Here is a 57,671-nt window from a genome sequence, read left to right as displayed (position 1 = left end):
TCAATAAAATGAGGACACTTTTTTTATGCTTCAAAAGCTAACCATTAATAACTATGCGCTTATCGACAACCTGGAGATAGGTTTTGATAGCGGTCTGAACATATTAACCGGCGAAACCGGCGCAGGTAAATCGATCATATTGGGTGCCCTTTCACTTATTTTAGGACAGCGGGCCGAAAGTAAATACTTTTTCAACCAGCAGAAAAAATGCGTTATTGAGGGCACTTTCAAAATCAGCGGCTTTCATTTGGCCGATTTCTTTGAAGAAAACGATCTCGATTACGAAACGGAGACCGTGCTACGCCGGGAGATCTCGGCCGATGGCAAATCTCGTGCTTTTGTGAACGATACCCCGGTTAACCTCTCAGCCCTGAAACAGTTGGGCGAAAAACTGATAGATATCCACTCGCAGCACGCTACATTGGAAATTAATGACCCGGATTTTCAATTGTTAGTAGTTGATTCGGTTGCGCGTCATTCAGATTTACTGTTTGATTATCAAACAAAATTCCGAGCCTATAAAAAATCATTGAGTAAGCTTAACCAATTGATTGCCGAAAGCGACAAGGCAAAAGCCGATCTGGATTATTTCCAGTTTCAGTTTGATGAGTTGGAAAAAGGTGCATTGGTTGCCGATGAGCAGGAACATTTGGAACTGGAGCTCAACACCCTTAATAATGCAGAAGAAATTAAACGCAGCCTTTTAGGCGCTAATTATCTTTTACAGGACGGCGAGGCTGCCGCATTGATCCAGTTAAAAGAAGCTGGACAGGCTTTAGGTTCGATAGAAAAATACAATCCTGCTGTTGCCGAATTACATCAGCGTATCAATAGCATTATTATTGAACTTAAAGATATCGCCGCCGAAATTGAAGGCATCGAGCAGCATACTTTTATTGACGAAGCCCGTGCCGAAGAGGTGAACAACCGGTTAAGCATGATCTACAATCTGCAAAAAAAGCATCGGGTAAATACCATCGCCGAGCTATTGCAGATTCAGGAAGAATTATCAGACAAAGTGCAGCAAGCCCTTTTTGGTGACGAAGCTATCGAAAAACTGCAAAAACAAATTGCCGCCGATAAAGCCGAACTTGAAAAGCTGGCGACGCAGTTATCAGTCAACCGCAAAAAAGCTATCCCGGATATTGAGAAGCAGGTGTTGGCAACGCTGGCCGAAATGGGGATGGGAAACTCGAGTTTGAAGATTGAGCAGACGCCCCCCCCGCCCCCTAAAGGGGGTGCTGATAGCCCTAAAGCTATGCTTACGGCTACGGGGATTGATAATATTAAGTTTTTATTTTCGGCCAATAAGGGGCATGCTTTGGCAGAGATGAGCAAGGTGGCATCAGGCGGTGAGCTTTCAAGATTAATGCTGAGCATTAAATCTATCGTAGCGCAATACACAGCCCTGCCTACCATTATTTTTGATGAGATAGATACAGGCGTATCAGGCGAAGTTGCCAACAAGGTTGGGCAGATCATGGAGTGCTTAGCCCAAAACCTGCAGGTAATTACCATTACCCATTTGCCGCAAATTGCCAGCAAGGGCCAAAGCCATTATTTTGTTTATAAGGATGACAGCGAGGCGGCTACTTTTACCCGCATTAAACAGCTGAATAATGATGAACGGGTATTGGAAATTGCCAAAATGCTAAGTGGGGATAAGCCGGGTGAGAGTGCTTTGCAAAATGCGAGGGAACTGTTGAGCGTTTAGTCAAGTGATTACATATAACCTAAACCGTGATGAGAACATTTTTATGCGCGATACTGCTGCTGGTTTCGATCAATTTATCGGCTCAAAAAAGCAAACCCGATACGGTTATTAAGCGTGACACTATTAACCTGCGTGGGCATATTTACGACAACATGGGTAAACCCATCAGGCACATCGGTATACAATCAACAAACACCTGGATGGAAGCACCTTCATGGCACGTGGGCACTATGACCGATACTACCGGTTATTTTGAATTAAAAGGGGCAAAGTTTAATGATACGCTAACTTTTGAAGAAAGTGTGTTATATAATGCCGTCCCGGTTTATAATAAAGGTAGCAGGTATATGATCATTTACTTGGCTTCGTTACCTCCGATAGATATAACTGCTCAAAACCCTATAGCTATTACCGCTGTTCGTAAACACAAAAAAGTGACACCGATATTTAACGTAACTTACAGTACAGCTAATATTGATAAATTTAGCTTTCAAGCACCCCCAAAATTTGAAGGCGGAAACGGGCACTTTACTGAACTGATAAAACAGCAGCTACATTACCCACCCAAAGCTATTGACAATAATATTGAGGGTACTGTAACCGTAGCTTTCCAGGTTGAAAGAGACGGCTTCCCTGTTAAATTTAAAGTATTGAAAGGTATAGGTTACGGCTGCGAGGAAGTGCTGATCAACATTATCAAATCCCTCCCCCACTGGCGACCGGCGATTGAAAATGGGAGACCGGTGGCGGTGCCTCAAACTGTTTCGGTTGAATTTAAACTAACTGATAAATAATTATAACTTTGCTTCAATTATAAAAACTTAACAAATGGCTTATAATTTATTAAAAGGTAAAAAAGGCATCATTTTCGGTGCACTAAATGAGCAATCAATAGCCTGGAAGGTAGCACAGCGTGCCGTACAGGAAGGTGCTGAAATTGTATTATCAAACGCCCCTATTGCTTTACGCATGGGCGAACTCAATAAACTGGCCGAAGAGTGCAACGCGCCGGTTATTGGTGCCGATGTTACCAATGGCGATGATATCAACAACCTGTTCACCAAAACCATGGAGCATTTTGGCGGCAAGGTTGACTTCATCCTGCACTCAATAGGTATGAGCGTTAACGTACGCAAAAACATCCCGTATTACGAAAACAACTACGAATTTACCCACAAAGGTTTCGATATATCTGCGTTAAGCCTTCACCGCATTTTGCAGGCTGCCATGAAACATGACGCTATTAATGAATGGGGATCGGTACTGGCTTTAAGCTACATCGCTGCCCAACGTTACTTCCCTGGTTATAATGACATGGCCGATAACAAAGCAGTTTTGGAAAGCATTGCGCGTAACTTTGGTTACGAATATGGCATGGCTAAAAAAGTACGTGTTAATACCATCTCTCAGTCGCCAACCCGCACTACTGCAGGTTCAGGCGTAAAAGGCTTCGACGGCTTTATTGAGTTTGCCGAAAAAATGAGCCCGCTGGGTAATGCAGATGCAGATCAGTGTGCCGATTACTGTGTTACCATGTTCAGCGATTTAACCAAAATGGTTACTATGCAAAACCTGTTTCACGATGGTGGTTTCTCATTCACCGGCGTAACCCAGGCGGTTATTGATCAAATGGGAAAGTAATTACCAAACTCTTATAAATAGAAAAAGGAGTTTTGCACAGTGCAAAACTCCTTTTTCTATTTAGTGAGGTGCCATTCATTAATTATGGTACCAATACTATTTTTACTTTCAGTGGCCCGGGAATGCCTGGACCTGTAGGCACGCTGCCATCCGCATTCTGAGCATCAATGTATAATTTGCCCGTTTCGTAAACAAAGCGGTAACTTACTCCACCATATACATCCGGTAATTGCTCAAAAGTACCATTATCTTCCAGGTATACCAAGACAGCGCCATGGTTGTTGTAATAGTCTGTAATTTCAGGCACTGATAAAGTTGTTGTATACCTATTGGGATCGGTAGTGTCATGTACAAAAGCCGGAGTGGTATCAAAAATAGTGGTAGCACTCGGGCTGGTAGTTACATATTCCTTTTTACACGATGTTGCAGCAAGTACTATAGTGCAGCAAATTAAAGTCAAGATTTTTTTCATAAAGTATTGCGTTAGTTATTATAACTGTTTGAACAAATTTTTGTTCAAAGGTTTAAACGTTTTTTAAATTATTTTATTTCGGATCATCGTTTCTGAAGATTTTTTATGCGGCCATACCGATTAACTAATATTTTAGTTTAACTTTAACTATGCGTAAGCCCTTATTGCTTTTATTGTTACTGATACCTGCGTACTGTATGGGCCAGGTAAAAATTACCGGCAAAGTAATTAACATGACCGATACTAAGCCTGTGCCCAATGCCAGTGTGTTTTTAAACAATGCCCAGGTAGGCAACAAAACGGCTGATGACGGTACTTTCACCCTCAGCAACGTAAAGCCCGGCAAGTATGATTTCATTATATCCATAGTAGGTTATGAAACCTATACCTATAGTTTGCAGGCGGGCAGCACCAATATCAACCTGGGTACCATCAGCATTATCCCCAAAACTTTTCAGTTAAATGAAGTTAAGATCAGGCCTGATCCTAACCGTGAAAAATACTATGCTATTTTCAGGCAGCAATTTTTAGGCTATTCGGACAATGCCGCTAAATGTAAAATCCTGAACTCAGATGTGCTTGATTTCGATTATGATGAAGCTACCCGAACCTTAAAAGCTACTTCTCACGATTTTTTGGAGATTGAAAACAAGGCACTGGGTTATATGATCCGATACAAATTAACCAACTTCAATTACAACCCGGCAAAAGCCATGTTGTATTATGAGGGAATCTCCAACTTCCAAGACCTGAAGGGAACCGAAAAACAAAAGCGTAAATGGCGTAAAGAACGACAATCAGCGTACCTTGGTTCATATATGCATTTCTATCGGTCGGCTATAAAAGATAGTCTCACACAAGAAAACTTTGTTGTGATGCGCCTGATCCGTAAACCCAATCCAAATTACCACGGTGGCCTCAATAATAAATACCTGCAAAGTCTTGTCAATAAACCCTTAGACAGGGCCGACTTTTTCAAGCTAACAGACCAGGAAGGCTTATTTGCTATAGGATTTACCGATTGCTTGTATGTTATGTATACTAAAAAAGGCCGAGCCCCTTCAGATAATACCGTACAGGCTTTTAATATGCCTAACAATGCCACAACCATTATTTCTTTCGATGAGCCATATGCCTTTTTTGATAACAATGGTATTGTAGCTAATCCTCATTCTGTAATCTATGAAGGTGACTGGGGCATAAGTCGCGTTGCCGAAATGTTACCGGTTGATTATGAGCCGGTGGTGGAAAAGAAGTGAGTCTGAATCAGAATTTTCAGAATTAAAGGATTTACAGAATATTGTCTGAACTCGAATTAAACGAATTGAGTGAATTATCAGAATAAAAAGGCAATTAAATAAATTCTTAAAATTCAAAAAATTCGAGTTCAGACAAAAATCCGATTAATCCCCAAAATCCACTAAAATCCCGGTTCAGACAGCAAACAAAACCCCGTTCCGAAAAATCGAAACGGGGTTTTAATATTACTTACAGTACTGCAAAATTACTTTTGCTCTTCCTGCTCTGGTTTTTTGCTTTCGCCTTTACGGTCGGTGATTTTGATCTCTTTGGTTTCACTATCAAAATCAACCACCATCACGTCACCTTCGGCCAATTCACCTTTAAGGATCTCTTCGGCAATTGGATCTTCCAGGTATTTCTGGATGGCGCGTTTAAGCGGCCTTGCACCAAATTGCGAGTCATAACCTTTATCGGCAATAAACTCTTTGGCAGCTTCGGTAAGCTCGATTTTGAAACCTAAGCCATTTACACGGCTAAATAGGTAAGCAAGCTCGATATCGATGATCCTGAAGATTTCTTCTTTACCTAATGAGTTAAATACGATAACATCATCAATACGGTTCAGGAACTCAGGGGCAAATGCACGTTTCAATGCATTCTCAATAACACCGCGTGAATGGCTTTCGGCCTGTAAAGTTTTAGCGTTGGTGCTGAAACCTACACCCTGGCCAAAGTCTTTCAACTGGCGGGCACCAATGTTCGATGTCATGATGATGATCGTATTCCTGAAATCAACCTTACGGCCTAATGAATCGGTCAACTGACCTTCATCCAACACCTGTAACAGGATATTGAATACATCAGGGTGAGCTTTTTCGATCTCATCCAATAACACTACGGCATAAGGTTTACGGCGTACTTTTTCAGTTAACTGTCCACCTTCTTCGTAACCTACATAACCCGGAGGCGCACCTACTAAACGGGATACCGCGAATTTCTCCATGTACTCGCTCATGTCAATCTGGATCAGGGCATCTTCAGTGTCGAACATAAAACGGGCAAGCTCTTTAGCAAGCTCGGTTTTACCAACACCTGTAGGGCCCAGGAAGATGAATGAACCAATAGGTTTTTTAGGATCTTTCAAACCGGCACGGGTACGTTGTATAGCGCGGGTAAGCTTTTTTATAGCCTCATCCTGACCAATGATCTTGCTGGCAACAGTATCGCTCATGTGCAACAGCTTCTGACTGTCGGCCTGACCTACACGTTGTACAGGGATACCGGTCATCATGGATACTACTTCGGCAACGTTGTCTTCAGTTACAGTATAGCGTTTTGATTTTGTTTCGGCTTCCCAAACAGCTTTTGCCTGATCAAGCTCAACTAACAAATTCTTTTCAGTATCACGTAATTGGGCAGCTTCTTCATATTTCTGGCTGCGAACAACTTTGTTTTTCTCAATCTTGATCTGTTCTATCTTTTGCTCAATATCCAAAATATTTTGAGGCACATGGATATTGGTTAAGTGAACACGTGAACCTGCTTCGTCAAGCGCGTCGATAGCCTTGTCCGGTAAAAACCTGTCGGTAATGTAACGGGTGGTTAAGTTAACGCAGGCATTGATAGCTTCTGGAGTATAAGTAACACCGTGGTGTTCTTCATATTTATCCTTAATGCGGTTCAGGATCTCGATAGTTTCAGACGGAGTAGCCGGCTCAACCATTACCTTTTGGAAACGACGGTCCAAAGCACCATCTTTTTCAATGTATTGGCGGTATTCATCTAAAGTGGTTGCGCCAATGCATTGTATCTCTCCCCTCGCCAAAGCTGGTTTAAACATGTTTGACGCATCAAGCGAACCTGAAGCACCACCAGCGCCTACTATAGTATGGATCTCGTCAATAAATAAAATTACATCAGGTGATTTTTCCAGTTCGTTCATTACCGCTTTCATACGCTCTTCAAACTGGCCACGGTATTTGGTACCGGCAACCAATGAGGCTAAATCAAGTGTAACTACACGCTTATTGAACAATACACGTGATACTTTGCGCTGAACAATGCGTAATGCAAGCCCTTCGGCAATGGCCGATTTACCTACACCAGGCTCACCTATTAGTATAGGATTGTTCTTTTTACGGCGCGACAGAATTTGTGATACCCTTTCGATCTCTTTTTCACGACCGACAATAGGGTCAAGCTTGCCATCTTCGGCGGCGCGGGTTAAATCACGGCCAAAGTTATCAAGTACCGGTGTTTTTGATTTAATGTCAGATACTTTTTTAGGCTGGCTAAATGATTCTTCTTCTTTAAAGTCGTCATCGCCGCCTGTAGGTGATCCCGGCATTTCGTCAGTAACATCGTTTTTATGCGATTCAACTTCACCTTTAAATACTTCATAGTTCACATTGAACTGTACAAGTATTTGTGAGGCGATGTTGTCCTCATCGCGAAGGATAGACAGCAGCAGGTGCTCTGTACCAATCACATCGCTTTTAAATATTTTGGCTTCCAGATAAGTTATCTTCAATACCTTCTCGGCCTGTTTTGTTAACGGGATGCTGCCGATATGTACGTTTGTTCCAATAGTTCCCTTTACTGCATCCTCAACGGCGCGGCGAAGTTTTGCGGTATCAACGTTCAATCCCTTCAGCAATTTAATTGCTACACCATCCCCATCGCGGATAAGCCCAAGCAAAAGATGTTCTGTACCAATATAGTCATGCCCAAGGCGTAATGCCTCTTCCCTGCTATATTGAATAACATCCTTTACCCTCGGCGAAAATTTAGCTTCCATATATACCTTTCTAATTATTGAACGCCCTAATGTATAAATTATGTTTTTACAAATTACGACGCCTGTTTACTTTCATCAACAATATTGCCAACATTTAATGCTTTGCAGAAACAGACATTGTAATGATACGCAATGTATCAAAGTTTGGCATCAATCAACAGTTTTTATCTGAAAAGCCCGCTAACAAGCATTTTTTTTACAATATACGAACGAAACTTACCTGTTTGATATAAATATCCTAAAAAAGTTTAAACAAATTTCAAATATTTAATAACATTTCCACCTTTTAGGGCATTTCGTCATAAACATGACAATTAGGCATTAGCCAGCAGGTATCGTCATATAACTTATATACGGGAAACCCGCGGTGATGGTTGTGCGCTTCGCTTAAGATTCAATTAAATTTAAATTAACATTATAACTCAAAAAACAACTTAAAATTACTACCCCCTAATCATTAATCTACAACCTCCGTTTCATCTATTTTAGCCATATTTGAATTTCTATTTATTGATCCAATTATAATGGCAGACGAAAAGATAATTTTTTCAATGGCCGGGGTGAGCAAAGTTTATCCCCCGCAAAAAACAGTATTAAAAAACATATACCTGTCGTTTTTTTACGGCGCAAAAATTGGCGTTATCGGCTTAAATGGCTCCGGTAAATCGTCATTGCTCAAAATTATTGCAGGTATTGATAAAACTAATATAGGCGAAGTGGTGTTTTCGCCGGGCTATACCGTTGGCTACCTGAGCCAGGAACCGGAACTTGATCCTGAAAAAACCGTGCGCGAAATAGTTGAGGAAGGGGTTTCTGAAACTACTGCCCTATTAAAGGAGTACGAAGAGATAAACGAAAAATTCGGTCTTCCGGAATATTACGAAGATGCCGATGCCATGGAAAAACTCATGAACCGCCAGGGCGAATTACAGGATAAAATTGACGCTGTAAACGCATGGGAGTTGGATAGCAAACTGGAACGTGCTATGGACGCCCTCCGTTGCCCGGAACCCGACACCAAAATTTCGGTACTATCAGGAGGCGAGCGCCGTCGTGTGGCATTATGCCGCCTGTTATTAAAAGAACCGGATGTTTTATTGCTTGATGAGCCTACCAACCACCTGGATGCCGAATCTATTGATTGGCTGGAGCAACATTTACAACAATATAAAGGAACAGTTATCGCAGTAACGCACGATAGGTATTTCCTTGACAACGTTGCCGGCTGGATCCTGGAACTTGACCGTGGAGAAGGTATCCCATGGAAAGGAAATTATTCCTCATGGTTAGATCAAAAAGCCAAGCGTTTGGCCCAGGAAGAAAAGAGTGAGAGCAAACGTCAGAAAACCCTGGAGCGCGAGCTGGAATGGGTGCGTATGGGCCCGAAAGGCCGCCACGCCAAGTCAAAAGCCCGTTTAGGCAATTACGAAAAACTGGCATCCGAAGAAACAAAAGAACGCGAAGAAAAGCTGGAGCTGTTTATTCCGCCGGGCCCGCGTTTGGGTAACGTGGTAATTGAGGCCAACGGCGTTAGTAAATCATACGGCGATAAATTATTGTTTGATAACCTGAGCTTCTCCTTACCTCCGGCTGGTATAGTAGGTATTATTGGCCCTAACGGCGCGGGTAAAACTACACTGTTCCGTTTAATCACCGGGCAGGACCAGCCCGATGCCGGTACCTTCCGTGTAGGCGAAACTGTAGCTTTAGGTTATGTTGACCAGATGCATGATGATCTTGACCCTAACAAATCTGTTTGGGAAAACGTAACCGGCGGTTTGGAAACTATTATGGTAGGTAACCGTCCGCTTAACTCAAGGGCATACGTATCTAAGTTTAACTTTAACGGTGCCGATCAGCAGAAAAAAGTGGGTGTACTATCGGGCGGCGAGCGTAACCGTGTGCACTTATCTATCACCCTCAAAAAAGGATCGAACGTATTGCTGCTGGATGAGCCTACTAACGATATTGACGTAAATACTTTACGTGCACTGGAAGAAGCCCTGGAAAACTTTGGCGGCTGCGCTGTAGTGATCAGTCACGACCGCTGGTTCCTCGACCGTATCTGCACCCATATCCTTGCCTTTGAAGGCAACTCGCAGGTTTACTTTTTTGAAGGAAACTACTCTGATTACGAAGAAAACAGGAAGAAACGTTTGGGCGATGTTGCTCCGAAAAGGATCAAGTATAAGAAGTTGACAGCGTAAAATCTTCAAAAAGATGTAAAACTGCCGCGGGTTTAGCGATAGCGTACCCCGTGGTATAACATACAAAAAGCTTTCAGCTTTTTCTCCTTAAGCTGAAAGCTTAAACCATGCCCACTCCGGGTTACGCTGCGCTAAACCCGAAGTAGATTTGATTTTACAAAAAATGCCACCCTTACCGGGCGGCATTTTTTATTTGTAGATACTGTCAGTACTATTTTATCCCGTAATGATCATTCATCAATTTCTCAAACAACCCACCCGGCAATATCGCTTTTAGCGTAGGCACAATAGTTTGGCCAACCTGCCCAACCAAATAGCGGTGCTTAGGGCTTGACGAAGCTACTATCGAAACCAGCTTTTTAGCCAATGATTCAGGGCTTGGGGCAATGCTTTCGTCTTTTTCCATAGCGGCAACGGCGGCATTGTATTCAGTTTCAAGCTTATCATTTTTGATAGGAAATTTAACCTTAGCGCGGTTCTGGCTAAAATCCGATTTAAAGTCACCCGGGTTAAGCAGCGTTACTTTAACGCCTGTATTGCGCAGTTCCATCCTTAAACTTTGTGAGTAGCCTTCAATAGCATATTTTGAGGCGCTGTACATACCCTGGTATGGCAAACCGAATAAACCAGCTAACGAGCTGATATTTACAATAAGTCCCTGACCTTTTTCGATCATACCCGGCAATACTGTCGAACTAACACGGATCACACCAAAAAAGTTAACCTCAAACTGTTGCTTCGCACTTTCAACCGGCATAGCATAAGCCGGACCAGTTACACCATTGCCGGCATTGTTCACCAATACGTCGATTTTGCCTTCGGCCTTAATAATGGTGTCGATTGCTGCCTTTACCGAAGCATCGTCGGTAACATCAAGTTGAACAGGTTTAAACGATACAGATTTCATGCGGTCGAGGTTACGTGACGAGCCGTAAACCGTATGGCCAGCCGCCTGCAGCGCATTGGCACAAGCTAAGCCAATACCAGAAGATGCTCCTGTTACTAATATTACCTTTTTCATTGTTTGTAAGGGTGAGTTTGTTTTATTGTTTATTGGTTTGATGATGCCGTTTTTTGGCAACGTAAAGATGTGAATTTATAATGCAGCAAAGCAAGGGGATAGATTAAAAATAATGCTGGCTACATAAAAAATTCATGATGGGGATAAAGCACCAATAAATAAATTGTCATTTCGAAACGAGGAACGAGTGAGAAATCTTGTATGCAATGCATAACTTAGACTGGGCGTATAAGATTTCTCTTTTGCCCCCACGCACAGTCACCCCTGCTCTATCGAAATGACAACCTGTTAAATATTTACCTTAACCTTCCTTTATCCCCTCCTCACCCGGCGCGTGGATCTGTTGCAGGGATAGAGGGATCAGTTTCTTAGTTTTCAGATAAGTAATACCCACAATAATCATAGTCATGCTACCGCCAAATAACACCGACGGAACAGTACCCAACAACTGCGCGGCAGTACCAGATTCAAAAGCGCCTATCTCGTTAGATGAACCAATGAACATCTGGTTCACTGCCGATACCCTGCCACGCATATGATCAGGCGTTAAAAGCTGCATCAGTGTACCACGAATGATCACACTGATGCTATCAAAAGCTCCTTCAGTAAATATAAATAATAGCGAGAGGTAAAAATTAGTTGATAAACCAAAACATATGATTGACAAACCAAAACCGGTCACCGCAATAAGCAGGTTACGCCACGGCTTGCCCATCGGCGAAAAACGTGTCATCACCAACATAGTTAACACCGCCCCTAATGATGACATCGCCCTCATGATACCCAGTCCCTCAGCACCTACTTTTAATATTTCATTGGCAAAAACAGGCAGCAAAGCCACCGCACCACCAAAAAATACCGAAAACAGATCGAGGCTCATAGCGCCGATCATCATTTTGTTTCCAAACACAAAATGAATCCCTTCCGAAAGGCTTTTCCAGATACTTTCTTTAGGAACATATTGCGCCGGATATTGACGCAGCATGTATACCAATACCAGTGATACTAATAATAAAAATAGGATACAGCTAAACGTAGCGGTAATACCACTTAAGCCCGGTATTACTTTATCCGCATAACCGTATATTAAACCACCTGCTGCCGGGCCCAAAATAGATGCAACTTGCCAGCTGCTACTGCTCCAGGTACTGCCATTTGGATACAATTCTTTTGGGATACTGTTAGCGTAAATGGTGAATGTTGCCGGGCCATAAAAGGCACGCGCCACACCATTACAAAATATCATAGCGTACATAATAGGTACAATCCAACCAGTATGAATAATACCGCTCATGCTTTTGAGTGTTACGGTAAACATCACCAGGGATGTCAGTAACACTCCACTAAAGATCAGCAAAAGCATTTTTCGCTTTTCAGATTTATCGGCGATATAGCCGCCGTACAAAGCAATACCAATAGCCGGAATAGCCTCGCACAAGCCAATAAGGCCGAGGGCTATTTTACTATGGGTGATACTGTAAATATAAAAGCCGAGTACTACGGCCTGCATGGAATATGCAAAAGTGAAACAAAAACGCATGCCTATGTAAGATCTGAAATCTTTATAACGCAATGCTGCAAAGGAGTCTACTTTCCGGGGTTTACTATCGCCTTCTTCGGTCACTATTTATTAATTTTTAGATGTGCCGCAAAGGTAGCTATTTTTTTGAACCTTGATTTTTAGGATTAGAGGATTACCATGAATTTTATGCATGGTATCACATCACGATCATCCTTTAATCCTAAAAATCATGGTTCGGTTCCTTACAATCCGTGCTGATCTATCAAATAAATTAACGCTGCCATGCCTGCCGCACCCAACTCAAGCTCACGTTTGTTTACGTTTTCAAAAACGTCTTTAGCGGTATGGTGCAAGTCAAAGTACCTCTGTGAATCCGGGCGGAAGCCAATCAATACTACGCCCGGTGCCATTTCTTTCATCGGTTCAATATCCGTACCTGCCCCTCCGATGGTTAACTTGTCAACATCGTATGGTTCCAGGATTGATTTGAAGTTATCGTTAACTCTTTTGATAAAATCTTTTGATACATCGGCAAAGCTGAACCCGCGAGGCGTAAAGCCACCTTCGTCGGTTTCAATAGCGGCAATGTGTTGCTCCTTATTTTGGACGGCCAGTTCGGCATATTTAGTGCCGCCTTTATGACCGTTCTCCTCGTTCATGAAAAGCACGGCGCGTACCGAGTTTTTAGGTTTATAACCTACTGACTTAAAAATGCGCAATACTTCAACCGACTGCATTACGCCGGTACCGTCGTCATGTGCACCTTCGGCCAAATCCCATGAATCCAGGTGGCCGCCAACGGTAATAAATTTATTAGGATTTTCAGAGCCGGTTATTTCCCCAATAACGTTATATGATTTCACATCAGGCAGCAACTCACAATTTTGTTTAAAGTAAAATTTAGCCGCCGGGAATTTCCTCAGCTTAAGCATAGCGCTTAACTTATTGGCTGCTTTTGTAGAGATGGCCGCAGCTGGAATCATTTTACTGCCCGGGGCAGCAAGGGTAGCGCCGGTATGCGGATAGTCATCGATGATTTCAGTGAGCGAACGTACGATTACACCGGCTGCACCAAGTTTGGCGGCTACGGCCGGCCCCATAAAACGCTGATCGCCTGCTGTACCGTAAGCCATGCCTGTTTCAATAAAACGCGGATCGAACGCGCGGTTAAAGAAAACGATCTTTCCTTTTATTACACTCTCGCCAAGGCCTTCAAGTTCTTTTATACTTTTAACCTCGATAACATTAGCTGTAATACCCGCTTTAGGCGTTGCTATCGACATACCCAGGGCAACAATTGGTACCGGGATGCGGGTTTTACCATCAATAATAGCGGCCTCCTCTTTCGCTCCGCGCACCCAATGTGGCACCATTACTTCCTGCAGGTAAACTTTATCGAAACCATAACTATCCATCAGTTTTTTACTCCAGTCGACAGCCTTCTGAGCATTGCCAGAACCGCTGAGGCGCTGACCTATATTTTTACACAGGTAATAGAGATTTTCATAACACTGGCCATTAACCAATGCTTCGTCATACATTTTGCGGATAGTTAATGAGTCCTGTGCCTTAATTTGTGTGCACAACAAGGCAGCAACAGAAAATAATAAAGTAAATTTCTTCATATATAAACAGTAAGATCAGTTTTAACAAATGTACTATTTGACAGCTAAAGGAGGAAGGGTTACGGGCATTATACTAAATTAAAAAAGACCTCATTGCGAGGTACGAAGCAATACCATACTTTACAGGGCGGACCCGCACAGCTACTCTGCACATCTGGGATTGCTTCGTTCCTTAGAATGACGCGGGATTATTCTGTAGTATTCCTGGCTTAAGATATCTTATCCCAACTCAACCCTGCGTTCTTTACTTCAAAGGCATGATGCAAAATCTGGTTTTCGGGATGTGCCAGTTGAGGGTCTTTTTCAAAAATGGTTTCAACACATTTGCGTACCTTGAAAAGTAACTCCTGATCGGTAGCCAGGTTGGCCAGTTTCAGATCAACTACGCCGCTTTGCTGGGTGCCTTCAATATTGCCCGGTCCCCGCAACTGCAGGTCTATCTCCGAAATTTCAAAACCGTTGTTGGTTTTTACCATGGTATCCAGACGGATCTTGCCGTCGTGACTCAATTTGTGACTGCTCATCAAAATGCAGTACGACTGCTCGGCCCCGCGCCCAACCCTCCCCCTCAGCTGGTGCAATTGCGACAGCCCAAAACGCTCGGCATTTTCAATGATCATCACCGAAGCATTCGGTACGTTTACCCCTACTTCTATTACGGTAGTGGCCACCATGATCTGCGTTTCTCCTTTAATAAAACGCTGCATTTCAAAATCTTTCTCGGCAGGCTTCATTTTGCCGTGTACAATGCTAAGCCGGTAATCAGGCAGCGGAAACTCGCGCGACATGGCCTCGATACCGTCCTGTAGGTTTTTAAGGTCGAGCTTTTCACTTTCCTGGATCAGCGGATATACTACATAGATCTGCCTGCCCAATGCTATCTCCCGTTTCATAAAACCAAACATCCGTAAGCGCTGATTTTCATAAAAATGAACCGTTTGGATAGGTTTACGACCAGCCGGCAACTGGTCAATCACTGACACATCCAGATCACCATATAATGTCATGGCCAGTGTACGGGGGATAGGTGTAGCCGTCATTACCAATATATGCGGCGGAACAGCATTTTTTCGCCAAAGTTTAGCCCGTTGCTCAACCCCAAAGCGGTGCTGTTCATCAATTACCACAAAGCCTAGGTTTTTAAACTGTACTTTATCTTCAATAAGGGCATGGGTACCAACCAATATTTTAAGCGTACCTTCTTCAAGCTTTTGATGCAACACTTTACGCTCCTTTTGTTTGGTTGAACCCGTTAATAAAGCGACCTCAATAAAATCATCGCCTACGAGGCTTTTAATGGTTTGATAATGCTGGTTGGCCAGGATCTCGGTAGGCGCCATAATACAGGTTTGAAAACCGTTATCAATAGCTATTAACATGCTCATCAGCGCTACTACGGTTTTACCGCTACCCACATCACCCTGAAGCAGACGATTCATTTGTATGCCCCGTTGAGTATCCTGCCTAATCTCCTTCAATACCCGCTTCTGCGGATCGGTTAAGGTAAAAGGCAGCTTGTGATGATAAAACTCATTAAAATAATGCCCAACTTTATCAAATACATTCCCTTTAAACTTTTGCGTATGAAGCAGTTTATTTTTAAGTAGTTTAAGCTGAAGCAGAAACAACTCTTCAAACTTCAAACGGTGTAATGCTTCATTAAGAAATGTAGCATCAGCCGGGAAATGAATGTTACGATAAGCATCAGCCCGGTTGAGCAGCTTAAACTGATTGATGATATATAAAGGCAAGTTTTCGCGTATGTCCTTAGCATGCAGATCAAGCAATACCGCAGTAAGTTTTTGAATTCCTTTGCTATCCAGCGAAAATTGTTTGAGCTTTTCTGTTGAGTTGTAAACAGGTTGTAAGGATAGGTTGCCTTGTTTTTGGGCACCCGGCATATACAACTCCATTTCGGGATGCGCCATCTGTGGCATCATATTAAAAAAGCCGGGCTTCCCGAACAATATATAAACCTTACCGGGAATAATGGTTTTCTCTATCCAGTTAATGCCTTTAAACCATACCAGCTCAATAATACCAGTATCGTCCTTAGCCTTTACTACCAGGCGGCGGCTTTGTTTTTCACCAACAATTTCTTTGTTGATAATACGCGCCAGCACCTGTACATAAGGCAGTTCTTCACGTATCTCCCTTACCTTATAAAAGCGGGTACGGTCAATATACCTGAACGGGAAATGGCGCAGCAGATCCTCAAAGGTGTGCAGTTCAAGTTCCTTTTTCAAAACCTCGGCCCTCGACTGGCCTACACCTTTTAAGTATACAAGTGGCGTTTGAAAAGGATTCATTGATTAACTGTTTTAACCTTTCTTTATAGCGGTAGAGTAAATGTATAATATAACGAGACAATCGTTGGTTGGGCCAGGATGCAAGGTAAATGGAGCGTTCTTAAAATCTGCTTATCGAGTTTTATATGCAAACCTAATCTCTAACCTCTAACCGCCAATCTTTAATTTTGGGCGTTCCTGCGGCCGGGCTATCCGCTCATACGCCTGCAGGCCTTAGGCTCAAGCCGGTATCCACTCCTATCCCTAACGCATTTGTCTGAATCAGAAATTACAGAATTTAGGAATTAGCAGAATTCAAAAAATTCAGTGAACCCCTAAATCCGTATAATCCAGGTTCAGACAAAATCCGAAATCGAAAAATCTACTTAACCGCAATAACCGATATCTCAACGTTTACCCCTTTTGGTAAAGCGGATACCTGGATAGTTTCGCGGGCCGGAAAATCGGCAGTAAAATAGGTTCCGTAAACTTCATTAACCTGTACAAAATTTTGCAGATCGGTTAAGAAGATACTGGTTTTTACTATGCTATTGAAACCTAAGCCAGCTTCGGTTAAAATAGCTTTGATGTTTTCCATTACCTGTGTAGCTTCTGCCTTGATGTCACTGCTGATGAGTTCGCCACTTAGCGGATCAATAGGGATCTGACCCGAAACAAATAAAAAACCGCCGGCTAAGGTAGCTTGGCTATATGGCCCAATAGGGGCAGGTGCATTGTTGGTATTGATGATTGTTTTCATTTTTTAAGTATAAATACCTGTACCAGTTTCCAGATAATCCCGGCCAGGAACATAATAATAGCCAGCGCATTTATAAAATGCATCACCCTTAAATTAAAATTATCGGGGCGGTTTGGATCTTTTTTTCTGAAGAAATACATTACACAAACTTACGTAAAATTTTGCCGCTGTAAACCCATACCTATTATATAAGGTATAACTATTAAGCACAAAACCTTATAAAACAAAGAAGGCTCCGGGTTATCCGGAGCCTTCGCAAATAATATTTAATCAGATATTATTTCTTTTTGAATTGAACACGACGGTTAAGTACGCGGCCTTCTTCAGTTGAGTTGTCAGCAATTGGGTTAGTTTCACCGTAACCTTTTACTTTCACTTTCTTAGCATCAACACCAGAGTTAACTAAGTAAGTTTTTACTGAGTTAGCCCGGTCTTTAGATAATGATAAGTTGTGAGCAGCAGTACCTTCAGATGAAGCGAAACCGTCAACTTCCACAGCTGAACCAGATGAACGTAAATCAGCTGAAGTAGCATCTAACACTGGGTAAGATGAAGTACGTAATACTGAGCTGTCAAATTCAAACTGGATGTTTGAGTAAGCAGTAGCAGGAGCAGCAGCAGCTGTAGTATCTTTAGGGAATACGATAACGCAACCAGAGCCATCAACTACGCTACCTGCAGCAGTACCTGGGCATTTGTCAAACTGATCAGCAACACCGTCACCGTCAGAGTCTTTTTTCAGGTCGTTAACAGCAGTTTCAACGTTAGCAACACGGCCTTTTAAAGCTTCAACTTCCTGACGTAAAGCTGCATCATACAGTTCGTCATACATCATAGCAACCGGGTTAACCCACTCTAATACTGGTTTCGATTTTGAACCTAAAGTAAATTCTAAACCAGCGTAACCGTATGAGTAGTGGTCTTTAGTAGGATAAGCCCTGTTGAAACCGTCAAGGTTATCGCCGTCAATATAGTTTTGAGTATAACCCAAATCTAAGGCAACAGCGTCACTTAACCTGAATTTAACACCTGCACCAACAGGGATAACCAGTTCTTTTACGTAATGAGTACCGTCAGTACCATTGTTTTTGAAATGACCGGTTATTTGGGTTCCACCGTTAATCCTTGTAATAGTTGGATCATACATTGCTAAACCAAAACCACCTTTGAAGTAGAAGTTAACAGCATTTTTACGACGGATGAAATCGATAGTAGCAACGTTAACAACCGCGCTTAAACTTCCCTGCCAGAATTTGGTATCATAGCTAACATAACCATTACGGTAAGTGCCGCCGGTACCATCATTTTCGCCTTTAATTTTACCGCCGTTCAGGTCTAATTGTAAAGCAAAAGAATGTGCTAATTGCTCTTTCAATGAAATACCATAACCAAGGCTAAGTTTTTTCTTTTGGAAATCGCTTGAACCACCGGTTGCTAATGATTGTGAGGTAACACCACCATTTACACCAATGCTAAATTTCCTGTACTGGCCTAAACCACCAAATACCTTAGCGGTTGAGGTTTCAGATGACGTTGTAGTTGCCGTTGTTTTGGTTGAATCGGTTTGCGCGTTCGCCAAACCTGCAACCATCAAAGAAGCAAAAGACAATGCGACTGTTTTCTTTAATGTAGAATAATTCATAGTTTTTAAGATTAAACGATTTTAATTGTGATTTTTTTCAAATTTAGTAATTATGTTTGAATCCATGACCAAACATTGTTCCAAAAATTGTAATAGTTACACAAATAACTAAAAAAAAATGATTTAATAAAATATTCAACCGATAAATATGAAATATCTGCCGATAAAAAATAGCTTATTTACAAATAATAGAAAAAATTTCGTTTCAAGAACAAAACCCAATTCAATCGCTATTTTTCATGCCAGTGACGAGTTCCCGCGCAGTGGTGATCAGGCATTTATGTTTAAACAAAACCCGGATTTTTTTTACCTAACGGGCATTGATCAGGAACAAAGCATCCTGGTTTTGTACCCCGATTGTCCTAATAAAGCATACAGAGAAGTACTTTTTTTAAGACAAACCAACGAACATATAGCTATTTGGGAGGGCCACAAATACACTAAAGAGGAAGCACGCGAAGCATCGGGCATTGAAAGTATTTTTTGGCTGAATGAATATGATACCATACTCCATGGCATTATTAACTACAGCGAAAATATCTATATCAATACTAACGAAAATGACAGGTACGCTCATACCGTTCCATATCGCGATTACCGCATGTATGAAGCTCTTAAATTAAAGTACCCGCTTCATAATTACACCCGTTCGGCGCCGATTTTACGCGATCTCAGGGTAATAAAATCGGATATTGAAATAGAGCTCACGCAAAAAGCCTGCGACATTACGCGTGATGCTTTTGTACGTGTTTTAAAATATACCAAACCCGGTGTAACCGAGTATGAGATTGAAGCTGAGATCATTCATGAATTCATCAGACAGCGTGCTACGGGCCATGCTTACAATCCAATTATTGCTTCGGGCGCGAACGCTATTGTGCTGCACTACAATGATAATAACCAGGTATGTAACAAGGGCGATGTAATACTGCTTGATTTTGGTGCCGAATATGGCAATTATAATGCTGATATGACCCGGTCAATACCTGTTAGCGGCCGTTTCACAGAGCGACAGCGCCAGGTTTATAATGCCGTTTTGAAAGTGATGCGGGAAGCTACAAAACTCATCGTGGCAGGCACAGTATGGAATGAATACCAGGAGGAAGTTGGTAAAATCATGACGGGAGAGCTTATTGGCCTGGGCTTGCTTGATAGGCATGATGTTGAAAAACAAGACAAAAACGCGCCTCTGTATAAAAAATACTTCATGCATGGCACCTCGCACCACTTGGGCCTGGATGTTCATGACTATGCCAGCAGGTATAAACCTTTTGAGGCGGGGAATATACTAACTTGCGAACCAGGCATTTACATTGCCGCTGAGGGGTTGGGTATCCGTCTTGAAAATAATATCCTCATCACCGGCGCCGGCAATATAGATTTAATGGGCAGCATCCCGGTTGAAGCAGAACACATTGAAGAAATTATGAACAGCTAAAACTCACATTAAATTTATATAAACAAAAAAGCTCAATCTGTATTTTCTTTACATTAAGCTATCAAATAACTATACATAAGTATCCACAAAACTATACAGGTTAAAATTTCCGGCCTCCAAAGCTTCAGTTATATCAAGCTGAAGCTTTTTTTTATCGATTCCAGTCATCATTTTTTGCTGAATAAGTTTGTATACTTTTTCGGTCATCAGCAATTTACGCCTGTTGTTTTGCTTTAAATTGGTGTGTTGTATAAAGGCGGCTATATCCCCGAGCCCCTGGTTTTGAGAGGCTATAGTTTTAAAAATTGGCGGCTGCTCGTCAACGCTGTGTCCAATGATCTTTTTTAAGTTATTGGCAAACACATCGGCCCCTTCCCGATCGGCTTTATTGATAATAAAAGCATCAGCAATCTCCATCAAGCCCGATTTAATATGCTGGATCTCGTCGCCTGCCTCAGGCACCAGTACAACCAGCGTAATATCGGCAAGGCCGGTAATTTCAATTTCAGACTGCCCCACGCCTACTGTTTCAATCAGCACGTAATCAAAGCCGGCTGCCTTTAATACATCGGCCATCTCAATAGTTTTTGCCGATAATCCCCCTAATGAACCCCGCGTGGCCAATGACCGGATAAAAACATCCGGATGGTTAAAATGCGTGGCCATCCTGATCCTGTCGCCAAGCAGGGAGCCAAAATTAAAAGGTGAGGTTGGATCTATAGCCAGCACAGCTATTTTTTTTTTCTCTTTTAAAAATATATCGATAATACCGTTTACAAGCGTGCTCTTACCTGCCCCGGGAGGCCCGGTAATACCAATAACCGGGCAGCTTTTATCAAATTTGAGGCTTTTAAGCAAGGCTTTGCTGCCATTAAGATCATTCTCAACGATAGTTAACGCGCGCGCAATTGCACGAAAATTTAATTGACCAACGTTATTTTGATGCAAATCCAAAGCAAATGATGATAAAGTCCAAATCTATTCATTATGTAGCAAACACTTTATAACAATATTAAAACTTCGCTATGCGTGAATTGGGTTATTTATTATATATCATGCGTATTATACCACTAATATAAATAACTAATATTTAGGCAAAAGACGAATAAGTAAAACCATAAATTGTTAATCAGATAGATAAGATATCTATAAACTACTATCGATAAAAGATACGGATTAATATAACAACGATATAAAATTACATTAACCCTGTAACAGATTTAATCTTATCATTGCAAATTAATGTGTAGCATTTTATTAATCCTGCCCGTATAATTCTTTAAGACAATGGCCGATATTAATTATATAAAAACACCGCACATCTTAATAAGCAGGGTTGACGCCATTGGCGATGTTGTACTTACTTTACCCGTAGCAGTATACATTAAGCAATTGTTCCCAAAAGCCACGGTTTCATTTTTAGGCCGTACTTATACACAGCCGGTGATCAATACTATGGCTTCGGTAGATGCGTTTATAAATTACGATGAGTTAAAAAAAATCTCCGAAGGACAACAGATCGAATATCTGCAAAAACAAAACGTAGACGCAATTATTCATGTCTTACCCAATAAACATATTGCCAGGATAGCAAGACAGGCGGGCATTAAACTCCGGATAGGTACAACAAACAGGGTTTTTCATTGGTTTACCTGCAACAATCTCGTAAAATTAAGCCGCAAAAAGTCCGACTTGCATGAAGCACAGCTCAACCTTGTTTTATTAAAACCACTGGGGCTTAAGCATATACCATCTTTACAAGAAATTGTATCCCATAATGAGTTCCTTAGTAAAGTTGAGCTTACACCGGCTTTAAATGCTGTACTTTCTGGCAATAAATTCAACCTGATTATTCACCCAAAATCACACGGCAGCGGCATGGAATGGGGCCTGGATAATTTTGCCGAATTGATACACATCCTTCAACCCGAAAAATTCAACATCATTGTAACAGGTTCTGAAAACGAAAAGGCATTACTTGCAAACTGGTTAAAAACACTTCCGCCAACGGTACAGGATATGACCGGAAAAATGTCGCTGGGGCAATTAATAACTTTTATAAGTAAATCTGGCGGGCTTATTGCTTCAGGTACTGGCCCGCTGCATTTAGCCGCCCTGACTGGGATCAATACCCTTGGATTATTCCCCTCATTAAGGCCTATACACCCTGGGCGATGGGCACCTGTTGGCAAAAAGGCGGGCTATATTGAAAGCGGAACAAACAATTTAGAAACAATTACGCCGTTTATGGTGGCAGAACAAGTTAAAACATGGCTATAAATAAACCTCGTGTATTGGCAACGTTGGACTCCATGAGGTACCCGAATACCGGCCTATATCATTTTGGAAAGAGCCTTGGGAAAGCCCTGGCAAAAGAAAACACAGGTTTTAATTTGACATATTTTCTGCACAAATCGGTAACCGAATTTGATGCGGATGCGACAATACACAGAACTTATTTACAAAAGCATCACAAGTTTTTTTTCTACAATAACAAAGGCATTGACCTATTCCATTTTACCGACCAGTTTTCAAGGCTAAAGCCTAAAAAAGTGCGGAGCAAATACAAAAAGATACTTACTATACATGACATTAACCAGGTGCATGAAAACGTAGGCAAAGAAAAACTGAACCTGTACCTTAAAAAGCTGGGGGAGCGAATTAATTCAAGTAATAAAATAGTAACAATATCAAACTTTGCTGCTAACGATGTTTTAACCTACTTCCCGCATATTGCAAACAGGTTAACAGTTATTCATAATGGTGCTGATAAATTGATATTAAAACAAGGGCACCAACCGGCTTACTTCCCTCAAAAACCTTTTTTATTTACCATTGGGATTGTGGCAGCCAAAAAAAACTTTCACGTACTACCTGCCTTACTTGCAAATAATGATTTTGAACTCGTCATTTCGGGCATCAAAACGCCCTATGAAGAAAAGATCATTGAAGAGGCAAAAAAACATGGCGTAGAAAACAGGGTTAAAATAACCGGGCCGATATCAGATGATGACAGGGCCTGGTATTATAAAAATTGTGAAGCATTTGTTTTTCCTTCCATTGCTGAAGGGTTCGGTTTACCAGTAATTGAAGCTATGCATTTTGGCAAACCTGTTTTTGTATCTACCCGCACCTCCCTACCCGAAATTGCGGGAGATTGTGCTTATTATTTTAACGATTTTGAACCTGCTGAAATGCAAAATGTATTTAATGCAGGTTTGGAAGATTTTCATAAAAATTCACCGTCAGATAAGATAATTGCCCACGCCGAAACTTTTAACTGGGATGAAACAGCTAAGCGGTATCTAGAGCTATATCAGGAAGTACTTAAAGGCAGGTAATTATGATTTGCCTCGCATTTTTCTGACCATAAACCTAAACCAGAATTTAAAACCAAAATTCTTTAATATCAGTTTAGGTTTATCCTTTTCAAATACCATATCTCGCGACTGGCCTGAAACACCATCATGACTAAAATTGGCGATCACATAGTTCAAATGGACAAACTTCAGGCTTTTATCGCCAAAGCATTGCATATTCAGCGCAAAATCGGCCGAGGAACGATACTTAAAGTTATAGCTATATTTTTCAAAAACGATTTTAGGATAAATGATAGACTGTTGAATAATGCCGTGCTTGGCAAGATAGTAATCAGATACCTCGCCCAAGGGCTTTAATCCTCTTGTCAATACGCTTCCGTAATAAATGGTATCAGGCTCATTTAGTTCCATAGCCATATTTGAAAAATCAGGCAATAAATCATCATCAGCCCCTAAAAAATAAATCCAATCGCCTTTAGCTTGTTTTAAAGCCTTAGTCATAGCATCGTATATGCCGTTATCAGGTTCGCTTCTCCAGTAAGTGATCTTATCGTTATTGGCCATCAATATATCTTTTGTGCCATCGCTGCTGTTCCCATCAATAACAATGAGTTCAATATCAGGGTAATTTTGCATGTAAACGCTATCCAGGCTTTTTTGCAATGTGGCGGCAGCATTATAAGTAACAATTATAACTGTGAGCCTCCCTGCATACGCATCTACCTGTTTTGACGTTATATTTTGTGTATTTTCGCTCATTATTTAATTGTACAAAGTAAATATTATAAAGGCAAATACATTACCTTTTATCTGTTGTTTTTAAATGCAAAAAAACAGGAATCTATTCCGGCTAACACGCTTCATCTTACTAAAAATACCATACGTATTCCGATTTTTTGCTTTATTCAAACCCTCCAAAAAAAGAATACTAATCATTAAGGCCGATGCCATAGGTGATTACGTTTTGTTCAGAAATTTTATTGAGATCTTAAAGCAATCAACAAAGTACCGTGATTACGAAATAGATTTATTAGGTAACGAAATATGGCGCGATATTGCTACAACGCATGACGGACAATACATAACAAAATTTTTCTTTACAAAAGCAAATAATCTTTATTATTCGCCCGGGGCAGTTTTTAAATTAGGGTTGCAGTTATTTGGCAGAAGTTATGAGAAAGTTTTAAACCCTACCAGTACACGTACCTTTATTACGGATGGGCTCGCCGCGCTTTCGGGTTCATCAAACCTGATTGGTTTTGAAAGCGATACTGAGGGCATTGAGCCTAAATACAAAGTTAAAACAGATAAATTTTATAAAACATTATTACCAATTCCCCCTTTAATACATTTTGAATTTGCCAGGAACCGATATTTTTTTGAACAGGCACTTGATCAACTTATCTCCATTCGAAAACAATTTATTGGTGCTAACCGAACAACAAAAAGTGGCATCATGGTCTTTCCGGGAGCAGGACTTAAAAGCCGGGGATGGGAAGCTGAAAAATTTGCTCTTTTAATTAAAAAGCTTAGGCAAAATACAAATGAAATCATTTACCTGGCGGGCGGTAAAGCTGAAATACCGCTCTGCAATTATATAATGGAACAATCGCAATCAGCATCAGTCGTCAACATCAGCGGTAAAACCAATTTAAACGAACTTATCGAGTTGGTTACGAATTCAGCTATGATAATCTGTAATGATAGCAGCGCCGTTCACATAGCCGCGGCCGTTGACACTCCTTTTGTATGTATTGTTGGTGGTGGTCATTTCGATCGTTTTGTTCCTTATCCTGAAGACATCGTCAAAAACGGATCATTTATCTACGAAAAAATGGATTGCTATTATTGCAACTGGAACTGCGTATTTAAAGTACAAAGTGACGAATCTTTTCCATGCATTGCAGGTATAGATATCGAGCAAGTTTGGCAGGCAGCCCAAAAGCACTTGCCCGTAGGATGATATGCTTTTAGACCACGTTACACGTTATTAGCTAATTACTATTAGCTTTGCATTTTATAATAAAATTTAATGAAGATTTATTTCAGGCTTCTTTCCTTCGCCCGTCCCATAGGTAAATTCGCGGTCCCTTATTTTATATGTACTTTATTTTCGGTAATATTTAATACTCTTAATCTTGCTTTACTGGCACCATTGCTAAAAACAATTTTTGACCCCAAAACCGGCGAAGCGGTTACCAAACCGGCAAACTGGTGGAACCCCCTAAAAGATTTCGACTATTTTGCACACGAAGCCAATTTAACTTATGGCCCGCTCGGGGCTTTGAAATTTGTTTGCGCAGCCATAGTTGTGTCTGTATTACTAAGCAACCTGTTTCGTTATTTTTCACAGCGGATTATGGAAAACCTGCGTATATACACCCTGCTTAACCTGCGCCGTACTGTTTTTAACAATGTTATGAACCTGCACCTGGGTTATTTTAGTAATGAACGCAAGGGTGATATCCTTTCAAAGATCTCAGCAGATGTGCAGGTTGTTCAGTTTTCGGTAACGGGTACTTTGCAGGTTGCATTTAAAGAGCCTTTCCAGCTTTTAACCTATCTTGTATTTTTATTTGTAATATCAGTTAAACTGACGTTGTTTTCCATGCTGATAATCCCTGTTTCGGCATTTATCATATCAAGGATAGTTAAGCGTTTGAAAGAACAAGCTGCAGAATCACAGCAAACTTACGGCAACATGATCAGTAATCTTGATGAAGCCTTATCAGGCATCAAGATTATCAAAGCATTTAATGCAGTTTCGTTTATAAAAAACCGCTTTGATCACGAAAACAAAGAATATTCAAGAATTACCCGCTCTATGGCAAAGAGGCAGCAAATGGCCTCGCCGGTATCTGAATTTTTGGGTGTATTAATGGTTGCAGGAATAGTATTATATGGCGGCTCGTTAATTATCAGTCACCAGGGTACACTATCTGCCGATAATTTCATAGTTTATATTGCTATGTTTTCGCAGATCATGCGCCCGGCCAAGGCTATATCCGATTCATTTAGCAATATCCATTCGGGCATAGCAGCGGGTGAACGCGTATTGGCACTCATAGATGAGAAGCCATTAATTGTTAATGCACCCAATGCCACGGAGCTAACTGGTTTTGAGGATAGGATCAGTTTCGAAAACGTATCATTTGCATATACTATTAAACCTGATGCTGCCCAGGTTTCGGGTACCGAAAAACAGCTAATTGAAACTGAGAAATACGTACTTAAAAACATCAACCTCGAAATTCCGAAAGGAAAAACAGTAGCGCTGGTTGGGCCCTCAGGTGGTGGAAAATCTACTTTAATGGATCTACTGCCACGGTTCAGTGAACCCCAGTCAGGTACGATCTCTATCGACGGTAAAAACATCCAAACTGTTACTATGGAATCATTAAGGGCTTTAATGGGCATTGTGAACCAGGAGTCGATTTTATTTAATGATACGATATTTAATAATATCGCATTCGGCAAGCCAAATGTGACCCAGGAAGAAGTTGAAGCGGCTGCCCGCATAGCTAATGCACATAACTTTATTATGGAAACAGGCAAGGGTTATCAAACCAACACCGGCGACCGCGGCACCAAACTATCGGGAGGCCAGCGTCAGCGTATCTGTATTGCCCGGGCGGTGCTGAACAACCCGCCGATTATGTTACTTGATGAAGCAACATCAGCCCTGGATACCGAATCAGAAAAGCTGGTTCAAGAAGCTTTAAACAATCTAATGAAGAACAGAACTTCACTTATCATAGCTCATCGCTTAAGCACCATTCAAAATGCAGACATTATAATTGTGCTTGAAAACGGCAGTATTGTTGAACGGGGATCACATGTAGAATTACTTCAAAACAATGGCGTATATAAAAAGCTGATAGATATGCAGGCTTTTAATGCCCAGGCGTAGGCTCTTATTTGCTTTGAAAGGTTTTTGATTTGCAAACCCAGGGCATGCTTACTTATAACTAAAGTGCACCTCCTGCCCTTATTATATACTAAAAAAATCTAAAGATATTTCGTACATATATAGATTGCAGCCTGTTTATGTAGCTTAAGTGTTACACATTTTTTGATAACAATCTGTAGCGTTCGACGTTATTATTTCGCTAATATCACTGCAGTATTATTATAACGAACAACTGTTTTTATCACAACAGTATTCGTGCGTGGAGTTTTTCCTAAACACAGCAACTGCCACAAACAGCTAAAGTTTAAAACAAAACATCAACTTTTTTCTTTTTTTACCCGTGAAAGCAGCAGTAGTGATCCCTTTTTATAAGCCTGTTATGAGCAATCTCGAACACACGGCTCTTGTACAGGCAACTAAAGTATTATCGGCCCATGATATAATAGTTATTAAACCACATAACCTTATATTGCCCGATGAAGCCCAATTAGATGCCATAGCTAATGTAATTAATTTCGACGACAGGTATTTTAAAAATATTAAAGGCTATAATGCACTTATGCTTTCGGAAGAATTTTACCGAAGCTTTTTAACTTACGATTTCATGCTGATACATCAACTTGATGCATTTGTATTTAGCGATGAATTAATGGAATGGTGCACACAGGGCTATGATTATATAGGTGCGCCATGGATCCATAAGTACGGTTACCCGGATGTTGTTAAAGCTGTAAAGTCCAAACTTCAGCGATGGCTGCATTTAAAGTTCGACGTTCAAAAAGATGGCCGGCCATCACCTATGCAATTTGAAAACGGGGTTGGTAACGGTGGTTTCTCCTTGCGCAGGGTAAATAAATTTCATGAACTCTGCATCAATATGAAAAACCAGGCAAAACGATATTTAAGCCTTAGCCATGATCATTACTTCAACGAAGATGTTTTTTGGAGCATCGAAGTTAACAGGAAAAGAAAAGTACTTAATATCCCTTCTTATAAAAAAGCCACGGGTTTCTCAATCGAATTATTTCCCGAACGAGCTATAAAAATAAACAATAATAAACTACCATTTGGATGCCATGCCTGGGATAAAAACCTCGATTATTGGCGGCCGGTAATTCAAAATTACGGTTACCAAATTTAATACTCCCCTATCGATAACATTACTAACGTACAGGCGTACTCGGTTTCGATACCTTGTTCGCTGGCTTTACGCCTCAGTTCGGTATTTTCGGTTCCTGGATTAAAGATGATCCGTTTGGGCTTTGTGTTCAATATATAATCATACAACGGAGGTTGATTTTGTGGGCCAACATACAGCGTTATGGTATCAATATCATGATGTATCGTTTCAGGTTTTTCAATAGGTACACCAGCTACTTCGCCCGTTTTTATGCCAACATTAACAATGGTATGCCCGCGTTCAACCAGGCGGATAGCCGCAAAATTGGCGTACCTGCTGGTATCGGGTGTTGCCCCTAATATTAATGTTTTTTTATTAGCCATTGATCATCCTGTTTAGTAAAGCAATTTGCGCGGAATGATAAATATGATGCTGTATCAAACCGGTCACCTGGCATTCGTAAGTTTCTCCGGCTTCTCCGCCCTTTTTGGTAACAGGCTCGTTCCATTTTTCTTCCGGGAAATTTTGGATAAAGCCTGCCAGGTTTACGTTTACCAGCTTTATATCTTCAACAATCCATTTCCACTTTTGTTCGTCGGGCAGGCCGGGTTCAGGCCAGTCACCACGAACCGGCAACTGTGCGTCCATGCCATTCATGCGGTCCATTACTTCTTCCGTCCATCCGGTCATGTGCAAAATAATAGCGGCAATATTATGTATTGAGCCAGCGGGCTTTTCATAGGCAGCTTCAAAACTGATATTATCAACAATGGAATAAACTGAGGGGCCATACCATGGCTGGCCCGACAAAACGCTTTGAAGCTGGTTAAATAATTTTTGAGATGTGGTCATGATAATATTTTTAAAGCAGCAGTTGCACAGTTAATTCCATCAATAGCAGCAGAAATTATACCACCCGCATAGCCCGCCCCCTCTCCGCAGGGAAATAAACCCCTAACCTGTGGGTGCTGTAAGGTCTCCCTGTCGCGAGGGATTTTAACAGGTGATGACGTACGCGATTCAACACCAACCAAAATGGCGTCGTTGGTATAATAGCCTTTCATTTTTTTACCGAATACCGGTAGCGCTTTGCGCAAGCGTTCATTGATCCACCCCGGTAACACTTCTTTCAGTTCAACGCTTTTAGTACCGGGCAAGTATGAATTAACGGGTAAATCGTTTGATAAACGGTTCTGCACAAAGTCAACCATCCGTTGTCCGGGCGCTACCAGATTACCGCCACCGGCTACAAAAGCAGCCTGTTCAACCTGCTTCTGAAAGTTGAGCATCTTGAAAGGATCATTATCATCGCCGGCAACATCCTCTAAATTAATTTGCACCACAGTGCCCGAATTTGCGAAAGGGTTGTTCCGTTTAGACGGACTCCATCCGTTCACCACAATTTCGCCGGGCTCGGTTGAACACGGTGCGATGATACCACCGGGGCACATACAAAAAGAAAACACACCGCGGTCGTCAACCTGCTCGACAAGACTATAATATGATGGTGGCAGGTCATGGCCTCGCAACTCGCAATGATATTGTGCGCGATCAATTATTTCCTGCGGATGCTCGATCCTTACCCCCAAAGCAAAAGGCTTGGCCTCAATTAAAATATTCTGGCTATGTAGCATTTCAAACACATCCCTTGCCGAGTGGCCTGTAGCCAGGATCACAGCATCAGCCACGATCTTTTCTCCAGCAGCTATTTTTACGCCTTTAATTTTTCCAAAATCCACCAGCAGTTGGGTCACTTTGGTATCAAACATGATCTCTCCGCCTGCGTTCAGTACGGTTTCGCGCATGGCAGTGATAATTTGCGGCAGTTTATTGGTGCCGATGTGCGGACGGGCATCAATCAAGATATCTTCGGCGGCACCATGAGCCACAAACATTTTAAGCACCTGGTTCACGTCTCCCCGCTTGGTTGAGCGGGTATACAGCTTACCATCCGAATAAGTACCTGCCCCGCCTTCCCCAAAGCAATAATTTGACTCGGGGTTAACGAGGCCTTGTTTGTTGATATTAGCCAAATCTCGGCGGCGTTGTTTTACATCCTTGCCCCGTTCAATAACAACTGGTTTTAATCCAAGTGCGATGCATTGCAGTGCGGCAAATAATCCGGCCGGGCCTACACCAACGATGATTACTGGTCGGCCAAATTGCACGTTGGGGTAATTGATGGTAAATACTTCAGGGAGATAAGCTTCCTGCATAAAAACCCTCACCTGCATGCGGTAGACTACACGGCGGCCACGCGCATCAATGGAACGCTTTAAAATTTTTAATGCCGTAATATTTTTTAGGGGAATTTTAAGGGCTGCTGATGCCAGTTGCTTTAAAACCGCCTCATCTTCCTGTTGTCCGGGAGGACAAACTATCTCTGTTTCTTTTGTCATGACTAATGCCGGGTTTTTATCCCGGATGGTGCAAAGTTAAGAAACCCCCTCTAAATCTCCCCCAAAGGGGGAGACTTTGATCAGCAATTTTTACCTGAGCTCATTTTCACCCGGAAGCTGTATCGTAATCAAGATTACCCTCCTTTTCTTATTAAGCTTTAGGCGGTATATAGTTTTGGGTTGGATTGACGCTGCTAACAAATGGGGGGTTAACAGGGTTAACAGAATTCAGGGCTAACATTTGCATATATATCTAACAATCAAACAATTGGGCGTTTTTTTATCCAAAAAAGTGTTAACCCCCATTTTGTATAAATATTATCGGCTAAATTTTAATTATTACCCCCATTCTGTTAGTGCTCAATACGCTCAAAACCGTTCGGCTTTGCACATTGACCGTACGCTATCGAACAGTTTTAAAAGCCAATAAAAAATAAAATACTGAAAATCAATAAATTACAAAATGGCACTTAGATTGGCATGCACCTCATGTATTTAAATAATAAAACAATGACTACCGCCGACGAACGCTTACAAACTATATGGAATGGCTGCATGACTAACGACAGGAAGAGCCAGGAACAATTATACAGGTTATTAGCACCACGTATGCTTGCTGTTTGCATGCGTTATGCAACCGATAAAGACGAGGCACAGGATATATTACAGGAAGGTTTTATAAAAATGTTCCGCAACATGAAAAACTACCGCGGTGAAGGAAGTTTGGAAGGATGGATCCGCCGCATAATGGTACATTGTGCCATATCACGTTATCGCAAGTTAAAGCCAATAGTTTTGGTTGATGATTTTGCAGCAGAGGAAGCCGCCGCTATACCTATCAGCAGCTCATTTAATGATAATGGACTTGAAGCTAAAGACCTGATGAAATTGGTACAAAAATTACCAAAAACATACCGCTCTGTTTTTAACATGTACGCCATTGAAGGATACTCGCACCAGGAAATAGGTTCGTCGCTGGGCATGAGCGAACTTTTATCACGCACTACACTGCACCGCGCCCGTACGCTTTTAAAAGATATGGTAGCGAAACTAACCATGCGCGAAGAACATTGCCTGGCAGGATAAGCGGGTTCCGCCATTAACCTTATACAAATCATTTACAAAGACGCAGCCCCTGATGGGGCTTTCGGCTTTTATAAAGAATAGATATTTGTGCAAAATTTTTCATATCGCACATCTTACACCTCCCATCTTTCTATAATTTACCAAAAAGCCGTAACTTGACACCTTGTCAGCAACTCACTCCCTTTGTAACAACGGTACGTGATTTGCACTCTAACCCAAAACGTCACAAAAACACACGAAAAACAAATGAAAAAGTTATTCTCGGTTATATTAATCATAGCTGCAGCTATGTCCTTAAGTTCATGCAGCTATAACAGTATGGTTAAATTAGATGAAACTGTTAAAGCTAAATGGGGTGCCGTGCAAAGCGATTATCAGCGCCGCAGCGACTTGATCCCCAATTTAGTTAATACCGTAAAAGGCGCAGCAAATTTTGAAAAAAGCACCCTTACAGCTGTGGTTGAAGCCCGTTCAAAGGCAACATCGGTACAGGTTGACCCCAATAAGCTTACCCCCGAATCAATAAAAGCTTTCCAGGCCTCACAGGGTGAGTTAAGCGCGGCCCTGGGCAAATTGCTTTCCATTACCGAAAACTATCCCGATCTGAAATCGAACTCTAACTTCCATGACCTTCAGATTCAACTGGAAGGCACCGAAAACAGGATCAATGTATCGCGCAAAGATTTTAATGATGCCGTTCAGGAATACAACAGCAAGATCCGTTCGTTCCCAGCCAATATAACTGCCAAAATGTTCGGTTTCTCTGAAAAGGGTTATTTTACTGCCGAACCAGGCGCCGACAAAGCCCCTAAAGTAGAGTTTAATTAATTTGATGGGATTACACTGATTGTTCTGTGATTTCACCATTTTTTTGAAGGTCGGCGAAATCTCTGGTTATCGGTGAAATCATAACAAATCGGTGAAATCATAAATCAAAATATATGGCTGTATTTAACGAAGAGGAACAGCAGCGCATCCGCAAAGCTATTGAAGATGCTGAGCACCGCTCATCGGGCGAAATCAGGGTGTGCATCGAAAAGCGGTGCAGTGAAAATGTTCTTGACCGTGCTGCAAAATATTTCCAACAGCTCAATATGCATAAAACCAAGCTCAGGCATGGGGTGCTTGTATATGTGGCCACCGTCGACCGCAAATTTGCTATCATAGGCGATGCCGGTATTAACCAGGTTGTCCCTCCCGATTTTTGGGATACCACCCGCGATGATATGCTGCAGCATTTTAAATATGGCGATATTGTTGAAGGAATTGTTACAGGACTTAAAATTGCCGGCGAACAGCTCCAAAAATATTTCCCTCATCAAGATGGCGATCAAAACGAACTTCCGGATGATATAGCCTTTATGGATGGCGATTAAAAATTAAAAACATGCTCAAAAAGTTTATACTGTTTTTCGGATTTACACTTTGCGTTATTGCCGCAATTGCTCAGGATTTTCCGGAACGCTCCAATACTCTCGTTACAGATTATACCAACACCTTAAACCCCGCTGATAAACAGCGACTGGAAACTAAATTGGTAGCCTTCAATGATTCCACTTCAACACAAATTGCAGTGGTGATCCTGAAATCTACAGGTAATTATGACATTAACGACTACGGCGTTCAACTGTTGCGGAAATGGGGCATAGGGCAAAAAGACAAAAATAATGGCGTATTGGTATTGGTTGCTATTGGTGACCGTAAAATGAGTATCCAAACCGGCTACGGCGCCGAGGGCGCCTTGCCTGATATTGTTACGCAGGATATTATCCAAAACGACCTTAAACCCCATTTTAAACAAGGCGACTATTATGGCGGCCTTGATGCTGGTACCAACAGTATTATCAAAGCCATGAGGGGTGAGTATAAAGCCGCTAAAAAACAAAAGCAAAGCAATGGCGGCCCGGCTGGTTTTATAGTCATTGTCATAGTCGTAGTTATCCTGATCCTGGTATTCCGCAATCGCGGAGGCGGAGGCGGCAGGCAAATCATTGGCCGTCGTGGAGGTGCAAGCCCATTCTGGTGGTTCCTGGCAGGTAACATGCTTGGCGGAGGAGGCCGGAGCAGTGGTGGCGATTGGGGAGGCTTTTCAGGCGGCGGAGGTGGTGGCGGCTTTGGTGGTTTTGGCGGCGGAAGCGGCGGCGGCGGCGGCTCAAGCGGCAGCTGGTAGTCGTTCGCGGTATAACACATCTTAACCAATGCAAAAAGACTTCATCTTACGCGAGATTGAAAAGATCGTATATTCAATAACAAGACTGGCGGGCTTCAAAAACGCTGCAAATCCTGAAGCATTTATTCAACATGCTGATCAAATGCTTCAGGACGAGTACGATCTAAAACTGAACGATCTGCTTGAACTAAGCATCGAAGATTTTGACATTTTACTCAACGAGAGAAACTATTCGCCCGAAAAGCTGGATGCTTTAGCTCAGTTGTTATACATGTATTATGAACCTTTTGAAGCTAATGACGAAACCTTGGCCGCCTTACAAAAGATCATTTCTATATTTAACCGACTGGAGAAGAATCATAATCGAGCATCATTCGAAAACATAAACAAGCGTAACGCTATCTATCAATTTCTGCAAAAAAACTATGAGTAAAGATCTCACCTGGAAACTACTTTCATCATCATACATCCATAAAGGCCCGTGGGCCACGCTCCGCATCGACAAGTGCGAAATGCCAAACGGCAAAATTGTTGAAGATTATTATGTACTTGAATATTCAAACTGGGTTAATGCAGTAGCCATAACCGAAGACAATAAAGTATTGATGGTGAAACAATACCGTCATGCCGCAGGTGTTATCTCGCTCGAAATTCCGGGCGGTGTGATTGACGCCGGCGAAGAACCTGTACACGCAATACGCCGGGAATTGCTGGAAGAAACCGGCTACCAGTTTGACGAATTTGAACTGATCTGCACCGTGTACGGCAACCCATCCACTGCCAACAATCAAACATTTACCTACTTTACCAAAGGCGGCAAAAAGGTGCAAGGCCAACACCTCGATGAACTGGAGGACTTGATTGTTGAAGAATACACTATTGAAGAGGTAAAACAATTATTGCTCAACAACGAAATAAAACAGGCCATGCATTGCGCCGGTTTATTTTATGGTATGATGAAGCTGGGAGTGATGTAAAATCACTCCGGGCAATTATCCTTTCGCCGGGTATCAACTATGTAAATGATCTTCCAGCCGTCGGCAGTTTTCATCAGTTGGAAAACATCTACCCCGCAATGGCTGTACTTATCATCTAAATAAAACTTATATGGTGCCCAAACACTGGCCAGCGGGCCATCAATTTTGATATCGGCAAAGGTTACTCGTTCATCATAAATACCTTTGTGCGGCGTGCCAACCATTTTAACAAAGTCATCAGGGTTTTCAATTTCCAAAGCTGTTGAGCCATCTTTTTTATTGGCTACGCTATGAAAAGCGATTCCTTTAGCAAAGGTGGATCTAAGCATCGTGCTATCGCCCTTACGCATGGCATTAAACATGGTATTGATGGTTTGCTTAATAGCATCCTGCTCCGTTTGCTGGGCGAAGGATTGGAACGACAATAAAATAAATACTGCGAGGATAAGTTTTTTCATAACTAAATATACCTCATTTGTAATCAAGTTGATATGCTGATTTAATCATTTGCTGATAAGAGAAAAAAAACTAATCCAGTCCTTCTTCATTTTTAAACTGGGCTGACATTTACCCTGAAAGCCTTCACTACTTTGCACAAGCAAAAATCTATCAAATGAAAAAATTACCTTACTACATACTTGATGTATTCACCCACCAACCATATAAAGGCAACCCGCTGTCGGTAGTGTGGTGTGACGACGAGCTGGAATTATCTCAATACTACAACATAGCCCGCGAATTCGGCTATTCCGAAACATCCTTTGTACGGTACTCTGATGCTGAAAAATTATTGAAGGTACGTTCATTTACTCCGGGTAATTATGAGGTTGGTGGCGGCGGTCATAATTTGCTGGGCGCTGTATCCCTGGCTTTGCTTAAGGGATGGGATATTTTTAACGGTCAGGGTGATGAGCATTGGGTAACTATGAAGAATGAAAAATTGCCCGTTGTGATCAGTGAAGAAAACGGCCTGATACTGGTAGCAGTAAAACAGCAGGCCGCGAAGAACCTTGGTACTATTAGCCCGGAAATTGTGGCGCCAGCACTCGGCTTAGAAACAAGCGATCTGGAATTAAATAACTGGAAGCCTACCATCATGAAAACAGAAGTAGCCCACACCATGGTTCCTGTAAAAAACAGAGCGCTGCTTAATCAGGCTATACCCAACCCTGATAAGCTCAAAGAAATTTCAAAAAATTACGGCTTTGAAGGGTTTTACTTATTCACAACCGATGTTTCAGAGGGTGGCTATCTAACCGAAACCCGCTTTTTTAACCCGGCATATGGCATTGACGAAGATCCAGCTACAGGCACAGCTGCCGGTCCCCTCGCCGGATTTTTGCAGCAGGCCAATTATATAAATATCAACCAAGATTATAAAATTTTGCAGGGAGTACTGGTAAATCATCCATCTACCGTTCACATCAGGGTAACGCCCGAAAATATTTTGGTAAGTGGTTCGTCGGTGATTGTAATGGAGGGTACATTATTTTTATAAACGATGGAAGCATTACTGAATTTTTAGAGTTACCGCAGTTTCTTCCATCAAAAAAGCCCTGCACAATAAGGTGGCCGTTGCGCAACTGAGAAAAGACTCGATCGAATAAAGTTTTGATCGGGTCTTTTTCTTTGATTAACTATTTGGTAGTCAGAGATTTATTTTGTATATTAAGGACATGCAAGGCAAAAAAGATTATCAGGAAAAGCTCTTCATCAGGTTTCAGCTTTCAGACTATGTTCCGGCTGATAACTTCTACAGGCGTTTGAAAGACATACTTGATCTCCACTTTGTTTATGATACAACGGCCAAATATTATGGTACAGAGGGTCAAAAGAGCATTGACCCGGTTGTGTTTTTCAAACTAATGCTTGTTGGTTATTTAGAGAACCTGAATAGCGATAGGCGCATTATTGCTACCTCACGTATGCGCATGGATATCCTCTATTTTATAGGATATGATCTGGATGAAGAACTTCCCTGGCATTCGACATTAAGCCGCACACGCCAGCTTTATGGAGAAGATGAGTTTACAGCTGTGTTTAAACAGGTTCTGAAAAAGTGTATTGATGCAGGTTTGGTAGCAGGTAAAAGACAGGCTATCGATAGCGCATTTGTCAAAGCCAATGCAGCTATGTCAAGTTTGGTCGAACGCGAGATCATGAATGATGCATCAACTTATGGCAAGCAATTGGACGATCATAATGATGAAGCCCCGGCTGGGGACATACCGGATGAAAACACCAAGCCTAAGCCGAGAAAGAACGCTAAAGTTGATAAGAAAGCGAACAGCAAGCGTTACAGCCCATCAGACCCTGATGCCCGGTTATCGGTGAAACCCGGAAAAACAACGCGGCTGAACTATTCGGCTCATGTAAGCGTAGATACACAAAACCACGTTATTACACACATCCAGGCCTTTCATGCAGATAGAGGAGATGCACCATGTCTGCCTGATATCCTTACCCATGTCGCCGGAAACCTTAAAGATAATGGCATGGAAATAGAAGATGTGCTTGCCGATACAGGTTATAGCGGTGAAGCGGCGCTTCTGTTTTTAGCTGATAATCATATTAAAGGCTTCATACCTAACAGGTCAGGATGTCAAAGCAGGGAAAGCCGGCAGGGCTTCAGTTATGACGGGGAGCAAGACCGGTATGTTTGTCCTGAAGGCAAATACCTTACTTTTCACAACTTCAAAAAAGCAGAGAACGATAATACCCATAAGATATATCGTACCAGTGTTAAAGATTGCAGGGACTGTCCGCTTAAAAGCACCTGCGCTAATCTGCAAGGCTTTAAAGTGTTTAAGGATTCCGTAGCTAAAGACCTTTATATAGAAATGCATGAACGCATGCAAACCCGACAAGGGAGCAAGGCCAGGAAAGTAAGACAAAGTACGGTAGAACCGGTACTGGGCACCCTGATCAATTTTACAGGCATGAAACAGGTAAACACAAAAGGGCTCGAATTGGCCAATAAATGTATGATCATGGCCGCCGTTGCCTATAACCTTAAAAAACTTGTCAATGGCGTTTCAACAAAGGTCAGAAGAAGAATAAGAAAAATACCCGGGAACCATTCTGATGCTTTTATTAATACTTTTTCGGCCTGTATCTCAATAACAGAGCACTCATTAAACGCTTTAGGGATGGCGATAAAAGCAAATGGCCGAATAACCATTTGCTCTGCAAATTAATTATTCAGCCATTTTAAGCCCTGTTGCGCAACGGCCACAATAAGATGCAAGGCTTTCGTTTATTCAAAGCCGTGTGTATTACGACATCTTTAGTTTCTTTTGAATATCGGCAACATATCCTTTAAACTTCTTGTCCGTGTCAATCAAATCCTCTACAGTTTGGCAGGCATAGATTACGGTTGAGTGGTCACGGCCACCAAAAAAATGGCCGATTGACTTTAATGAACTTTTGGTATGTGCCTTAGCCAGGTACATCGATATTTGACGGGCCTGTACAATTTCACGTTTGCGGGTTTGAGATTTTACCATTTCAATAGGCACTTCAAAGTACTCGCACACTAAACTTTGGATATACTCCATCGAAATTTCTTTAGATGAGTTCTTCACAAAGTTTTTCAACATTTGTTTAGCCAGGTTCAGGTCAATCTCCTTACGGTTAAGGGTTGACTGCGCCAGTAATGATACCATAGCGCCTTCCAGTTCACGTACGTTATTGTCGATGTTATGAGCAACGTATTCGATCACATCGTTTGACAGATCGATGCCATCCTGGTAAATTTTGTTTTTCAGGATGGCCATACGGGTTTCCAGATCAGGGATCTGCAAATCGGCAGATAAGCCCCATTTAAACCTCGAAAGCAGGCGTTCTTCCAAACCGGCCAGATCCTTAGGCGCTTTATCTGATGTAATGATCAGCTGCTTCCCCGATTGGTGCAGGTGGTTAAATATATGGAAGAAGAAATCCTGTGTCTTTTCCTTACCGGCAAAGTTGTGCACATCGTCCATGATCAGCACGTCAATGGCCTGGTAAAAGTTCACAAAATCATTAATATTATTGTGCTTTAAAGCATCAACAAATTGCTGCGTAAATTTTTCGCATGATACATACAGTACCAGTTTATCGGGCAGAGTGCGCTTAATTTCGTTACCAATAGCTTGTGCCAGGTGGGTTTTACCCAAACCTACACCGCCGTAAATCATTAAAGGGTTAAATGAAGTACCTCCGGGTTTAGCGGCAACTGCATAACCTGCAGAGCGGGCCAAACGGTTGCAATCACCTTCAACAAAGTTTTCGAAGGTATAGTTACGGTTAAGCTGAGGATCTACATTCAACTTTTTAAGCCCGGGTATAACAAAGGGGTTTTTAATATCCTTGTTAATTGAAATAGGTATCGGCATACTCTGATGTTTTGAATCAGCGCCATTTCCGTTTGAAGGCATGTTAGTTGTGTATGGTTTACTTGATGATTGCTCAACAACTATATTATACTCTAAACGTCCTTCGTCGCCCAATTGTTTTTTTATTGTCTTGCGCAGTAACCCTACATAGTGCTCTTCAAGCCACTCGTAAAAGAATAAACTTGGTACTTGTATGGTTAATACGCTTCCCTCCATTCTCAAAGCTTTTATCGGCTCAAACCAGGTTTTAAAACTCTGGGCCGGTATGTTGTCTTTGATGATCTGAAGGCAGCTATTCCAAACGTTCGTACAAGTTTTTTCCATATAAATAAAAGTAAAATATTGATTTCCAACCCCCAGCGAAACAACTTTTGGCCTTGCTACGGAACATCGAATATTGCCAAAAAAAGCTTATAAAAAAATTAAATTTTCACTTTTTTAACATTTGGCTTTTTACTAACAAATTCGATTTTTTAATGAAATTTTCGTATGGATAACATAATTTTTGATATAAAAATCACAATCCGAATATTTCTCAATTGTTTTTTTCTTTTTTTGAAATTTCAAAAAAAAGAATAATAAAACTGTCAATTACAGCCCTTAGTTATACGCCAAAACATGGGTAATGTTTGCACTTTTTTGATGGTTATTGCAAACAAAAAAATAACGCACTGGTTTAGTGCCTTATAAAAAATAAAAACCAGGTTTGTTGATTTGTGGTGCACTATAATACATGCACGGAAGCCACACCACGATGCTAATACTCTCCAAAAACACCTCGCAATACATCGGCGATCTCCCCAAGGGTAGCATAGCTTTCTACCGAAGTTACGATAAAAGGAATTAAGTTTTCAGTACCGGTCGCAGCTATTCCCAAAAGGTGTAAACTTTTCTCAACATCGTTACTATTACGCTCCCTTTTTAGCTCAGCAATTTTTTCCGACTGCATTTTTCTGATCGCGTCATCCACCCTAAACACATTAACAGGGGCTTCCTCCTGCTGGGTAAACCGGTTAACGCCTACTATAACTTTTTCGCCGGTTTCAATCTCCTGTTGATACTGGTAAGCAGAGGCTGCTATTTCCTGCTGGATATAATCCTGCTCTATGGCTTTTACCGCGCCACCCATGGCATCAATCTTATCTATATACAATTGGGCAGCGGCTTCCATCTCATCTGTCAATGCTTCGATAAAGTATGAACCGGCAAGCGGGTCAACCGTATCGGTAACACCACTTTCAAACGCGATGATCTGCTGGGTGCGCAAGGCTATTTTGGCTGCGGCTTCTGTTGGTAACGACAAGGCTTCGTCATACCCATTGGTGTGTAATGATTGTGTGCCCCCCAGCACGGCAGCCATTGCCTGGTTGCTTACCCTTATAATATTATTAAGCGGCTGTTGTGCTGTTAATGTTGAGCCGCCCGTTTGCGTATGAAAGCGAAGTTTTTGGGCGCCGGCATCGGTAGCCCCCAATTGTTTGGTAATATGCGCCCACATGCGCCTGGCGGCACGGAACTTGGCTATTTCCTCAAAAAAATTACTGTGACAGTTAAAAAAGAAAGAAAGGCGCTTGGCAAACACATTAATATCAAGTCCCTTATCCAGCGCGGCCTTTAAATAGGCTTTGCCGTTGGCCAAAGTAAATGCCAGTTCCTGCACGGCGGTTGAGCCTGCTTCGCGGATGTGATAACCTGATATGGAGATAGTATTCCATTTGGGCACCTCTTTACTGCAGTATTCAAATACATCGGTAATGAGCCGCATGGATGGCGCAGGGGGATATATATAGGTGCCGCGGGCAGCATACTCTTTTAATATATCGTTTTGTATGGTGCCGGAGATTTGCTTGAGATCTGCTCCTTGCTTTTTGGCCAGGGCAATATACATGGCCAGCAAAATAGGAGCGGTTGCGTTGATGGTCATGGAGGTGGTGATATTCTTAAGTTCAATACCCTCAAATAAAACCTCCATATCTTTTAATGAATCAATGGCTACGCCTACCTTGCCTACCTCACCCTCGGCAAGGGGGTGGTCGGAGTCATAGCCTATTTGTGTTGGGAGATCGAAGGCTACCGAAAGACCATTTGTACCCTGGCTTAATAAATAGTGGTAGCGCTTGTTTGATTCTTCGGCGGTTGAAAAACCGGCGTATTGACGCATGGTCCAGGGTTTGCCCCGGTACATATCTTTTTGGATACCGCGGGTAAAGGGGAACTCACCGGGCAATTCACTCATATTTGAAGGTTCGGTATAAACCTCCTTAATTTCGATACCCGATGTAGTGGTAATTTTTTTATCCCTGGCCATAAGCTTAGTATAATTCTTCCATGTCCTTCCTGATGAGCCCAAGTGCCACATCATAAGGGTTATCTTCCAGCTTACTTAAATGCACCAGGATCACCTTGCTTAGCTCAAGCGCCGATGTATCCGGCGGTAAAGCTTTTACAGCATTATTGATCATATTAATGGTATCGTCCTTTACCCTTTTTACCACGTTCCAAACCCGGGCGCTTACATAAATTTGCTGCGTAATGTTATGCTGAAACTCGTTGCGCACCTCGTTAACAATAATAGCCTGCAATTCGGCGGCGGTATCGGCCGATCCGTTAAGGCGAATAAGTAAACTTGCAGGATTAACCCTTTCAATAAAAAGTACAACCCTTTCATAGGCCTGTAAACGTAATGGCAGGGTCTGATTACTGACGGTACGCTTTAATTCCAATAGCTGGATACTTTCTGATTTATCAAGATATGGTTTAAACAGGTAAAAAGCGATATACACAACGCCTAAGCCCGAAATAGTATATTTTAAAATATCAAACAAAAAAGGTAGAGTGGGCATGTTTATAAATGTTATACAGGGGTCATAAAATTATGACACTAACAAAAATCTGCATTTTACGTTATATTTGTGTTGAATAAATAAAAATAAAGATGAGTATAGCTGTTGAAGCTGCTCCGGTTTCTTTTACACCGGGCGCAGTAAAGGAACTTTTTAAATTAAAAGACCAGCAAGAAATAAATGACGAATTTGGTTTACGTGTTGGTGTTGAGGGTGGTGGCTGTTCGGGCATGAACTATATTTTAGGCTTCGACATGAAAAAAGACGGCGACCAGGAATATATTATTGATGGTATTAAAGTTTTCATGCACAAAGCGCACGGTTTATACCTGGCCGGTATGCAAATCGATTACCAGGACGGATTAAATGCCCGTGGTTTTACTTTCAACAATCCCAATGCTGCCAGCACCTGCGGCTGCGGCTCTTCTTTCTCGGTTTAATTACCCCCGGTTAAAATATAGGAAGCCGTTTCATTGTAAAACATGAAGCGGCTTTTGTTTTTGAAGGGCTGCAACAATAATACGGTAAATCATTAAGCGGTATATATATTTAGTTAACGAGTGATATTTAAACCCACTATTTAATATCAGATATCGTTTTCCTGATCCAATCTGGCACCGTTCCATCGCCATAGCCCTGGCTGTTAAACCGTATAACCCCGTCCCTGTCAATAACCAGGCTTACCGGGCACTCATCAACTCCATAGTAAGAAAACAAAGGCATCGAATCGCTAACCACATGGTATTTAAATGGCGACACCTTCAGGAATCGCTCCACCTGTTCAGTTTTATCTAACGAAATTGCAATAAATACAACATCCTTATTATTCTGATAAGCGTCGACAAGGCGGTTCAGTTCGGGCATTTCATATCTGCATGGCGGGCAGGCAATAAACCAAAAATTGAGCACAACTATTTTCCCTTTCAGCTCCGCAGCTGTAATTACATTACCGTTAACATCTCTCATATTGAAAAAGCTAAAGGTATTGCCCGTTTTAAAAAACCTGGTTTCGGGCGGCTTATTGGCATTAGCCGGCAAAACGCCATCAGCGAGCGGGTCACGTTTGGTTAATATAAAAGCAGAACTATCACTATCATGCTGTACAGGCTTCAACATATAATAGCCGGTTGCCATCAATTCACGCCATTTAGCATAAGTATATTTTTCGCCTTTTTCATTGGTAACTACCGTTTTTTGATTGAAACCATATTGTTCTATCGGCCGTGTTATTTCAATCTGACCATATGCGCTTGAAATACTAAAAACAAGCGATGAGATAGCAAACAGGATATAATATTTCATTTTAAGGTTTAAATTCAACGGAAAATTATAACATAAATAGCACGTTACCAAATCGGGGCTTTAGCCCACATCAATCACAAAAATTAAGTTAAATCAGCATGTAACAAACTAGTATAATGCTTAGTCATACCAGCAAGTTTTTTATATTTATACCATGCCGGTAAAAACCTCTTACAAAGAAAACATTTCCATTGCATTACAGTCTATAGCCGGCAACAGGCTGCGCACCTCGTTAACCGCGCTGATCATAGCGATAGGTATCATGGCGCTTGTAGGTATTTTAACGGCCATTGAAGGCATCAGACAGTTCACCAACGATGCTTTCGCCGATCTTGGCGCCAACACATTCACCCTGCAAAACCGCGGCGAGGGGTTGAACTTTGGCAACGGCGGGCACCGTAAAGTGTATCCGGCCATTACTTATGACCAGGCTGTGCGTTTTAAAAATACTTTTAAATTGCCGGTAGCTGTAGCCATTAATTTAGAGGTAATTGGTACCGCGGTAGCCAAATACGGCAATCAAAAAACAAATCCCAATATATCCATCTCGGGCTCAAACGAAAATTACCTGGTTACAGCGGGTAAAAAGCTGGCTTTCGGGCGTAATTTTTCCGCTTCTGAGCTGGAACATGGATCGAACGTGGTCATTATTGGCGATGAGATCAAAAAGAAACTGTTTAAAACCGAAAACCCGATAAATAAATCGATATACCTTGGTACCGATAGGTTCAGGATAGTTGGTGTATTTGCATCAAAAGGTTCAAGCTCATTCGGGGGCGATAAATTTTGCGTGATCCCTGTATTGAAAGCTAAACAGATAGACAGTACCAAGAATGCGTCGTTCACGGTAACTATTAAAGTAGCCAGTCCCGGCGCCCTTGACGCTACCATTGGCGAAGCTACCTCCTTATTCAGAAACGTAAGGGGGCTTAATGTAATTAACCAGGATAACTTTGAAATCAGCCGGAGCGATTCCATTCAAAAGGAACTATCAGGCCAGCTTGCAGGTATTACTGCCGCCGGCTTTGCAGTTGGCATCATCACACTCATCGGTGCCGCCATCGGACTTATGAACATCATGCTGGTATCAGTAACAGAACGCACACGCGAAATTGGTGTGCGGAAAGCTATAGGAGCAACCCCGGCAATCATTCGTAAACAATTTTTAATCGAGGCCATAGTGATCTGTCTCATAGGTGGTGCAGCGGGCATGATACTGGGCATGGCAGCGGGAAACCTTATTGCTGTACAAATAAGCGGCTCATTTGTAGTGCCATGGGGATGGTTATTCTTTGCTGTGGTGTTGTGTACGTTTATTGGTTTGATATCGGGTTACTACCCGGCAAAAAAAGCAGCAAAACTGGATCCGGTGGAAGCGCTTAGGTACGAATAAAAACGATTGCAAAATCTTAGAGGCTGCCTACAAACAAAAAATGTCATTGCGAGTAACCATCAGGGAAGCCTGAAAAAAAACGTAATGACATGTAAAATATATTTTAGCGGTGTTGCGCGTGGGCCGCGTTAGATTCTGTGTTGATATGCAAAAGTTATTTTTTATTTTTGAGTCTTAGGCAGCTTTATGTTAGCCTGTTTAGGGCAGTCCTTCAATTGAAGCGACTGCTCTAACTATTTTCGGATATGTGTGCATTCTGTTGAAGGTAGTGTTTTTCGAATGGTTTGTTGGTTTTGTATATAGTGTATACCATCTCCAATAATTTTCTTTGTACTGCTACAGTAGCTTTCATTTTCACGCTATTTCGGGATACGATCCGGACAAATATAGCTTTATATCTTTCTGAATGTCTTATGGCCGCTAATGCAGGTAAGTGCATGGCTTTTCGTAAATGCTTGTTCCCCCTTTTAGATATCTTGGGTTTGCCCTTAACGGATGAGCCGGATTCTTTTTCCCTGACATCCAGCCCGGCGTAACTGGTCAGCTGCTTTTTACTCCTGATCAGCTCAAAGCCGTTTGTTTCGGCTATGATCACAGTGGCCGTTAATAAGCCGACTCCAGGAATAGTGGTAATGGTAGCCAGTGTTTGTTTTAAATGTTTGTCCTGTGCTACAGCTGTTCTAATCTCAGTAAGTATTTCTTTAAGTTGTTCACCAATCATCTTTATCCTGTCCATCATTCTGCGGATAGTATCTTCCCCCGGAAAAGCTTCGGACTGTTCAGCATGTAGCTGGTTCTTGATCATGGTTCTTTCTGCAATAAGTTGTTCTCTTTCACGGGTTATCTGCCGCAGGGTCCTGAACACCCTTTTGGGTTGTACCCAGTTATCCAGTTTCTTTTCAAGTCCGAACATGGCTATGGCAAAAGACATTGATTTATCGGTAATTGTTTTGATCTCCAGTGTCTTGAAGAAGTTCGAGATCTTGTTGGGCATGACAATACTTACAGCATACCCTTTGCCGGCCAGATAATAAGCAAGGCGCTCGTGGTATACACCTGTGGCCTCCATTACATATCTTAATGGATATTGGGGGATGCTTTGCTTGTTTATCCATACTTCCAGGTTTGCAAATCCTTTTTCATTGTTTGGAAAAATCTTGTTCGCATAAACTGTTATAACTGCCTGCTCATCCATCTTGCCGATAGAAACCACCAGCTCTTTTTGAGCCACATCAATACCTACTACTTGTTTTAATAATCTGCTTGCCATTGATCAAAGTTTTTAACTGTTATAAGTGAAAACCTTTCTTCGTTTTTCCTCCTGTTGGTTATCCTGGATATACTGCCTGGTCGTATTCCTTACATTCTGTTCAAACTCAAAAAAGTAAAGGAGTGAGGCTATATCTAACGCTCAACATGCTCAAGGCTGTTTGGGATTGCTGTGCTCTCACTCTTTTCACTCATAAAATCATTACAATAATATTAGATGTAAACATAGGAGGGATTGCAGTGTAAAGCCCGGAGCGAGTAGAGGGGTTGCGGGCAGGAAAGGCGAGGACTTGCAACGGAAAGCCCGGGCCACAGGCAACGCCCATGGTATAAAACTCATCAGAAAAATACACTTAATAATCAATAACTTACGACCATATCATTATAAGGAACGAAGCAATCACGAACCATACAGGGCGGACCTGCTAATCGGGGATTGCTTCGTTCCTCGCAATGACGCTTTTCTTGTTGGATAATACCTGTTTAAAACAACATCTTATTCTTAAGCGGATAGTCGACAAGCAATTTTTCAATATAGGTTGTTCTCAGCGCATCGCCAAATGCCGTGGCGTGCCTTAAGTGGTGCATATCGCTTGAAATAAAGTCTATCAAACTATTATCAACCAGGTCTTCGGCCATTTTTTTTATCTCTTTACCATAATACCCTGTGAGGGATATGGTATTAAGCTGAAAATCCAGGCCCCAACTATGCAGGTTTCTCAACATGTCTAAGTCAAGGTACTGGTAGCGCTCGGGGTGGGCCAAAATAGGTTTATACCCTTTATCATGAAGCTTTTGAATTACACTGTAGGTATTTGGCGGTTGATTTATAAATGAAAATTCAAATAATACGTGGTTGTCGCCCATGGTCATGATCGGGCCGTTCTCTACACGTGCTTCAAACGTTTCATCAAAATAGTGTTCGGCAGCGGCTTCAACAGGTATATCAATCCCTTGTTTAACCAACTCGGCTTTTAGTATAGTAAGCGCGTTACCAATGGTTTCGGGCGTGTTGCGATAAAAGTCAATCATGATGTGAGGTGTGGCAATAATTTTTTTTATGCCTAATTCCATCATCTTTTTTATCAACTCTACCGAATCTTCGGGTGTTTTAGCACCATCGTCAATCCCCGGTAACACATGCGAGTGCATATCAACCATGATTCCTTCATAGTTGAGTTTTGATTCCCTTATTGCCTTCTTCTTCTTAAAAAGCCCGAACATTTTTTATCTATCGTTATACTGACTGCTGTAATATTGCTGGTAATGTCCTGACGTTACATCATTAAGCCAATCTTCATTAGCCAGGTACCAATCAACTGTTTTTTCCAAACCTTCCTCAAAAGTTATACCCGGCACCCAACCTAAATCATTTTTTAATTTGGTTGCATCGATAGCATATCTCAGGTCATGCCCGGCCCTGTCTGTCACAAAAGTGATCAACTTAGCTGATTCTCCCTCAATCCTGCCTAATTTTTTGTCCAATATACTGCAAAGCAATTTGATCAGGTCGATATTTTTCCATTCGTTATGCCCACCTATATTATAGGTTGAGCCCGATTTGGCATTATGAAATATTACATCAATTGCCCGCGCATGGTCTTCAACCCAAAGCCAGTCGCGGATATTTTCGCCCTTACCATATACCGGTACAGGTTTACTTTGCTTGATATTATTAATTGCCAGCGGAATGAGTTTTTCCGGAAAATGGAATGACCCATAATTGTTTGAGCAATTTGATATAACGGTATCCATGCCATAAGTATCCTGGTAGGCCCGCACAAAATGATCAGAACCTGCCTTTGAAGCCGAATATGGTGAATGCGGATCATAGGCGGTTTCTTCGGTAAACATGCCGTCTTCACCAAGCGTACCGTATACCTCATCGGTAGAAACATGATAAAAACGGGTTTGATCATATTTGCCTTTCCAATGCTCGCGGGCGGTATTCAATAAATTTACGGTGCCTACCACATTGGTCATCACAAAATCAAGGGGGTTAGTGATCGACCGGTCTACGTGCGATTCGGCAGCAAGATGGATCACCGCATCTGGATTTTCAGCCGCAAAAAGTTCATTAATAAAAGCAATATCAACAATATCTCCCTTTACGAACTTATAATTAGGTTCATTTTCAATATCCTTTAAATTGGCCAGGTTACCCGCATAAGTAAGCTTATCTAAATTAACAATGCTGTAATCAGGATAGTTTTTCACAAACCTGCGCACTACATGCGAACCAATAAAACCAGCGCCCCCTGTTATAATGATCTTTTTCATTCCCTGCTGTTGATATTAATTGAACGGATTTTGAGCAATATATTTTTCCCACTCCCAGGCCGATGACATCATTTCGCCAATACCCAGTTCGGCCGTCCAGCCAAGCTTGGTTGATGATTTAGTAACATCGCCCCAAACCTGCTCTACGTCACCTTCACGGCGCGGGCCAATTTCATAGTTCAGTTTTTCGCCTGTTGTGCTTTCAAAAGCGTGAATTACTTCCAACACTGAAGTGCCGTTGCCTGTACCCAGGTTAAATACATCATAACCTTTAAATTCGTCTTTTTCGGCAAGCCTTAACGCGGCAACATGGGCTTTCGCTAAATCAACTACGTGAATATAATCGCGGATGCAGCTACCATCAGGCGTGTTATAATCATTACCAAAAACGGTTATTTTTTCGCGTTTGCCTATGGCAGTTTGTGTAATAAAAGGCACCAGGTTTTGTGGCACTCCTATTGGCAACTCCCCAATCAAAGCAGACTCATGGGCACCTACAGGGTTAAAATAACGCAACGAAATCACTTTATAATCGCTGCCGGAATTTACCATATCAACCAAAATTTCTTCGGCTATTTGCTTGGTATTACCATATGGCGATTGTGCAGGTTGCACCGGGGCATTCTCAGTAACGGGTAATTTTTCGGGCTGTCCGTAAACTGTGCAGCTTGATGAAAATACAAAATTGATAGCCTTACCGTAATAAGCTTCGAGCAGATTGATAAGCGAATAGAAATTATTCCGATAGTATTTCATCGGTTTTTTTACCGATTCGCCCACTGCTTTAAAGGCTGCAAAGTGGATGATACCACCTATTTCGGGTTCGGCGAGTGCAAGTGATCTAACGGCGGCTTCATCGCAAAGATCAAGCTTATGAAATACCGGGGTAAAGCCTAAGATCTTTGTAAGCTGATCTAATATTTTAGGGTCCGAGTTCGACAGGTCGTCAACGATAATGGGGTCATACCCCGCGTTAACCAGCTCAACAACGGTGTGCGAACCAATAAAACCCAAACCGCCTGTTACTAATATTTTCATGGTTTAAATAGAGAGTATGTTTGAATGTTCGGCAAAGTAAGCAGATTGTGACAATTCATCCGCTTTTATATTATAAAAAAGGCCAAAAAAATTAATTTCCGGCCTGGTTACCCTTACTTATTGTAATAGGTAAAGTCTTTATGGTTTATTTCATGTTCGGGCAACGACTTAAAGTATTCTAAGGTGATCTTCAAACCTTCACTCCTGGATACTTTTGGCTCCCAGCCTAATATAGCTTTGGCCTTGGTAATATCCGGGCGGCGTTGCTTCGGATCGTCTGTTGGCAAAGGCAGGCTGATCAGCTCCTGGTTGGTGCCCGTCAGCTTAATAATCTCCTCGCCAAATTGTTTTATCGTGATTTCGTCCGGGTTGCCGATGTTCACCGGCTGGGCGTAATCGCTGTGCAGTAATCTGTAGATCCCTTCTATCAGGTCATCTACATAACAAAACGACCGCGTTTGTGAGCCGTCGCCAAACATCGTCAGGGGTTCGCCCCGCAGTGCCTGCCCTATAAAAGCCGGTAATACCCTTCCGTCGTTCAGTCGCATCCTTGGGCCATAAGTATTGAAAATCCTAACGATCCTGGTTTCCAACCCGTGGAAGGTATGGTAAGCCATGGTAATAGCTTCCTGGAATCTTTTGGCTTCATCATACACCCCTCTCGGGCCTACCGGGTTTACATTACCCCAATATTCCTCTGGCTGAGGGTTGATGTTCGGATCGCCGTATACTTCCGAGGTGGAGGCGATCAGCATCCGTGCCTTCTTGTTCCGGGCCAGTCCCAGCAGGTTATGGGTTCCCAGTGAGCCTACTTTCAATGTCTGGATCGGAATTTTCAGATAATCTATCGGGCTGGCCGGTGAGGCAAAATGCAGGATATAATGCAGTTCGCCCGGTACATAAACAAACTTGGATACGTCATGATTATAAAACTCAAAGTTCTCCAGTTTGAACAAATGTTCTATATTCCTCAAATCGCCGGTGATCAGGTTATCCATCCCGATCACATGATAATCTTCCTTAATAAACCTATCGCACAGGTGCGAGCCTAAAAAACCGGCTGCTCCCGTAATCAGGATCCTTTTTCTCGCTGTCATATTGCTACTATTTTACGGCCTATACTGTTATAATAAAACCCATATTCCTTCATCCTGTCCAGGTCATACAGGTTACGCCCGTCAAAGATCACCGGCGACTTCAGCTTTTCCTTCATAAAGTCAAAGTCTGGCGTACGGAATACCGGCCATTCGGTCACAATCAACAGAGCATCTGCATCATCAAGGGCATTGTACCGATTGGTGGCATAGCTTATCTTATCGCCAAGTAGTTTCTTAACGTTTGGCATGCCTTCCGGGTCGTAGGCGGTTACTGTTGCCCCGGCTGCTAATAGCTCATCGATAATGTACAGTGCCGGTGCTTCGCGGATATCGTCGGTCTCCGGTTTAAAAGCCAGTCCCCACAGGGCAAAATGTTTTCCTTTCAGTCCGCCTTCACCATAATATTCACGCATTTTAACTACCAGCCGTTTCTTCTGAGTTTCGTTCACTTCCATCACCGAGTTGAGGATCTTGAAGTCGTATTTATTTTCTTCGGCTGCTTTGGACAGAGCCTGCACATCTTTAGGAAAACAGCTGCCCCCATATCCCACACCCGGGAACAGGAAGCGTTTGCCAATGCGGCCATCTGCTCCTACTCCCTTGCGTACCATATCTACATCCGCCCCTACCAGCTCGCACATGTTGGCAATCTCGTTCATGAACGTGATCTTAGTGGCTAAAAATGAGTTGGCTGCATATTTAGTTAGCTCGGATGAGCGTTCGTCCATATATAATATAGGGTTGCCCTGGCGTACGTAAGGTGCATATAAATCGCCCATTACCTGGCGGGCTTTTTCATCCGTTGTACCGATCACTACCCTATCCGGTTTCATGAAGTCTTCTACGGCTACACCTTCGCGTAAAAACTCGGGGTTGGATACTACAGCGAAGGGAACATCGGTATTGGCTTTCATCACTGCGGTTACCTTATCTGCCGTACCTACCGGTACCGTTGATTTGGTTACGATCACTTTATATTCGGTGATCAGTTTGGCTATATCTTTTGCCGCGCCAAGCACATAACTCAAATCGGCTGCTCCATCGGCTCCCGGAGGCGTTGGTAACGCCAAAAAGATCACTTTGGCCGGGGCTATTGCTTCGGCAAGATTAGTGGTAAAGGTTAGCCTTTCCTGTTTAATGTTACGCAGAAATAAAATATCAAGACCCGGTTCATAGATCGGCATCTCGCCATTCCGCATCTTGTTTACTTTTTCTTCCACAATATCCACACAGGTTACTTCATTTCCCGTTTCGGCTAAACAAGTTCCCGTTACCAGGCCCACATAGCCTGTGCCAATTACTGCAATTTTCATAGTGTTAAATGTGTTTTAAATTAAGGTTAGCAATATTTGTATGATCAACCATATAACCAGCTTATTATAGCACCGGGCGGGCCATAAAACTAATATTGTAATTATTGTTATTACTTTTATGCCCGGCTAAGATAATCATTCAGCGTTAAAATTGATGTTATTATATAATATAGGTATCAAATTATATTCCCTTTTTATCCGTTTTGCCTCGCTATTTAACAATAAGGCAAAACTTTGGATTGCAGGACGTAAAAACATTGTTTTTGTACGTATGGATAGCAGTGTTTGGTTTCATTTTGCTTCACTTGGCGAATTTGAGCAAGGAAGGCCCATACTGGAAGCTATGAGAAATTTACATCCCGTAAAGAAAATAGTAATCACCTTTTTTTCTCCTTCGGGATATGAGATCAGGAAAAACACCCCATTGGCCGACTATGTTTACTACCTGCCTTTGGATACCGCCCGAAACGCCCGCAGGTTTATTGATGCTATTAACCCCGAAATTGTCATTTTTACTAAATACGAGTACTGGTTCCATTTTTTTAATGAAGTAAACAAGCGTAACATCCCCCTGTATATCGTATCGGGCATCTTCAGGCCCGAACAGGTATTTTTTAAATGGTATGGCGGTTTTAACCGCAAAATATTAAGCCTGGTAAGCCACTTTTTTTTACAGGATAACAGCTCTAAGCAGCTATTGGAAAACATAGGCATTACCAATACATCGGTGAGTGGTGATACCCGTTTTGACCGCGTTTGGGCCAATGCACAAAATCCTAAACAATTGCCCCTGATTGAAGAATTTAAAAACGGGCACAAACTGTTTATCGCGGGCAGCACCTGGCCGCAAGATGAAGCCTTCCTGGCTAAACTGGTAATCCAATATCCCAACTGGAAATTCATCTTCGCTCCGCATGAAATACCGGAAGAAAAGATCAATAACTTGATAGAGTTGCTTCCGGAAGGAAAAGCCATCACGTTTTCACAGCTAAAAACCGAAGCCGAAGGTCTGAAGTCGGGAGATTTTATTAACCAATCGCTTACATCTAACAATCTTCAATCGCTGGTGATAGATAATATTGGCATGCTTTCATCGCTTTATGCTTATGCCGACGTTGCTTACATAGGTGGCGGCTTTGGTGTGGGAATTCATAATACCCTGGAGGCAGCTGCGTTCGGTCTGCCGGTTATTTTTGGCCCTAATTATCAGAAATTTAACGAAGCCAAGGAACTTATAGCCATTAAAGCTGGTTTTAGCATCAGCAATGAAACAGAATTAAAAGATATTGTTGACACACTGGTTAATGACGAGGCGTTTTATAATATTACCCGTAAAAAGGTATTTAATTATGTGAAGGAAAACGTAGGGGCTACGGACATGATCATGAAGTATATCGATAAATAAAAAAATGTCATTTATCATATGAGGAACGGGTGAGAAATCTTGTACACCCGGTAAGTAAACCATGTATGGTGGATTTGCAGGAAGCAGAAGATTTCTCTTCACGCCCCGCTTCGCCACCTCCGCCGTTCATCGAAATGACAATTTATAAAAAGACTATTCCATCATTCAAAACAAAACATGGTTGTTTACTGTACAAAAGCCATAAATTCTTAATATTGCCTTAATGGGTTTTTTACATCTGCCCGGCCTGGGCAAAGCACATTTTCACGAGTATGGTACCGGTCAAAAACCGCTGCTGGCCTTTCATGGCTATGGCATGACCGGGAAGCAGTTTCATGTACTTGATCAATCTATCCTACCCCAATATCACATCTATGGTTTCGATCACTTTTTTCACGGCGAAAGCAGGCTGGATGGCTGGACAGAGCAACAGATCGTGGCCGGGATGCCCAAAACCATGGTACGCAGCTACATGGAAGAATGGTTTAAGCTTCACGGCCGGCAACGTTTTTCGGTAATGGGTTATTCTATAGGCGCCAACCTGGCCCTGATATTGGTTGAGGAATATGCCGATATGATCGATGACATCATTTTAATGGCTCCTGATGGCCTGGCTGTATTTAAAGGCTTTCATTTTATATTACATAATAAGCTTGGACGCGCAATTTTCCGTACGGCTACAAAAAGCAAATGGCTGGCACCTTTTTTAGTTAAAAGCATGAAAACCGTTGGCGCTATTGACGAAAGCCTTTACAGCATAGCTTATAATGAAATTGATACCGAACAAAAACGGCTTGACACCTATTATACCCTAAATTTGATCAGGCAGTTAAAACCTGACGTGCAGAAAGTAGCACAACTAATCAATCAGCATAAAATTAAATGTTTGCTGATATTTGGCAGGCATGATAAGCTTTTCCCTAAATCGGCGGCAATGCCATTTTTAGGAATGCTCCATAATGCCGAAGTGCATGAAATTGAACTTGGGCACTGGTTGGTTACAAAGGCACTTGACGAGTATTTAGTTAAATAAACATGGTACCTTCGCGTAAAAAGAAATTTTGGAGTAAACTATTCATCCGTTGCGTAAAATGGTGGATCGGCCGTAATTTTAAAGAGGTTAATGTACAGCCCTTTGAGCCACGCCCGGGCCATTCAATATTGCTTTTGACCAATCATTTTAGCTGGTGGGATGGCTTCATTGCTAACCGGACGGCTGTTTATGATCTTAAAAAGCAATTCTACATCATGATGCAGCAAGACCAGTTCGATCAGCATCGTTATTTTCGGTACATTGGTGCTTACTCTATTCAAAAAGGGTCAAGGGCAATACTCGACTCGCTCAGTTACTCGGCCGGGATATTAAATGATTCTGATAACCTCATCGTGATATTTCCACAGGGCGAGCTCTATTCAAACCATGAAACACATATACGTGTTGAAACCGGTGTTTATAAACTGATGCGACAGATAAAAGGCCCCTGCCAGGTGGTTTATCATTGTACCCTGATCGATTACTTTGAAAGCCTGAAACCCCGTGCCTATGTTCACCTGTTTGATTTGGGTGTTGCCAATGAACTTACTTTTGAGCAGTTAAAAGAGAACATTAATAACGCGCATCAGCAAGCGTTGAAGAACCAGATCAATATGGAGCACTAATTAATTGACACTAATTTCCCGAATTATTTCGAATTGGCGCTAATTCCATTTGGGATATTCATTACTTAATTCGTGTAATTCGGTCAAATTGTACAGTAAACAATGGCAAAGCATTCGTGTTAACTGCTTTAATCCGTGTAATTCGATAAAATTGTAGCCGACATGCAATACATTCGTGTAAAATATGATCCGCAATAAAGAAAACTTTTTCATGACCCGTATTGTCCATTACTATATTAAATGGATAGTTGGCAAAACGTTTCATGAACTATTGTTTAACGATATTGTAATTGATAAAAATAAATCGGTGCTGCTGATAGGCAACCACTTTAGTTTTTGGGATGGGTTGATATTATACTGCGTAAACGATAAATTGCTAAAGAAAAAGTTACATGTCATGATCCTGGAAGAGACTGCCCGTAGCGAGCGCTTCCTGAAATATGTGGGTGCTTTTTCAGTAAAAAAAGATTCAAAAAGTATCATCCAATCACTTGACTATGCGGCCGGATTGCTTACCGATCCGGCAAATTTGGTTTTGATGTTTCCACAGGGCAAACTGTATGCTAACTTTGTTACCAACATAAACTTTGAAAAAGGGGTTATGAGAATCATTGAAAAAGCAAACGGGAATTTCCAGCTCGTTTTTGCTTCAACTTTTATTCAGTACTTTAAACATAAAAAGGCAACGGCAACCGTTTATTTAAAAAGCGAACCAGAAAATTACACCGGTAAAAGCATAAGTAAATTACAAGAAGCTTACCAAAGGCATTATGAAGCCTCCAAAGCACTGCAAACCGAATTTGATATATAAAAAGTGACCATAGCTATATTAATAACCCTCTTTTTTATCATACTCAGGTTTGCGGTAACGCTATTCAATTATATCTCCAACCCTAAACTGCCACATATAGGACGGTATTATTCGGATAAAGTTTCTATCCTGATCCCTGCACGTAACGAGGCCGAAAACATATTAACCCTGTTAAATTCCATCCATCAGCAGGATTATAACAACTACGAGGTTATTATTTATGACGATGACTCAAGCGATGATACTTACCAGGTTTGTACTGAATTTGCCGCCGGGCACCCTCACTTCAGGGTGTTAAAGGGAGGTAAATTGCCTGATGGCTGGATGGGAAAAAATTACGCCTGCCACCAAATGGCTAAACAGGCCAATGGTAAATATCTGCTGTTTTTGGATGCCGACGAACAAGTTAGTAACCGCCTTATCAACAGCGCGGTACACCGCATGCATTTGCACCAACTGGGTTTATTAAGCCTGTTCAGCAATCAAACCATGCTTACCCTCGGCGAGAACCTGGTAGTGCCTCTTATGCATTTCATATTGCTAAACCTACTGCCTTTACGCCTGGTATATATATTAAAAAACGCCTCAGTAGCGGCCGCCAGCGGTCAGTTTATGTTGTTTGATGCTGCCATTTATCATAAACACCAATGGCACAAAGCGGTAAAAAACAAGGTGGTGGAAGATGTGGAGATCATGCGCCTCATAAAAGCGGAGCGTTATAATGGTGAGGCCCTGCTGGCCAACGGCATGATCAGTTGCCGCATGTACCGGGGCTATGGCGAAGCTATAAACGGGTTCAGTAAAAATTTCCTGGCGGCGTTTAACTACAGCATCATTGGTTTTTTGGTGTACATTACCATCACTATTGCCGGTCCGCTGATTATCCTGACAACCCTGAACATGCCGCTGATACTTTTTACCGCTGGCTTGATTTTTCTTACGCGGATCATGATCTCCCTTTCGGCCGGTCAAAAAGCGGAGTATAACATCCTTTTACATCCTGCTCAAATGTTTAGCCTGCTTGTCGTAGCTATTTTATCCATCCAAAGGTATCTTACCAAAACCACGATGTGGAAAGGGCGAAAAATTTGAAGCCCATAGCATCCGATAATTCTGCCCCGGCAAAAAACAGGATCTGTATCATAGTTATTTTCCTGTTTCATTTGGTAGGGTTGACAGGCTTTATTATCCCCTCATTAACCGTATTATTTATAACCCTGGTACCATGGCATTTACTATTGATGCTTGGGATTATCGTTTATAGTTATGACAATTTCGACAGCAGGTTTCTGCTGTTTGCATTCACCACCTTCGTCACCGGCTTCCTGGCCGAATACATCGGTGTACATACCGGTTGGCTCTTCGGGCATTATCAATATGGCAGAACACTTGGCATTAAACTATTTGAAATTCCCTTGATGATCGGGGTAAATTGGTTCCTGCTGGTCTATGCCGCGGGCATTACCCTGCAGCGAAGCCGCCTAAAAAGTACATTGGTAAGAATACTTTCAGGAGCTATGATCCTTACCCTGCT

The 57,671-nt window shown here is 41.9% G+C and carries 52 protein-coding genes (1 of these 52 cut by a window edge); 27 read left to right on the top strand and 25 right to left on the bottom strand.

Going from position 1 to position 57,671, the window contains the following annotated elements; translation table 11 throughout:
• Positions 1–25 precede the first annotated feature (25 nt).
• The 3 genes from recN to ACEN82_RS02265 are packed head-to-tail and all read left to right on the top strand — an operon-like array spanning position 26 to position 3,355.
• Positions 26–1,714 carry a DNA repair protein RecN gene (gene recN, locus ACEN82_RS02275; RefSeq protein ID WP_413320291.1) on the top strand — a complete coding sequence of 563 codons (1,689 nt, stop codon included), beginning with the start codon at positions 26–28 and terminating at the stop codon, positions 1,712–1,714.
• 29 nt (positions 1,715–1,743) lie between these two features.
• Complete coding sequence (locus ACEN82_RS02270; RefSeq protein WP_413320293.1) at positions 1,744–2,508, top strand: energy transducer TonB; 765 nt, start codon at positions 1,744–1,746, stop codon at positions 2,506–2,508.
• Between the two features lie 34 nt (positions 2,509–2,542).
• Positions 2,543–3,355 carry an enoyl-ACP reductase FabI gene (locus tag ACEN82_RS02265; RefSeq protein WP_413320295.1) on the top strand — a complete coding sequence of 271 codons (813 nt, stop codon included), beginning with the start codon at positions 2,543–2,545 and terminating at the stop codon, positions 3,353–3,355.
• A gap of 82 nt (positions 3,356–3,437) precedes the next feature.
• Here the strand turns inward: ACEN82_RS02265 and ACEN82_RS02260 are convergent, their stop codons facing one another.
• Complete coding sequence (locus ACEN82_RS02260) at positions 3,438–3,827, bottom strand: hypothetical protein (RefSeq protein ID WP_413320297.1); 390 nt, start codon at positions 3,825–3,827, stop codon at positions 3,438–3,440.
• A 149-nt stretch (positions 3,828–3,976) separates the two neighbouring features.
• Here ACEN82_RS02260 and ACEN82_RS02255 point away from each other — a divergent pair, with 149 nt between their 5' ends.
• On the top strand, positions 3,977–5,086 hold the full coding sequence (locus ACEN82_RS02255; protein ID WP_413320299.1) for a carboxypeptidase-like regulatory domain-containing protein: 1,110 nt from the start codon (positions 3,977–3,979) through the stop codon (positions 5,084–5,086).
• Positions 5,087–5,331: 245 nt separating this feature from the next.
• On the opposite strand, the gene ACEN82_RS02250 is transcribed toward ACEN82_RS02255, so the two are convergent.
• Positions 5,332–7,866, bottom strand: a complete 2,535-nt coding sequence (locus ACEN82_RS02250) for an ATP-dependent Clp protease ATP-binding subunit (RefSeq protein WP_413320301.1) — start codon at positions 7,864–7,866, stop codon at positions 5,332–5,334.
• Positions 7,867–8,390: 524 nt separating this feature from the next.
• Between ACEN82_RS02250 and ettA the strand changes: the two genes are divergently transcribed.
• Positions 8,391–10,073, top strand: coding sequence for an energy-dependent translational throttle protein EttA (gene ettA, locus ACEN82_RS02245; RefSeq protein ID WP_090528750.1), 1,683 nt, complete (start codon positions 8,391–8,393; stop codon positions 10,071–10,073).
• A gap of 211 nt (positions 10,074–10,284) precedes the next feature.
• On the opposite strand, the gene ACEN82_RS02240 is transcribed toward ettA, so the two are convergent.
• The 7 genes from ACEN82_RS02240 to ACEN82_RS02210 form a co-directional block, all read right to left on the bottom strand.
• Positions 10,285–11,094 (bottom strand): SDR family oxidoreductase, encoded by an 810-nt coding sequence (locus ACEN82_RS02240; RefSeq protein WP_413320303.1) that lies wholly within the window; start codon positions 11,092–11,094, stop codon positions 10,285–10,287.
• 301 nt (positions 11,095–11,395) lie between these two features.
• Positions 11,396–12,718, bottom strand: a complete 1,323-nt coding sequence (locus ACEN82_RS02235; protein ID WP_254780122.1) for an MFS transporter — start codon at positions 12,716–12,718, stop codon at positions 11,396–11,398.
• A 140-nt stretch (positions 12,719–12,858) separates the two neighbouring features.
• On the bottom strand, positions 12,859–14,241 hold the full coding sequence (locus tag ACEN82_RS02230; RefSeq protein WP_413320306.1) for a M20/M25/M40 family metallo-hydrolase: 1,383 nt from the start codon (positions 14,239–14,241) through the stop codon (positions 12,859–12,861).
• Between the two features lie 209 nt (positions 14,242–14,450).
• Positions 14,451–16,550 carry an ATP-dependent DNA helicase RecG gene (recG, locus tag ACEN82_RS02225; protein ID WP_413320308.1) on the bottom strand — a complete coding sequence of 700 codons (2,100 nt, stop codon included), beginning with the start codon at positions 16,548–16,550 and terminating at the stop codon, positions 14,451–14,453.
• A gap of 361 nt (positions 16,551–16,911) precedes the next feature.
• Entirely contained in the window at positions 16,912–17,289 is a 378-nt protein-coding gene (locus ACEN82_RS02220) for a RidA family protein (RefSeq protein WP_091165865.1), read from the bottom strand.
• Positions 17,286–17,429, bottom strand: a complete 144-nt coding sequence (locus ACEN82_RS02215; protein WP_162997005.1) for a DUF6728 family protein — start codon at positions 17,427–17,429, stop codon at positions 17,286–17,288. The genes ACEN82_RS02220 and ACEN82_RS02215 overlap by 4 nt, the downstream gene beginning before the upstream one ends.
• A gap of 137 nt (positions 17,430–17,566) precedes the next feature.
• Positions 17,567–18,931 (bottom strand): OmpA family protein, encoded by a 1,365-nt coding sequence (locus ACEN82_RS02210; protein ID WP_413320310.1) that lies wholly within the window; start codon positions 18,929–18,931, stop codon positions 17,567–17,569.
• Positions 18,932–19,079: 148 nt separating this feature from the next.
• Here ACEN82_RS02210 and ACEN82_RS02205 point away from each other — a divergent pair, with 148 nt between their 5' ends.
• On the top strand, positions 19,080–20,369 hold the full coding sequence (locus tag ACEN82_RS02205; protein WP_413320312.1) for an aminopeptidase P N-terminal domain-containing protein: 1,290 nt from the start codon (positions 19,080–19,082) through the stop codon (positions 20,367–20,369).
• A 69-nt stretch (positions 20,370–20,438) separates the two neighbouring features.
• Here the strand turns inward: ACEN82_RS02205 and meaB are convergent, their stop codons facing one another.
• Positions 20,439–21,323, bottom strand: a complete 885-nt coding sequence (gene meaB / locus ACEN82_RS02200) for a methylmalonyl Co-A mutase-associated GTPase MeaB (protein ID WP_413320314.1) — start codon at positions 21,321–21,323, stop codon at positions 20,439–20,441.
• A 333-nt stretch (positions 21,324–21,656) separates the two neighbouring features.
• On the opposite strand from meaB, the gene ACEN82_RS02195 reads away from it, so the two are divergent.
• Together ACEN82_RS02195 and ACEN82_RS02190 are read left to right on the top strand one after the other, a co-directional pair.
• On the top strand, positions 21,657–22,649 hold the full coding sequence (locus ACEN82_RS02195) for a glycosyltransferase family 9 protein (protein WP_413320316.1): 993 nt from the start codon (positions 21,657–21,659) through the stop codon (positions 22,647–22,649).
• Complete coding sequence (locus ACEN82_RS02190; protein WP_413320318.1) at positions 22,640–23,710, top strand: glycosyltransferase family 4 protein; 1,071 nt, start codon at positions 22,640–22,642, stop codon at positions 23,708–23,710. Before ACEN82_RS02195 ends, ACEN82_RS02190 begins: the two co-directional genes overlap by 10 nt.
• Here the strand turns inward: ACEN82_RS02190 and ACEN82_RS02185 are convergent, their stop codons facing one another.
• Positions 23,711–24,448, bottom strand: coding sequence for a glycosyltransferase family 2 protein (locus tag ACEN82_RS02185; RefSeq protein ID WP_413320320.1), 738 nt, complete (start codon positions 24,446–24,448; stop codon positions 23,711–23,713).
• Positions 24,449–24,653: 205 nt separating this feature from the next.
• On the opposite strand from ACEN82_RS02185, the gene ACEN82_RS02180 reads away from it, so the two are divergent.
• The 3 genes from ACEN82_RS02180 (at position 24,654) to ACEN82_RS02170 (ending at position 28,740) form a co-directional block, all read left to right on the top strand.
• A complete protein-coding gene (locus tag ACEN82_RS02180; RefSeq protein WP_413320322.1) occupies positions 24,654–25,652 on the top strand; it encodes a glycosyltransferase family 9 protein in 999 nt (332 codons plus the stop codon).
• 69 nt (positions 25,653–25,721) lie between these two features.
• Positions 25,722–27,599: an ABC transporter ATP-binding protein gene (locus tag ACEN82_RS02175; protein ID WP_176628024.1), complete on the top strand. Its 1,878-nt coding sequence runs from the start codon at positions 25,722–25,724 to the stop codon at positions 27,597–27,599.
• Between the two features lie 340 nt (positions 27,600–27,939).
• A complete protein-coding gene (locus ACEN82_RS02170) occupies positions 27,940–28,740 on the top strand; it encodes a DUF5672 family protein (protein WP_090528791.1) in 801 nt (266 codons plus the stop codon).
• On the opposite strand, the gene ACEN82_RS02165 is transcribed toward ACEN82_RS02170, so the two are convergent.
• Genes ACEN82_RS02165 through ACEN82_RS02155 form a run of 3 tightly spaced genes read right to left on the bottom strand, consistent with a single transcriptional unit; the run spans position 28,737 to position 31,118 of the window.
• Positions 28,737–29,102: a CoA-binding protein gene (locus ACEN82_RS02165; RefSeq protein WP_413320325.1), complete on the bottom strand. Its 366-nt coding sequence runs from the start codon at positions 29,100–29,102 to the stop codon at positions 28,737–28,739. The two genes, ACEN82_RS02170 and ACEN82_RS02165, sit on opposite strands and share 4 nt — an antisense overlap.
• Positions 29,095–29,571 (bottom strand): DinB family protein, encoded by a 477-nt coding sequence (locus ACEN82_RS02160; RefSeq protein WP_188833349.1) that lies wholly within the window; start codon positions 29,569–29,571, stop codon positions 29,095–29,097. The genes ACEN82_RS02165 and ACEN82_RS02160 overlap by 8 nt, the downstream gene beginning before the upstream one ends.
• Positions 29,568–31,118, bottom strand: coding sequence for an NAD(P)/FAD-dependent oxidoreductase (locus ACEN82_RS02155; protein ID WP_413320327.1), 1,551 nt, complete (start codon positions 31,116–31,118; stop codon positions 29,568–29,570). The genes ACEN82_RS02160 and ACEN82_RS02155 overlap by 4 nt, the downstream gene beginning before the upstream one ends.
• A gap of 510 nt (positions 31,119–31,628) precedes the next feature.
• On the opposite strand from ACEN82_RS02155, the gene ACEN82_RS02150 reads away from it, so the two are divergent.
• From ACEN82_RS02150 to ACEN82_RS02125, 6 genes are all read left to right on the top strand, one after another.
• Positions 31,629–32,204, top strand: a complete 576-nt coding sequence (locus ACEN82_RS02150) for an RNA polymerase sigma factor (RefSeq protein ID WP_229701637.1) — start codon at positions 31,629–31,631, stop codon at positions 32,202–32,204.
• Between the two features lie 246 nt (positions 32,205–32,450).
• On the top strand, positions 32,451–33,032 hold the full coding sequence (locus ACEN82_RS02145; protein ID WP_090528807.1) for a LemA family protein: 582 nt from the start codon (positions 32,451–32,453) through the stop codon (positions 33,030–33,032).
• 113 nt (positions 33,033–33,145) lie between these two features.
• A complete protein-coding gene (locus ACEN82_RS02140) occupies positions 33,146–33,580 on the top strand; it encodes a TPM domain-containing protein (RefSeq protein WP_090528810.1) in 435 nt (144 codons plus the stop codon).
• Positions 33,581–33,591: 11 nt separating this feature from the next.
• On the top strand, positions 33,592–34,374 hold the full coding sequence (locus ACEN82_RS02135) for a TPM domain-containing protein (RefSeq protein ID WP_413320330.1): 783 nt from the start codon (positions 33,592–33,594) through the stop codon (positions 34,372–34,374).
• Positions 34,375–34,402: 28 nt separating this feature from the next.
• Positions 34,403–34,807, top strand: coding sequence for a hypothetical protein (locus tag ACEN82_RS02130; RefSeq protein WP_413320332.1), 405 nt, complete (start codon positions 34,403–34,405; stop codon positions 34,805–34,807).
• A complete protein-coding gene (locus tag ACEN82_RS02125) occupies positions 34,800–35,351 on the top strand; it encodes an NUDIX hydrolase (RefSeq protein WP_413320334.1) in 552 nt (183 codons plus the stop codon). The genes ACEN82_RS02130 and ACEN82_RS02125 overlap by 8 nt, the downstream gene beginning before the upstream one ends.
• A 2-nt stretch (positions 35,352–35,353) precedes the next feature.
• On the opposite strand, the gene ACEN82_RS02120 is transcribed toward ACEN82_RS02125, so the two are convergent.
• Positions 35,354–35,809 carry a nuclear transport factor 2 family protein gene (locus tag ACEN82_RS02120; RefSeq protein WP_413320336.1) on the bottom strand — a complete coding sequence of 152 codons (456 nt, stop codon included), beginning with the start codon at positions 35,807–35,809 and terminating at the stop codon, positions 35,354–35,356.
• A 155-nt stretch (positions 35,810–35,964) separates the two neighbouring features.
• On the opposite strand from ACEN82_RS02120, the gene ACEN82_RS02115 reads away from it, so the two are divergent.
• Positions 35,965–36,849 (top strand): PhzF family phenazine biosynthesis protein, encoded by an 885-nt coding sequence (locus ACEN82_RS02115; protein WP_413320338.1) that lies wholly within the window; start codon positions 35,965–35,967, stop codon positions 36,847–36,849.
• Positions 36,850–37,027: 178 nt separating this feature from the next.
• Positions 37,028–38,548 carry an IS1182 family transposase gene (locus tag ACEN82_RS02110; RefSeq protein ID WP_495643978.1) on the top strand — a complete coding sequence of 507 codons (1,521 nt, stop codon included), beginning with the start codon at positions 37,028–37,030 and terminating at the stop codon, positions 38,546–38,548.
• Positions 38,549–38,626: 78 nt separating this feature from the next.
• Here the strand turns inward: ACEN82_RS02110 and dnaA are convergent, their stop codons facing one another.
• From dnaA to ACEN82_RS02095, 3 genes are all read right to left on the bottom strand, one after another.
• Positions 38,627–40,051: a chromosomal replication initiator protein DnaA gene (gene dnaA, locus ACEN82_RS02105; RefSeq protein ID WP_090528828.1), complete on the bottom strand. Its 1,425-nt coding sequence runs from the start codon at positions 40,049–40,051 to the stop codon at positions 38,627–38,629.
• Positions 40,052–40,484: 433 nt separating this feature from the next.
• Positions 40,485–42,035 (bottom strand): acyl-CoA mutase large subunit family protein, encoded by a 1,551-nt coding sequence (locus ACEN82_RS02100; protein WP_413323126.1) that lies wholly within the window; start codon positions 42,033–42,035, stop codon positions 40,485–40,487.
• Positions 42,036–42,039: 4 nt separating this feature from the next.
• Complete coding sequence (locus ACEN82_RS02095) at positions 42,040–42,570, bottom strand: DUF7935 family protein (protein WP_413323127.1); 531 nt, start codon at positions 42,568–42,570, stop codon at positions 42,040–42,042.
• Positions 42,571–42,662: 92 nt separating this feature from the next.
• Here ACEN82_RS02095 and ACEN82_RS02090 point away from each other — a divergent pair, with 92 nt between their 5' ends.
• Positions 42,663–43,010, top strand: coding sequence for a HesB/IscA family protein (locus ACEN82_RS02090; protein WP_090528835.1), 348 nt, complete (start codon positions 42,663–42,665; stop codon positions 43,008–43,010).
• A gap of 136 nt (positions 43,011–43,146) precedes the next feature.
• Here ACEN82_RS02090 and ACEN82_RS02085 read toward each other — a convergent pair whose 3' ends face one another.
• A complete protein-coding gene (locus ACEN82_RS02085) occupies positions 43,147–43,872 on the bottom strand; it encodes a TlpA family protein disulfide reductase (protein ID WP_413323128.1) in 726 nt (241 codons plus the stop codon).
• Positions 43,873–44,026: 154 nt separating this feature from the next.
• Between ACEN82_RS02085 and ACEN82_RS02080 the strand changes: the two genes are divergently transcribed.
• Complete coding sequence (locus ACEN82_RS02080) at positions 44,027–45,265, top strand: ABC transporter permease (protein ID WP_413323129.1); 1,239 nt, start codon at positions 44,027–44,029, stop codon at positions 45,263–45,265.
• 229 nt (positions 45,266–45,494) lie between these two features.
• Here ACEN82_RS02080 and ACEN82_RS02075 read toward each other — a convergent pair whose 3' ends face one another.
• The 6 genes from ACEN82_RS02075 to ACEN82_RS02050 all read right to left on the bottom strand — a co-directional run bounded on the left by ACEN82_RS02075 (position 45,495) and on the right by ACEN82_RS02050 (position 52,262).
• Complete coding sequence (locus tag ACEN82_RS02075; RefSeq protein ID WP_413323217.1) at positions 45,495–46,535, bottom strand: IS110 family RNA-guided transposase; 1,041 nt, start codon at positions 46,533–46,535, stop codon at positions 45,495–45,497.
• A 482-nt stretch (positions 46,536–47,017) separates the two neighbouring features.
• On the bottom strand, positions 47,018–47,758 hold the full coding sequence (locus ACEN82_RS02070; protein ID WP_413322762.1) for a tyrosine-protein phosphatase: 741 nt from the start codon (positions 47,756–47,758) through the stop codon (positions 47,018–47,020).
• Between the two features lie 3 nt (positions 47,759–47,761).
• Positions 47,762–48,814 carry a dTDP-glucose 4,6-dehydratase gene (rfbB, locus tag ACEN82_RS02065; protein ID WP_413322763.1) on the bottom strand — a complete coding sequence of 351 codons (1,053 nt, stop codon included), beginning with the start codon at positions 48,812–48,814 and terminating at the stop codon, positions 47,762–47,764.
• A 15-nt stretch (positions 48,815–48,829) separates the two neighbouring features.
• Positions 48,830–49,852, bottom strand: a complete 1,023-nt coding sequence (galE, locus tag ACEN82_RS02060; RefSeq protein ID WP_373612685.1) for a UDP-glucose 4-epimerase GalE — start codon at positions 49,850–49,852, stop codon at positions 48,830–48,832.
• Positions 49,853–49,965: 113 nt separating this feature from the next.
• Positions 49,966–50,949, bottom strand: a complete 984-nt coding sequence (locus ACEN82_RS02055; protein WP_090528849.1) for a UDP-glucuronic acid decarboxylase family protein — start codon at positions 50,947–50,949, stop codon at positions 49,966–49,968.
• A complete protein-coding gene (locus tag ACEN82_RS02050) occupies positions 50,946–52,262 on the bottom strand; it encodes a UDP-glucose dehydrogenase family protein (protein ID WP_090528852.1) in 1,317 nt (438 codons plus the stop codon). The genes ACEN82_RS02055 and ACEN82_RS02050 overlap by 4 nt, the downstream gene beginning before the upstream one ends.
• A gap of 154 nt (positions 52,263–52,416) precedes the next feature.
• Here ACEN82_RS02050 and ACEN82_RS02045 point away from each other — a divergent pair, with 154 nt between their 5' ends.
• The 6 genes from ACEN82_RS02045 to ACEN82_RS02020 all read left to right on the top strand — a co-directional run.
• Positions 52,417–53,667, top strand: coding sequence for a 3-deoxy-D-manno-octulosonic acid transferase (locus ACEN82_RS02045; RefSeq protein WP_413322765.1), 1,251 nt, complete (start codon positions 52,417–52,419; stop codon positions 53,665–53,667).
• Positions 53,668–53,890: 223 nt separating this feature from the next.
• On the top strand, positions 53,891–54,700 hold the full coding sequence (locus tag ACEN82_RS02040; RefSeq protein ID WP_413322766.1) for an alpha/beta fold hydrolase: 810 nt from the start codon (positions 53,891–53,893) through the stop codon (positions 54,698–54,700).
• Between the two features lie 2 nt (positions 54,701–54,702).
• Positions 54,703–55,326 carry a lysophospholipid acyltransferase family protein gene (locus tag ACEN82_RS02035; protein ID WP_413322767.1) on the top strand — a complete coding sequence of 208 codons (624 nt, stop codon included), beginning with the start codon at positions 54,703–54,705 and terminating at the stop codon, positions 55,324–55,326.
• Between the two features lie 184 nt (positions 55,327–55,510).
• The gene (locus ACEN82_RS02030; protein WP_413322768.1) at positions 55,511–56,137 is read left to right on the top strand and encodes a 1-acyl-sn-glycerol-3-phosphate acyltransferase; all 627 of its coding nucleotides are present in this window, start codon (positions 55,511–55,513) and stop codon (positions 56,135–56,137) included.
• Between the two features lie 3 nt (positions 56,138–56,140).
• On the top strand, positions 56,141–57,229 hold the full coding sequence (locus ACEN82_RS02025; protein ID WP_413322769.1) for a glycosyltransferase family 2 protein: 1,089 nt from the start codon (positions 56,141–56,143) through the stop codon (positions 57,227–57,229).
• Positions 57,208–57,671, top strand: partial view of a carotenoid biosynthesis protein gene (locus ACEN82_RS02020; protein ID WP_413322770.1) — the 5' portion only. The gene runs 214 nt beyond the window's last position; only the first 464 of its 678 coding nucleotides appear in the window; its start codon is at positions 57,208–57,210; its stop codon lies off the right edge, out of view. Before ACEN82_RS02025 ends, ACEN82_RS02020 begins: the two co-directional genes overlap by 22 nt.

It is taken from the genome of Mucilaginibacter sp. Mucisp73 (assembly GCF_059491465.1).
The sequence above is the reverse complement of the archived record's forward strand: the minus strand, read 5'-3'. Positions and strand labels throughout refer to the sequence as shown.

Bases quoted from the DNA above. Each gene is read 5' to 3' on its own strand.
- ACEN82_RS02100 (WP_413323126.1), bottom strand. From the start codon at position 42,035: ATGGCCAGGGATAAAAAAATTACCACTACATCGGGTATCGAAATTAAG.
- ACEN82_RS02155 (WP_413320327.1), bottom strand. From the start codon at position 31,118: ATGACAAAAGAAACAGAGATAGTTTGTCCTCCCGGACAACAGGAAGAT.
- ACEN82_RS02090 (WP_090528835.1), top strand. From the start codon at position 42,663: ATGAGTATAGCTGTTGAAGCTGCTCCGGTTTCTTTTACACCGGGCGCA.
- galE (WP_373612685.1), bottom strand. From the start codon at position 49,852: ATGAAAATATTAGTAACAGGCGGTTTGGGTTTTATTGGTTCGCACACC.
- ACEN82_RS02265 (WP_413320295.1), top strand. From the start codon at position 2,543: ATGGCTTATAATTTATTAAAAGGTAAAAAAGGCATCATTTTCGGTGCA.
- ACEN82_RS02185 (WP_413320320.1), bottom strand. From the start codon at position 24,448: ATGAGCGAAAATACACAAAATATAACGTCAAAACAGGTAGATGCGTAT.
- ACEN82_RS02120 (WP_413320336.1), bottom strand. From the start codon at position 35,809: ATGAAAAAACTTATCCTCGCAGTATTTATTTTATTGTCGTTCCAATCC.
- ACEN82_RS02135 (WP_413320330.1), top strand. From the start codon at position 33,592: ATGCTCAAAAAGTTTATACTGTTTTTCGGATTTACACTTTGCGTTATT.
- ACEN82_RS02055 (WP_090528849.1), bottom strand. From the start codon at position 50,949: ATGACAGCGAGAAAAAGGATCCTGATTACGGGAGCAGCCGGTTTTTTA.
- ACEN82_RS02095 (WP_413323127.1), bottom strand. From the start codon at position 42,570: ATGCCCACTCTACCTTTTTTGTTTGATATTTTAAAATATACTATTTCG.
- ACEN82_RS02045 (WP_413322765.1), top strand. From the start codon at position 52,417: ATGTTATTATATAATATAGGTATCAAATTATATTCCCTTTTTATCCGT.
- ACEN82_RS02205 (WP_413320312.1), top strand. From the start codon at position 19,080: ATGAAATATCTGCCGATAAAAAATAGCTTATTTACAAATAATAGAAAA.
- ACEN82_RS02040 (WP_413322766.1), top strand. From the start codon at position 53,891: ATGGGTTTTTTACATCTGCCCGGCCTGGGCAAAGCACATTTTCACGAG.
- ACEN82_RS02160 (WP_188833349.1), bottom strand. From the start codon at position 29,571: ATGACCACATCTCAAAAATTATTTAACCAGCTTCAAAGCGTTTTGTCG.
- ACEN82_RS02240 (WP_413320303.1), bottom strand. From the start codon at position 11,094: ATGAAAAAGGTAATATTAGTAACAGGAGCATCTTCTGGTATTGGCTTA.
- ACEN82_RS02080 (WP_413323129.1), top strand. From the start codon at position 44,027: ATGCCGGTAAAAACCTCTTACAAAGAAAACATTTCCATTGCATTACAG.
- ACEN82_RS02050 (WP_090528852.1), bottom strand. From the start codon at position 52,262: ATGAAAATTGCAGTAATTGGCACAGGCTATGTGGGCCTGGTAACGGGA.
- ACEN82_RS02195 (WP_413320316.1), top strand. From the start codon at position 21,657: ATGGCCGATATTAATTATATAAAAACACCGCACATCTTAATAAGCAGG.
- ACEN82_RS02110 (WP_495643978.1), top strand. From the start codon at position 37,028: ATGCAAGGCAAAAAAGATTATCAGGAAAAGCTCTTCATCAGGTTTCAG.
- ACEN82_RS02215 (WP_162997005.1), bottom strand. From the start codon at position 17,429: ATGTATTTCTTCAGAAAAAAAGATCCAAACCGCCCCGATAATTTTAAT.
- ACEN82_RS02270 (WP_413320293.1), top strand. From the start codon at position 1,744: ATGAGAACATTTTTATGCGCGATACTGCTGCTGGTTTCGATCAATTTA.
- ACEN82_RS02030 (WP_413322768.1), top strand. From the start codon at position 55,511: ATGATCCGCAATAAAGAAAACTTTTTCATGACCCGTATTGTCCATTAC.
- ACEN82_RS02255 (WP_413320299.1), top strand. From the start codon at position 3,977: ATGCGTAAGCCCTTATTGCTTTTATTGTTACTGATACCTGCGTACTGT.
- ACEN82_RS02115 (WP_413320338.1), top strand. From the start codon at position 35,965: ATGAAAAAATTACCTTACTACATACTTGATGTATTCACCCACCAACCA.
- ACEN82_RS02140 (WP_090528810.1), top strand. From the start codon at position 33,146: ATGGCTGTATTTAACGAAGAGGAACAGCAGCGCATCCGCAAAGCTATT.
- ACEN82_RS02150 (WP_229701637.1), top strand. From the start codon at position 31,629: ATGACTACCGCCGACGAACGCTTACAAACTATATGGAATGGCTGCATG.
- rfbB (WP_413322763.1), bottom strand. From the start codon at position 48,814: ATGAAAAAGATCATTATAACAGGGGGCGCTGGTTTTATTGGTTCGCAT.
- ACEN82_RS02260 (WP_413320297.1), bottom strand. From the start codon at position 3,827: ATGAAAAAAATCTTGACTTTAATTTGCTGCACTATAGTACTTGCTGCA.
- ACEN82_RS02190 (WP_413320318.1), top strand. From the start codon at position 22,640: ATGGCTATAAATAAACCTCGTGTATTGGCAACGTTGGACTCCATGAGG.
- ACEN82_RS02165 (WP_413320325.1), bottom strand. From the start codon at position 29,102: ATGGCTAATAAAAAAACATTAATATTAGGGGCAACACCCGATACCAGC.
- recN (WP_413320291.1), top strand. From the start codon at position 26: ATGCTTCAAAAGCTAACCATTAATAACTATGCGCTTATCGACAACCTG.
- ACEN82_RS02250 (WP_413320301.1), bottom strand. From the start codon at position 7,866: ATGGAAGCTAAATTTTCGCCGAGGGTAAAGGATGTTATTCAATATAGC.
- ACEN82_RS02210 (WP_413320310.1), bottom strand. From the start codon at position 18,931: ATGAATTATTCTACATTAAAGAAAACAGTCGCATTGTCTTTTGCTTCT.
- ACEN82_RS02070 (WP_413322762.1), bottom strand. From the start codon at position 47,758: ATGTTCGGGCTTTTTAAGAAGAAGAAGGCAATAAGGGAATCAAAACTC.
- ACEN82_RS02075 (WP_413323217.1), bottom strand. From the start codon at position 46,535: ATGGCAAGCAGATTATTAAAACAAGTAGTAGGTATTGATGTGGCTCAA.
- ACEN82_RS02145 (WP_090528807.1), top strand. From the start codon at position 32,451: ATGAAAAAGTTATTCTCGGTTATATTAATCATAGCTGCAGCTATGTCC.
- recG (WP_413320308.1), bottom strand. From the start codon at position 16,550: ATGAATCCTTTTCAAACGCCACTTGTATACTTAAAAGGTGTAGGCCAG.
- ACEN82_RS02125 (WP_413320334.1), top strand. From the start codon at position 34,800: ATGAGTAAAGATCTCACCTGGAAACTACTTTCATCATCATACATCCAT.
- ACEN82_RS02035 (WP_413322767.1), top strand. From the start codon at position 54,703: ATGGTACCTTCGCGTAAAAAGAAATTTTGGAGTAAACTATTCATCCGT.
- ettA (WP_090528750.1), top strand. From the start codon at position 8,391: ATGGCAGACGAAAAGATAATTTTTTCAATGGCCGGGGTGAGCAAAGTT.
- ACEN82_RS02085 (WP_413323128.1), bottom strand. From the start codon at position 43,872: ATGAAATATTATATCCTGTTTGCTATCTCATCGCTTGTTTTTAGTATT.
- ACEN82_RS02230 (WP_413320306.1), bottom strand. From the start codon at position 14,241: ATGAAGAAATTTACTTTATTATTTTCTGTTGCTGCCTTGTTGTGCACA.
- ACEN82_RS02220 (WP_091165865.1), bottom strand. From the start codon at position 17,289: ATGAAAACAATCATCAATACCAACAATGCACCTGCCCCTATTGGGCCA.
- ACEN82_RS02130 (WP_413320332.1), top strand. From the start codon at position 34,403: ATGCAAAAAGACTTCATCTTACGCGAGATTGAAAAGATCGTATATTCA.
- ACEN82_RS02175 (WP_176628024.1), top strand. From the start codon at position 25,722: ATGAAGATTTATTTCAGGCTTCTTTCCTTCGCCCGTCCCATAGGTAAA.
- dnaA (WP_090528828.1), bottom strand. From the start codon at position 40,051: ATGGAAAAAACTTGTACGAACGTTTGGAATAGCTGCCTTCAGATCATC.